The organism is Paracoccus shanxieyensis (genome assembly GCF_009711265.1).
Lineage (GTDB): Bacteria > Pseudomonadota > Alphaproteobacteria > Rhodobacterales > Rhodobacteraceae > Paracoccus > Paracoccus shanxieyensis.
Genome location: NZ_WMII01000002.1, coordinates 282,955 through 331,347 on the forward strand (window position 1 = coordinate 282,955; position 48,393 = coordinate 331,347).

A 48,393-nucleotide genomic window follows, 5' to 3' on the forward strand; every position below is an offset into this window, starting at 1 on the left:
AGCCCAGATCGCGCAGTTCGGTTTCGGCCTGCTCGCGATAGGTGGCGGTCTTTTCCAGCCGCGACAGGTCGATTTCGGCAAGCTGGGTTTCCGCCTCGGCGCGCCCGGCGGTGGTCTGCCCGATCGAGCCGTCCAGCCGTGCGGCCTCGCGTTCCAGGGCCAGCACGCGCGGCGCCTGCGCCAGACCCTTTTCCAGCAGCGAGCGTTGGTCGCGCAATTCCTGCCCGATGAAATCGCGCTGCTGCTGCAAGGCACGGCCCTGCGCGTCGATGCCGCTGATCTGCGAGCGGACCTGATCGCCCTGTTTGGCAAGCTGGCCCAAGGATTGCGACAGCGTGTCCAGCCGGGCGTGGAACAGGCTGGCCTGACCGTCCATCACCGCCTGCAATTGCGGGTGATCCTTGACGGCGGACAGGATTTCATCGGGGAAGGTGATGGTCTTGCTGTCGGCCCGCTCGGCCTCCAGCCGGCCACGGCGGGCCAGAATTTCGTAATACTGCCCCTCGACGATGGCCAGTTCGGTGTTCAGCAACGTGCCGTCCAGCCTGACCAGCGGCTGGCCCGCGGTGACGGTTTCGCCTTCGTGGATCAGGATGTCCTGCACGACACCGCCATCGGGATGCTGCACGACCTGACGGCGCTGCTCGACCTCGACCTGACCCGAGGCGACGACGGCCCCGGCGATCCGTGCGGTGACGGCCCAAAGCCCGAACCCGCCGATCAGCAGGACCAGCGCGACAAGCCCAAGAATGATCGCGCCACGCGCTGACCATTCCGGGCGTCTGGGCGGCGGGGCCGGGGGCGTCATCGGTTTCGGATCGGCGGTCACGACTTCGACCGGCGCAAGATGCGGGCGGGGATCGGTCATGTCACGCCTCCGCCCTGACCTTGGGCGCGGTTGATCTGTTCGGCATTGCGCACCATGGATTTCAGCACCTCGTCGCGGGGACCGAAGGCGCGGCGCATCCCGGCCTCCATCACCAGCAGCATTTCGCATTCGGTGATCGCGGCGGGGCGGTGGGCCATGATGACGACCGCGCCGCCACGCGCCTTGATGTTACGGATCGCAAGGTTCAGCGCCATCGAGCCTTCGTTGTCGAGGTTCGAGTTCGGCTCATCCAGCACGAACAGCACCGGATCGGCATAAAGCGCGCGGGCCAGACCGATGCGCTGGATCTGGCCGCCCGACAGCCGCCCGCCGCTTTGTGTGACCGGCGTGTCATAGCCCTGCGGCAGATCAAGGATCATGCGATGCGCGGCGGCGGCCGTGGCGGCGGCCACGATGCGCTGCGGATCGGGATTGGGTGACAGGCGCGCGATGTTTTCGGCGATGGTGCCGTCGAACAGCGTCACCTGCTGCGGCAGATAGCCGATCAGGCCGCCCAGAATATCGGGCTCATACTGGTCCAGCGTTGCGCCATCCAGCCGGATGTGACCGCCGCCGACCGGCCATGCGCCGATCAGCGCCCGCGCCAGCGTGCTTTTGCCCGCCCCCGAGGGGCCGACGACACCCAGCGCCTGACCCGGCGCGATGTCGAAGCTGACGCCGCGCAGCGTGGCCATGTTGCTGCCGGGGGGCGCGACGGTCAGGTTGCGGACCTCGATCCGGGCGGCGGGGCGGGGCAGGGGTGTGCGATCAACCGGCGGCGGGCGGCGCGACAGCAGATCGCCCAGCCGTTCCCAGCCGTCCTGCGCCCGCTGCACCATGGACCAGCCGCCGACGACCTGTTCGATGGGCGCAAGCGCGCGGCCCATCAGGATCGACGAGGCGATCATCGCGCCGGGCGTCACTTCCTGACGCAGCACCAGCCATGCCCCTGCGGCCAGCAGCGCGCTTTGCAAGAACAGCCGGAAGCTGCGGGAAAACACCGTAAAGCCCGAGGCGCGGTCGCTGCCCTCGATCGTCGCTTCGGTGGCGCGGTCGCGCGCCGCCTGCCAGCGCCGGAACGTGGCATCGCGCATCCCAAGCGAGCCGATCAGCTCTCCCTCGGTCAGATACATGTCGGACATGCGTTCGGCCGATTGCGAGGCGATGGCCGATTTCTGCAGCGCGCTCTTGCTGAGCCATTGGTTCAGCAGCGTCGTCAGCACCAGAACCAGCAGCCCGCCAAGCGCCACGGCGCCCAGAAACCAGTGGAACAGAAACACGGCAGCCAGAAAGAACGGCGCCCATGGCAGGTCGAACAGCGCCATCAGCACGGGCGATCCGATCAGCCGCTGCACCGCGTCCAGATCGCGCATGCCACCCTTGACGGCAGCATCCGACGAGGCCGCGCCGTGACCGTCCTGCAGCGCGGCCTTGAAGACCCGCCCCTCCATCTTTTCCTGAAAACGTGCGGCGACGCGGGCCATGACGCGGTTGCGCGCAAGGTCCAGAACGCCCATCAGCAGGAACAGAAACACCACCAGCAAAAACAGCGCCGTCAGCGTCTCGACCGAGCGGCTGGCCAGCACGCGGTCATAGACCTGCATCATGAACAGCGGTCCGGTCAGCATCAGCATGTTGACCGCGAACGAGAACAGCCCGACAAAGGCCATCAGCTGCCAGCCCGTGCCGCGCGCCTTGCGAAGCTCACCCCGTCCGTCGTGTCGCATCGGCGGCAAAGCCATGCCGGTTCCTTCCATTCAACGTCTGCCGGGCTTGCCCGGAGTTGCCCATGCACATATTCCAAAGCGACAACGCCCGATAGCCGCGTTTATTCCATGAAATCGTGGACCGGCTGTAATTCGCCCCTTGCCTTGGGCAATATAGACGAAAGGTTAGAGAAGTTTGAATCGCGGTGCTATTTTACTGGGTTTTTCCCTGCTTGTCCTGGCGGGATGCAGCCGCGAACGTGGCCCCGACGGGATCAGCGACCCTTACGAGCCGATGAACCGGGGGTTTCACGCCTTCAATCGCGGGCTTGATTCGCATGTCGTCAAGCCACTGAGTGGCGGAATGTCCTCGGACGGCGACGGGCCGGGGCTGGCCAGCCGGGCCGTGACGGGCGTGGGCAATTTCGGCTCGAACCTTGCCGAGCCGGGCAAGGCGGTGAACCATCTGCTGCAAGGCAAGCCGGAACCGGCCGTCAAGACGGTGTTCCGCTTTCTGGTCAACACCACCGTCGGTCTGGGCGGTTTCCTTGATCCCGCCACCGCCGATTTCGCCCTGCCCGAACAGGACACCGATTTCGGCCAGACCCTTGCCGTCTGGGGCATCCCCGAAGGCGCCTATCTGGAACTGCCGCTGCTGGGCCCCTCGACCGAGCGGGACGCGGTGGGCAAGGTCGTCGATCTGGTCGCCGATCCGATGGGCGCGGTCCTGAACCGCGATCAGCGCGTTCTGGGCTTTGGCGCGCGGCTGGTCGGCAAGGCCGGAGAGCGGGGCGAATATGGCGACACGGTGGATTCCGTGCTTTATGACAGTGCCGACAGCTATGCGCAGACGCGGCTGATCTGGCTGCAGCATCGCCGTCACGAACTTGGCGAGGAAGGAGAGGCAATTGACCCTTATGCCGAATGAGACGCGCCGCGGTTTTCTGGGCCTGATGGGTGCGGGGCTGGCCTTTGCCGTCACGCCCGCCCATGCCGCGCTGACCCCCGATCAGGCGGGCGCGCTGGTGCAGAAATCCATGGATGAGGTCTATGCCGTCATCAACTCGGGCCAGCCCGAGCCACAGATGCTGAAAGGCTTCGAGGCGATCTTTGCGCGCTATGCCGATGTGAACATCATCGCCCGCTCGGCGCTGGGTCCGGCGGCGCGGCAGGTCTCGGCCAGCGAGTTCGCGGCCTACAAGCAGGCGTTTCAGGGCTATATCGGCCGCAAATACGGCAAGCGCTTCCGGGAATTCGTCGGCTCGAAGATCGAGGTGACGGGCGCGCGGCCGGTGAAATCCTTCATCGCCGTCAGCACGGTCGCGCATCTGAAAGGCCGCAGCCCGATGGAGATGGAGTGGCACGTGTCCGACAAGTCCGGCAAAAGCCTGTATTTCAACATCATCATCGAGGGCATCAACATGCTGGCCTCGGAACGCGCGGAAATCGGCGCGATGCTGGCCCGGCGCAAGGGCGATATCGCGGCGCTGACGGCCGATCTGCAACAGGCGGGCTGAAACGGGCGGGCTGAGCCCAAGCCTAAAGCCGCAATCGAAAAAGGCCGGTCGCTGGGACCGGCCTTTTTGCTTAGTAAACGCCGTCGATGCCGCGCAAGGCTGCGGCCAGCGGATCGTCGGGCGATATTTCCGTATCCATGCCATCGGTGGATGAGGTTTCCGCCGGGAAGGTCGGTACCGTGCCGCCCGACTGAATGGTCGAGGCGTCCTGCAGGCGGCGGCCCGGTTCACCCTGCGGCTGCATCGCGGGATCCTGCGGGGCGGGGGCCGCGCCTTCGGGCTGGGGCTGACCCAGCGCCGAGGACAAGGCCGCCGCCAGCGGATCGGATGCGCCATCCGCGCCGCCCGAGCTGACGACATGCGGCACCGCGCCCGAGGCGTCAAAGACGAAGCTGCCCAGCGATTCCACCGGCAATCCTTCATGGATCTCGGTCATCACGGCCTGCCAGATCTCGGCGGGCAGACCGCCGCCGGTCACGCCTTTCAGCGGCTTGTTGTCATCATTGCCCAGCCAGACGCCGGTGACATATTGCCCGGTAAAGCCGATGAACCACGCATCGCGATAGCTGGAGGTGGTGCCGGTCTTGCCGGCTGCCGGACGACCCGCCAGCTTGGCGCGACCGCCGGTGCCGTGCTGGATGACCTGCTCCATCATGCCGATCAGCTCACCCGCCGCCTTTTGAGAGATGACGCGCTGGCCCATGCCGCCCGACTGGCCGATCAGCGGCTGATCGTCGCCCTTGATCTGCAATTCGACCAGACCATAGGGACGGACCGCCGTGCCGCCGTTGCGGATGCCCGCATAGGCGCTGGTCATGTTCAGAAGCGTCGATTCCGACGCGCCCAGCCCCAGCGCGGGACCGCTGGCAAGGTTGTTGGCAAAGCCGAAATCCTGCGCGATGCGGCGCACGGCGTCGCGCCCCGCGATTTCCTGCAGGCGCACGGTCGCGGTGTTCAGCGAATTGGCCAGGGCGCGGGTCAGCGTCACCTCGCCGTAATAGCGGCGGGTATAGTTCTGCGGCGACCATGGGGCCGATCCGGGGATGCGGATGGTCAGCGGGCCGTCCTCGATCAGGTCGTTCGGGCTGTAGCCCTGATCCAGCGCTGCGGCATAGACGAAGGGCTTGAAGCTGGATCCGGTCTGACGGTTCGCCTGCGTGGCGCGGTTGAACGTGCCCGACACGGTATTGTCGCGCCCGCCGATCATCGCGCGCACCGCGCCATCGGGCGACATGACGACAACCGCCGCCTGCGCCGTCGATCCCTTGGCCACCTTTTCGTCAAAGACGCGTTGCAGCGCGCGTTCGGCGGCGCGCTGGATGCGTTCGTCGAAGGTGGTCTTGATGGTCACGTCCTCGGTGGTTTCGCTGGTCAGGAAGCCCGGCCCGGTCTCCATCACCCAATCCGCGAAATAGCCGCCCGCCCGCGCCGCCGCCGCCTTGGACAGCACGGCGGGATGGGCCTTGGCATCGGCGAATTGCGCGTCGTCCAGATAGCCCTGATCGTGCATCAGCCCCAGAATGACACTGGCGCGATCCTGCGAGCGTTCAAGGTTCGAGGTCGGCGCGAAATAGCTGGGGGCCTTCAGCAGCCCTGCCAGCATCGCGGCCTCGGCCGGGGTCACCTCGGCTGCGGATTTGCCGAAATAGCGCTGCGAGGCGGCCTCGAAGCCGCGCGCGCCCGCGCCCAGATAGGACCGGTTCATATAGATGTTCAGGATATCCGCCTTGGAGTATTTCGCCTCCATCGCCATGGCATAGGGGATTTCCTTGACCTTGCGCCAGATCGTCGACTGGCGGCACTCGGCCTCATACTCGGCTTCGGATTTCCAGCGCGTCGGATCGAAGCTTTCGCCCAGACACAAGAGCTTCGAGACCTGCTGCGTGATGGTCGAGCCGCCATTGCCCGACAGCGGACCGCGCCCCGCCGCCATGTTGATGCGGATGGCGCTGGCAATGCCCTGCGGATCCACGCCGATATGGCGATAGAAGCGCTTGTCCTCGGTCGCGACGACGGCGTTTTTCAGCGCAGGCGCAATCTTGTCGGAACTGACCATGCCAAAAGTTTCACCGCGCCAGGCGAAAACCTTGCCATCGGTGTCCAGCATGGTGACCGAGCCGCGGGCACGTCCGTCGAAAAGTGCCGAAGCCTCGGGCAGGGTGGTGTAGAAGTAAAACGTGGCTGCGGCGACGATGGCGGCGACGGTCAGCGCCAGCCGCCAGAACGATCCCCAGACCACGCGCCAGACCAGAACGACGATCCCGGCGATTCCCCGCGTCAGGAAATTGCCGCGTTTCGGCGGACGTGATCCGCCCGAGCCACGGCGTTTTGCGGGCTGTTTCGTCGGCTTTTGAGTGGGTTGGTCGAAATTGCGCTTGTCAGCGACAATCCGGCCATTGCCGGTCGGTTTCTTCATGCCTGTGTTCCTGCCCGGCCGCTTCGCCGGCCATGTTCCGCAGCAAGATACAGGAAAGGCAAAGGGAATAGAACCGCGATGACCTATCAGTGAACTGCCCCGCAAAGCTGCAAAGGGGATTTGTGCTGATGAAAAAATGGGCGTGATGAATCAGCGGGCAGCGAATGGCTGCACAAGTCTTGTGCTTTCCGCCCGCGCCCGCGTTTTCTGGCCACAATTTGGAACTTCTGCGACGCAGAGAGAGGGTGCAGGACAGATGAAAAGACTAACCGCGATCAAACCCCTGATCCCGGCGCTCGCCATGCCGCTGGTCGGGCTGGCGGCATTGCCGGCGATGGCGCAGGAGGCGGTGGATGCGACGACCACGGCCGTTGCAGAAACCGTGGCCCCCATCGTGGACAAGGGCGACGCCACATGGATGATGGTCTCGGCCATTCTGGTCATGGCGATGTCGATCCCCGGCCTTGCGCTGTTCTATGGCGGTCTGGTCCGCGCCAAGAACATGCTGTCGGTGCTGATGCAGGTCTTTACGATCTTCTGCATCATGGCGCTGCTTTGGGTCTGCTTTGGTTATTCGCTGGCCTTCACCGGCGCGGGTTCCGCCGAAGAGGCGACCTGGCTGACCCCGTTCATCGGCGGCTTCTCGAAAGCGTTCCTGTCGGGCGTCGATGCCTCGTCGCTGGCCGAGACCTTCACCACGAACGTCTTCGTGCCGGAATATGTCTTCATCACCTTCCAGCTGGCTTTCGCCTGCATCGCCAGCGCGCTGATCGTCGGCGCCACGGTCGAGCGGATGAAGTTTTCGGCCATGCTGATCTTCGTCGTGATCTGGTTCTTCTTCAGCTATCTGCCCATGGCCCACATGGTCTGGTGGTGGGGTGGTCCCAGCGCCTATGACGCGCCCGGCGGCTATCTGTTCAGCCATGGCGATCTGGACTTTGCCGGCGGCACGGTCATCCACATCAACGCAGGTATCGCCGGCCTTGTCGCCGCGATCATGGTCGGCCCGCGCCTTGGCTATGGCAAGGAACTGATGGCGCCGCACAACCTGCCCTTCACCTTCATCGGCGGCTGCCTGCTGTGGATCGGCTGGTTCGGGTTCAACGCAGGTTCGAACATGGAAGCCACGGGCGTTGCTGCCATGGCGCTGCTGAACACCGTCGTCGCGACCGCCGCTGCCGCGCTGGCATGGGCCTTTGGTGAGTGGCTGTTCCGTGGCCATCCCTCGCTGCTGGGCGGGATCTCGGGTGCGATTGCCGGTCTGGTGGGCATCACCCCGGCTGCCGGTTTCGTCGGTCCCATGGGTGCCATCGTCATCGGTCTGGCTGCGGGCTTCCTGTGCATGTGGTTCGTCGTCAGCATCAAGGCCAAGCTGGGCGTGGACGAGTCGCTGGACGTGTTCGGCATCCACGGCATCGGCGGCATCGTCGGCGCGATCCTGACGGGCGTGTTTGCCGCGCCGTCGCTGGGTGGCTCGGGCGTGTTCGACTATTCGACCGGCGCGGTGGCCGAGGGCTACAACATCGCCAGCCAGGTGATGACCCAGACGCTGGGCGTCGTGGTCGCGGTGGTCTGGTCGGCAGTCGTGTCCTTCGTGGCGCTGCTGATCGTCAAGGCCGTCGTCGGCCTGCGCGTGCCTGCCAATGACGAACGTCAGGGTCTGGACACCACCACCCATGGCGAAAACGCCTATAACAACTGATCGGGCCTGCGCCCGACACGGAAAAGCCCCGGCATTGCGCCGGGGCTTTTTCGTTTCCTGTCTTCAGTTGCTGTCCGGTGATGCCCATCGCAGGCGATAGCTGAAGCTGTAATGCCATGCCTGACTGCCTGCCTGTCTGGCGGTCAGTGCAAGTCCCGCGTCGCGCCGGGTGCTGCCCGGTTCGATCATGCCGTGCTGGCCGCCGCAGCTTGCCACCCCGGCCAGATAATGCGGCGCGACCAGATCCAAGGCGATGGGCAGCGACAGGCGCAGCCGGGACATTTGCGCAGGGTCCGCCGGGTTGACCGACAGCCGCCCGCAGACGGTGACGATGTCGCCCAGACGGGTCCACATCGCCTCGAACGCGCGGCAACCGGCGATATTGGCATCCACAGTCAATGTCGGGATATAGACGCCGCTGTCGTTCTGAATCGGCGGCACGCCGCCCTTTTCCTCGGATCGGCGGATGTAATAGCCGATCTCTTCCTTGGCCGATGGGGCGACATGAACGGCGTTGTCGTCGGGATCCCAGCTCTCGATTCCGGTGGTGTCCAGACTGACCAGCGTGCGGCGGGCCGGATCGCGCGCGGCGATGCGGCGAATGGCCGCGTACCAGTGCAGCCGGGGCGTTTCGATCCCCCTGCCATACGGCCATGGCGTAACCATCAGAACCGAGGTCGAGGCCGTCATGTAAGCCGCGATCTGGGCAAGGATCAGATCGAAATCGCGGCTTTCATAGGCGGCCGAATAGGCGAAATCCGCCTCGGTCGGCCAGATGAACACGCGGTCAAAGCGCTGGTGCGCGCCGTGCAGGCCAAGCCAGTCAAAGGCCGCGGCGATATTGCGGGCGAAAACCTCGGCCATGCGCGGCGCCTGCGCATAAAGCCGCAGCTTGGCGCCCGGCTTGGGCGGCCAGCCTGCGGTTCCGGTGATCGTCACCGGCTGGCTGCGCCATGTACCATGATCGGTTGCGGCGGTGGTGCTGGTGAACGTGACATGGCAGCCCTTGGGGTCGGATGCCAGTTCGATCCGGCCGGGATAGAACGGGTCCATGCCCATGTCGCGTGCGCCCAGATAGCGTGCAAGGCCATTCCGGTCCGTCTTGGAAAAGCGCAGCAGGCCATCATTTGCACCGATGCAGCCCGCGCCGGGATCGTCGGTTTCCGTTCCGCTCCACAAGTAAGGATCACCGACAAGCGCCCGCACGCCGGTTCCACCGCGGGCCACGACGATCAGGTAATGATCCTCGGACGGGCGGGCGCGGGCCAGTTCGGCTGCATAGGCCAGCGGCAAACGCAGCGGCGCCTGTGCCGCAGGAATGAAGGCCGAGCCGGTCGTGGCATCGGAATTCCCGGCCCATGCACCGCCGTTCCAGACGAACAGATTGCCGGGCGGCGGATCGCGCCAGCCATTTTCGTCGGCGACCCCGACGAAATTCGGCGGAGATCAGCAGAAAATCACCCGAACGGGGCGGGTGCGCACCGGCCCGTTGCTGGTCACAAGCGCGTCAGTCGGATGCATCCAGATCTCATAAGTTGGGGCGGCTGCGGCGTCAGGCGGTCAGGAGATGCGCGACACCACGAAATCCGCCAGTTCCGACAGGATGTTGCGCAATTCATGGTCGGGCGTGGCCTCAAGCGCGGTCTTGGCGCGGGCGGCCCAGTCCAAGGCGTCGCGGCGCGCCGCATCCAGTGCGCCACGGCGGCGCAGGATCTCAAGCGCGGTTTCCAGATCGCCATCGCTCTGCTGGCCCTTGCCGATGGTGCGGTCCCAGAAGGCGCGCTCATCACCGTCGGCTGCGGCAATCGCCTTGATGACGGGCAGCGTCAGCTTGCGTTCGCGGAAATCATCCCCGACATTCTTGCCGATCACCTCGGCCGAGCCGCCGTAATCCAGCAGGTCATCGACAATCTGGAAGGCGATTCCCAAGGCATCGCCGTAATCGAACAAGGCCTGCTGCACGGTCGCATCGACATTGGCAATGACCGCGCCCGCCTCGGTCGCGGCGGAAAACAGCGCCGCGGTCTTGCCGCGCACGATCTGGATATAGGTGTCTTCGGTGGTGGCCACATCCTGCGCGGCGGTCAGTTGCAGCACCTCGCCTTCGGCGATGGTGGCGCTGGCATTGGCAAGGATGCGCATGACCTCCATGCTGCCGGTATCGGCCATCAACTGAAAGCTGCGCGCGAACAGGTAATCGCCGACCAGCACGCTGGACTTGTTGTCCCACAGCAGGTTCGCGGTCGGACGCCCGCGTCGCTGCTGGCTTTCGTCCACCACGTCATCATGCAAAAGCGTCGCGGTGTGGATGAATTCGACCGCAGCCGCCAGCAGCAGATGCGCCTCGCCGCAATAGCCGCACAGCCGCGCGGCCCCCAGCACCAGCATCGGGCGCAGACGCTTGCCGCCCGCCTCGACCAGATGGGCGGTGACCTCGGGAATGCGCGGCGCGTGACGGCTGGCCATCCGGTCGCGGATCAGCGCGTTCACGGCCTGCATGTCCTTGGCCAGTTCGCTGGCCAGACGGTCCAGCGGCTTCGAGACGTTTTCGTTCATGCCCATCTGCCATTCCCTTTTGCTGGCAAGCCATTGCCACGCCATGGACAGCGGCGCAACAGGCGCTTAACTTTTGTCCGTATGAAGGAAGTTTTGCGCACCACCAATCCGCTGCTGATCACCCGCGCCGCCGACCTGCTGGAATCCGAGGGAATCGCCGCATTCCCGCTGGATCAGCACATGAGCGTGCTGGAGGGATCCATCGGCATCCTGCCCCGGCGACTGATGGTCGCAGACCGGGATCACTTCATGGCGACGGCCATTCTGCGCGACAATCAGATCGGGCATGACTGAACCGCGCCGCGACGGCTTTCTGGGCGGGCGGCTGTCCATCGCGCAGCCCGTGGCGGGCTATCGCGCGGGGGCGGATGCGGTGATGCTGGCCGCCGCATGTCCCGCGCAGGCAGGCGAAAGCGTGCTTGAACTGGGCTGCGGCGCGGGCACGGCGCTGTTCTGCCTTGGCGCGCGCGTGCCCGGCCTGCGGCTGACCGGGTTGGAGGTTCAAGACAGCTATGCCGCGCTGGCGCGCGAAAACGCCGACCAGAACGGCATCCCGGCGCGGATCGTCACCGGCGATCTGACGCGAATGCCGCCGGAACTGCGCGCGGAAAGCTTTGATCATGTCATCAGCAATCCGCCCTATTTCACCAGCGGCACCGTTGCGCCCGATGCCGGGCGCGGCACGGCCCGGCATGAAGACGCACCGCTGTCGCTTTGGCTGGAAACCGCGCTGCGCCGGTTGCGCCCCGGCGGCTGGCTGACGCTGATTCACCGCGCCGAACGTCTTTCGGTGATTCTGTCCGTTCTGGGGGCAGGGGCGGGCGAGATCACGATCTTGCCAGTCAGCGCGAGGATCGGCCGCGATGCGGGCCGGATTATCGTTCTGGCGCGCAAGGGGGCAAAGGCGCCGCTGCGGCTGCTTTCGCCCTTTATCATGCATGAAAAACCGTCACATTCCGCCGACGCCGAAGACCTGACTGCCGAAGCTCACGCCGTTTTGCGCGACGGCGCGCCGCTCAACCTGCGGGGGCGGTGATTTCCGATGACAATATGACGATTCTATGTTGGACTTGGTCCTGTTCGATCAATCCACGAGGAGGACGATATGTCGGTAGAATCCCACGTTCAGGAGCTTCGCCGCAAACATCAGTCACTTTCAAACCAGATTGAGGCAGCGCATCGCAGCCCCGCGACGGATGACCTCTCGATCTCGCAGATGAAGAAGGAAAAACTGCGTCTTAAAGAAGAGATCACGCGCCTTTCGCATTGACCGAAAGCTGCGTCGGATCGTCGACACACTCTTCCAGAACGTGCAACGGCCCGCGACAGGATCGCGGGCCGTTGTGGTTTTCAGGCCGGTTTCAGACGAAGAACTGTCCGCCATTCGCCGTGATGGTCGAGCCGGTGATGAAGCCCGCATCCTCTGAGGCCAGAAAGACCACGCAGCGCGCGATTTCCTCGGGCTCGCCCAAGCGGCCGACCGGGATTTGCGGGATGATCCGCTCGTTCAGCACCTTTTCGTCGATGGCCCGCACCATCTCGGTTCCGATATAGCCGGGGCAGATCGCGTTGACGGTGATGCCCGCCCGTGCACCTTCCTGAGCCAGCGCCTTGGTAAAGCCCAGATCGCCCGCCTTGGCCGCCGAATAGTTCGCCTGTCCAGCCTGACCTTTCTGGCCGTTGATCGAACTGATATTGACGATTCGCCCGAATTTGCGGTCGCGCATGCCAGACCAGACCGGATGGGTCATGTTGAACACCCCCGTCAGGTTGGTGTCGATCACTTCCTTCCACTGCGCGGGTGTCATCTTGTGAAACATCGCATCGCGGGTGATCCCGGCATTGTTCACCAGAACCGCAATCGGCCCCAACTCCTCTTCGACCTGAGCGATGCCAGCGGTGCAGGCATCGTAATCGGCGACCGACCATTTATAGGTCTTGATGCCGGTTTCGTCGGTGAATGCGCGCGCGGCATCGTCATTGCCCGCGTAATTCGCCGCCACCGTATATCCTGCCGCCTGAAGCGCCTTCGAGATGGCCGCGCCAATCCCGCGCGACCCGCCGGTCACCAATGCAACCTTCGCCATAGTTCTCCCCCCGCATTAAAAAGTCAGTAAGATTACGTTATCAATAGCGGTGCTGCGCGCAAGATAATTGCGCGCAGCGGCTGAAATCTTAACGTTCCAGACACATGGCAACGCCCATGCCGCCGCCGATGCACAAAGTGGCAAGGCCCTTCTGTGCGTCGCGCCGCTTCATTTCAAACAGCAGCGTGTTCAGGATCCGCGCGCCCGAGGCGCCGATCGGGTGGCCGATGGCGATGGCGCCGCCGTTCACGTTCACGATGTCGGGGTTCCAGCCCATGTCCTTGTTGACCGCGCAGGCCTGGGCGGCAAAGGCTTCGTTCGCCTCAACCAGATCCAGATCACCGACCGACCAGCCGGCCTTTTCCAGCGCCTTGCGGCTGGCCGGGATCGGGCCGCTGCCCATGATCGCCGGATCGACGCCTGCGGTGGCATAGGACGCGATGCGGGCCAAGGGCGTCAGGCCGCGGCGCGCGGCTTCGTCCTCGGTCATGATCAGCAGCGCCGCCGCGCCGTCATTCAGCCCCGAGGCATTGCCAGCCGTCACGCTGCCATCCTTGGTAAAGGCGGGGCGCAGCTTTTCCATCGCGTCCAGCGTGGCGCCATGGCGGATATATTCATCGGCATCGACGACGATGTCGCCCTTGCGGGTCTTGATGGTCACCGGCGCGATTTCATCGGCAAAGCGGCCAGCCTTCTGCGCGGCCTCGGCCTTGTTTTGCGACTCGGTCGCGAACTGGTCCTGCACCGCGCGCGAGATGTCCCATTTATTGGCCACATTCTCGGCGGTCTGGCCCATGTGATAGTCATGGAAGGCGTCCCACAACCCGTCGCGGATCATGGTGTCCAGCAGCTTCATGTCGCCCATCTTCTGGCCGGCCCGGATATAGGCGGCATGGGGCGACAGCGACATGGATTCCTGACCGCCCGCGATGACGATCTTGGCGTCGCCCAGCAAGACCTGCTGCGCGGCCAAGGCCACGCTGCGCAGGCCCGAGCCGCAGACCTGATTGATCGACCATGCGGACGATTCCTGCGGCAGACCCGCCTTGATATGCGCCTGACGCGCCGGGTTCTGGCCCTGACCTGCGGTCAGCACCTGCCCCAGAATGGTTTCCGAAACCTCGGCCGCGTCCACTCCGGCGCGTTCCAGCACGGCCTTCAGGACCACGGCGCCAAGGTCATGCGCGGGCGTATTCGCGAATGCGCCCAGAAAGCTGCCCACCGGCGTTCGAGCGGCAGATACGATCACGGCTTTGGTCATGGTTTGCTCCTTCCCCCTTAACGGCCGGAAGCTCCGGCTTTGGGCAAACCGTTGCCGTTTCGACAGGTAAGGTCAAGCGCACATCCGCCAGTGCCGGTCACACCGGCCTGCGGCAATCTGGCGCGCTTTCGGCAAAGCGGATGGGCACCGACGCTTTGCAATCGCAGCGGTGCAGCCATCTTGTCGTCAGGTCCGCCGTGCCGCCGAATTCGGCGAACGCCATGGCGGCACGATGGTCGGCGCGCCGAAGTAATATCCCTGCAGGCAATCGATGCCCATGTCGATCAGGAAGGCCGCATCATCCGCCGTTTCAACCGATTCCGCGACGGTGAACATGTCGAAATGATGCGCGATGGCCTGCAAGGCGCGCGTCAGAACCTGATTGTCGCGCTGGGTGCAGATTTCCCGGATGAACTGCCCGTCGATCTTGATCATGTCGAAGCAGAAATCGCGCAGATAGCGGAACGAGGTATAGCCCGCGCCGAAATCATCCAGCGCGAAGCTGACGCCCTGCGCCTGCAATTCCTGCATGAAGCGGCCCACGACATCCGGCATCCCCATCGCCGAGCTTTCGGTGATTTCCAGAATCAGCCGTTCCGAGATGCGGGCATCTTCGCCGATCCCGTCGCGCAGCGTGCGCAGCCATGCCGGATAGCCGATGGACCGTGCCGACATGTTGATCGACAACCGCAGCGAGGGTTCATCGGCCAGCGCCTTCAGCCCCAGCGACAGCGCCAAACAGTCGATCTGGCGCCCAAGCTCGGTCGTTTCGGCCAGCGGCATGAAGTCGCGCAGCGGAATGATGCGACCCGTTTCGTCGATGATCCGGATCAGGCCTTCGTGAAAGGCGATGTTTTCGGGCCGTTCGGCCTGCACGATGGGCTGGTAGGCCAGCACCGCGTCGGCGCGGGTCACCGCCCGGCGCACGGTCGCCATCGTGACCCGCGATTGCTGGTCGATGGCGAAGTCCAGCGGGGATCCGCCGTCGTTCTTTGAATCAGTTCTGTCGGTCATGCCAAGGACTCCTGTCTTTAGCCGGAAGTCTGGCGATCATTGCCTAAGATCGGGTAAAGCTGGGCTTGTTTCTGGATTCAGGGTTAACGGATTATGGCCGAGACACGCTGCTCATGGTGCGGGACGGACCCGCTTTACGTCGCCTATCACGACACCGAATGGGGCGTGCCGGAATACGATTCGCGCGCCCTTTGGGAAAAGCTGGTGCTGGACGGGTTTCAGGCCGGGCTCAGCTGGATCACCATCCTGCGCAAGCGCGACAGCTTCCGCGAGGTGTTCGAGGGCTTCGACCCGCAGCGCGTCGCGAACTGGGGCGAGGCAGAGATCGCCCGCGCCCTGCAAAACCCCGGCATCATCCGCCATCGCGGCAAGATCGAGGCCACCGTCACCGGCGCGCGCGCCTATCTGCGGATCGAGGCCGGGCAGGGCTTTTCGCCCTTCATCTGGTCCTTCGTCGGCGGCAGACCGTTGCAGACGAACCGCGCCAGCATGGCCGAGGTGCCGACCCAGACCCCGGAATCGCAGGCCATGTCCAAGGCCCTGAAACAGCAGGGCTTCAAGTTCTGCGGCCCGGTCATCACCTATGCCTTCATGCAGGCCTGCGGGCTGGTCAACGATCACATGACCGCCTGCCCGCAGCACGCTCAGGTCAGGGCACTTTCGCCTGATTGATCAGCGTCTTGGCTGCATCTGACGACCAGTCCGCGCCGCCGATCAGACGGGCGATTTCATTGCCGTCGCGGTCGATCAGCACGGTCACGGGCATGCCCATCACGCCCATCTGCCGGGCCAGCGCCTGCCGCGGGTCCAGCAGCACGGGCAGGTTTTCGATCTTCTGCTCGGACAGGAATTTCTTCACGGCGGGGGGCGGGTTGTGACCTGCGGCAATCGCCACGACCTGAAAGTCGTCGCCGCCCAGATCGGCCTGAAGCCTGTCCAGCGAGGGCATTTCTTCGCGGCAGGGCGCGCACCATGTCGCCCAGAAATTCAGAAGCACCACCTTGCCCTTGTAATCGGCCAGCGAATGCGTGCCGCCTTGCGGATCGGTGAAGCTGGTGTCGGGAACCGGGGTGGGGTCGGTCTGCGCCAGCTTGGCCAAGCCGCCGTCATGCGCGGCCTGCCAGTCGATTTCCTTTGCGAAAGCCGGGGCAAACGCCGTGTTTGCACCAAGCAGCAGTGCCGTATAAAGAACCAGCGAACGCAGCATTCCACCCCCAAGGATCCGTCATGACCAAGCAGCCCAGCCCGACCGCCAACCAGATGTGGGGGGGCCGTTTTGCCGCCGGGCCGGATGCGATCATGGAGGCGATCAATGCCTCGATCAGCTTCGACCAGCGGCTCTATGCCCAGGACATCCGGGGCAGCCGCGCCCATGCCGCGATGCTGGCGGCACAAGGCATCATCAGCGATAACGATGCCAAGGCCATCGGGGAAGGGCTGCTCACGGTCTTGTCAGAGATCGAGGCCGGGGATTTCCCGTTCCAGACCGCGCTGGAAGACATCCACATGAACGTGGAATCGCGCCTGAAACAGATCATCGGCGAACCGGCGGGGCGGCTGCACACCGCGCGGTCGCGCAACGATCAGGTGGCGACGGATTTCCGGCTGTGGGTGCGCGATCAGGCCGATGCCGCGATCACCGGGCTGGATGCGCTGATCCGCGTGGCGCTGGATCAGGCCGAAAAGGGTGCCGATTGGGTGATGCCCGGCTTCACCCATCTGCAGACCGCCCAGCCCGTCACATGGGGCCATCACATGATGGCCTATGTCGAGATGTTCGGCCGCGACCTGTCGCGGTTTCAGGATGCGCGCAAGCGGATGAATGAATCGCCCCTTGGCGCGGCCGCGCTGGCCGGCACGGGCTTTGCCATCGACCGCGAGGCCACGGCGCAGGCCCTGGGCTTTGACCGTCCGATGGCCAACAGCCTTGATGCCGTCAGCGACCGGGATTTCGCGCTGGAATTCCTTTCGAGCGCCGCGATCTGTGCTGTCCACCTGTCGCGGCTGGCCGAAGAACTGGTGATCTGGTCCTCGGCCCAGTTCCGGTTCGTCACCATGTCGGACCGGTTCTCGACCGGCTCGTCGATCATGCCGCAGAAGAAGAACCCCGATGCGGCGGAACTGATCCGGGCCAAGATCGGGCGGATTCTGGGCGCCGCCGTGGCGCTGTTCGTGGTGATGAAGGGCCTGCCCTTGGCCTATTCCAAGGACATGCAGGAAGACAAGGAACAGGTCTTTGACGCGGCCGACAACCTGATGCTGGCTGTGGCCGCGATGACCGGCATGCTGGCGGATCTGTCGGCGAACAAGGACCGGCTGGAGGCTGCGGCGGGTTCGGGCTTTTCCACCGCCACCGATCTGGCCGACTGGCTGGTGCGCGAGGCGGGGCTGCCCTTCCGCGACGCCCATCACGCGACCGGCGCGCTTGTCGCCATGGCCGAGCAGGCGGGCGTCGATCTGCCGGAACTGACGCTTCAGCAGATGCAATCGGTCAATCCGGCCATCACGGAAGATGTGTTCAAGGTGCTGGGCGTGCATAATTCGGTCGCCTCGCGCATGTCCTATGGCGGCACGGCCCCGGCGCAGGTGCGCGCGCAGATCGCGCGCTGGAAGGAGAAGCTGGCATGACGCAATACATGCTGTTTGCGGGGCTGGCCCTGCTGCTTGCCACGCTGTCGGGCTGCGGCGCAGACGGCGCGCCGACCCGGCCCGACGATCCGCCGCCGGGCCTTCATGTCAGCGGAGAGGCGCGTTTTGGCACAGTCGCGGGACTTTGATCTGACGCCCCTGCGGCTGGTCTGGCTGGCTTTGGCGCTGCTGGGGGCCGGGCTGGGGCTGGCCACCGGCGAGGTTTTCTGGCGTGGGGCCAACGCATCCGAGATCGTGGCCGAGCTTGCGCTGGTGACATGGTGCCTGCTGGAAACCACGGTGCGCCGCAACTGGCTGGCGCTGTTGACGATTCCGGCGCTGGCGCTGGGGATCGGTTGCGCGTTGCCGCTTTATCTTTTCATCCGCTCTCGCAGGATCGCCTGATGGATCATTTCAATTATGTCGACGGTGTGCTGTGCGCCGAAGATGTGCCGCTGTCCCGCATCGCCGCCGAAGTGGGCACGCCGGTCTATGTCTATTCGGCCGCGACGCTGACCCGGCATTTCAAGCTGTTTCAGACGGCGCTGGACTGGACCGACCATCTGGTGTGCTTTGCCGTCAAATCGAACAGCAATCTGGCGGTGCTGAAGCTGCTGGGCGATCTGGGCGCGGGCATGGATATCGTCTCGGCCGGGGAATATGCCCGGGCCAAGGCGGCGGGCGTGCCGGGCGAACGCATCGTGTTTTCCGGCGTGGGCAAGACCGCGCCCGAGATGCGCATGGCGCTGGAAGGCGGCATCCGCCAGTTCAACGTCGAATCCGAGCCCGAGCTGGAACTGCTGTCGCAGGTCGCGGCCTCGCTGGGGGTTGTCGCGCCCGTTGCGGTGCGGGTGAACCCCGACGTGGACGCCAAGACGCATGAAAAGATCGCGACGGGGAAATCGGAAAACAAGTTCGGCATCCCCATCGCCAAGGCGCGCGCGGTCTATGCCCGCGCGGCCGCCCTGCCGGGGATTAAGGTCGTGGGCATTGACATGCATATCGGCAGCCAGCTGACCGATCTGGAGCCCTATCGCGCCGCCTATGCGAAGATGGCCGATCTGACCCGCGCGCTGCGCGCCGATGGCCATGACATCCGCCGTCTGGACATGGGCGGCGGGCTTGGCATCCCCTATCGCCGCGACAACAGCGCGCCGCCCTTACCCATCGAATACGGGCAGGTCATCCGCGAGGCGGTGGGCGATCTGGGCTGCGAGATCGAGATCGAGCCGGGGCGCAATATCTCGGGCAATGCCGGGGTTCTGCTGTCGAGCGTCATCTATCTGAAAGAGGGGGAGGGCCGGGACTTCCTGATCCTTGACGCGGCCATGAACGATCTGATCCGGCCCGCGATGTATGCCGCGTATCACGACATCGTGCCGGTGATCGAGGCGGTGCCGGGGGCTGCCGTCGCGTCCTATGACGTGGTGGGCCCGGTCTGCGAGACGGGCGACACCTTCGAGAAGGCTGTGCAGCTGCCCGATCTTGCGGCAGGCGATCTGGTGGCGCTGCGCTCGGCCGGGGCATATGGGGCGGTGATGGCCTCGGAATACAACTCTCGCCCGCTGGTGCCCGAGGTTCTGGTGCAGGGCGATCAATTCGCCGTCATCCGGGCGCGACCGACGCTTGAGGAAATGCTGGGACGCGATACCATCCCGGAATGGCTGTAAGCGGCCGATGCGCCGCGCCGGGGGTTTCACACCCCCGGACCCCCGTGGAGTATTTTTGGAACAGAGAAGCCGAAAGGGCGCTGCTTGACCGATGGCCCCGATCCAAGAACGGCACGGCGCGCCGTTGATCTGACCCGCGCAGGGATGCTGTGGGAAGAGATCGCGCGGGCGTTCTGGCCGCTGGGTCTGGTGATGGCCGTGGGCTTTGCGGCTTTGGCCTTTGGTGCTGCCGATCTGGTGGATGCGGGGCCGTTGCTGGGGCTTGCGGTTGCCGTTCTGTTGGTTGCCGTGGTTGCGGGGATCTGGGGCTATCGCCGCTTTCGCCGCCCGAGTTCCGAGGATGCGCGGGCGCGGGTGGATCTGACGCTGCCGGGGCGGCCCTTGTCGGCCTTGCGCGATCAGATGGCCGTTGGTGCCGGCGATCCGGGCGCGGATGCACTGTGGCAGGCGCATCTGGTGCAGATGCAGGATGCGGCGGGCAAGGCGCAGCCCGTGCGGCCCGATGCCCGGTTGCGCTGGCGCGATCCGGTCGGGCTGCGGTTCGTGGGCATGATCGCCTTGGTCATGGCGCTGATCTTTGCGCCGACCGGGCGGCTTGGTCAGGGGATCGCCGCCCTTGGGGCAACCTTTCGTCCGTCGCCTGACGAGCGTGCCTTGGGCGAGGTCGCGCCGTCATGGGAGGGCTGGGCCGAGCCTCCGGGCTATACCCGGCGTCCGACGATCTATCTGAACAATCTGCCCGAGGGCGCGCCTTTGGAGCTGCCGCAGGGCAGCAAGCTGAGCTTCCGGCTGTATGGCGAAGGCGGCGCGGTGACGCAGGATATCGGCGCGGCCGTGGCGGGCGATCCCGCGGCGCCCGAGTTCATGGCCGAGCGCAGTGGTGTCGTCGAGGTGGCCGGGCGGCAATTCGCGATTACCGTGATCCCCGATGCCGTCCCGCTGGTCGAGCCGGTGGTGCAGCCCGACCGCCGTGCCGATGGCCGCTTCGTCCAGCCGTTCCGGGCCGAGGACGACAATGGCATCGTATCGGGCCGGGCGCTGATCCGGCTGGACATGGCGGCGATCGACCGCCGCTTCGGTCTGGCGATCGACCCCGAGCCGCGCGAGGACATCGCCATTGATCTGCCCATTCCCGCGACCGGCCAGCGCCGCGATCTGCGGGGCCAGTTGACGGCGGATCTGTCGCGTCACCCCTGGGCCAACCTGCCGGTCACGGTCTCGCTGGAGGTGCGGGACGGGATCGAGCAGACGGGCCGCTCGGCCCCGGTGTCGATGGTGCTGCCGGGGCGGCGGTTTTTCGATCCCTTGGCGGCGGCTCTGATCGAGCTGCGCCGCGATTTGCTGTGGTCGCGCGAGAATGCGGGCGAAAGCGCGCAGATGCTGCGGGCGATCAGCTGGCAGCCCGAGGGCTTCATGGACCCCGCGCTGGCCGAGGGTCTGCGGGGGATCATCGGCACGCTGGAGGGCGGGCCCTTGACCGAGGATGCGCGCAACCGCTTAGCGCAGGTGCTGTGGGATGCGGCGGTGCAGCTTGAGGATGGCGGTCTGGCCGATGCCTTGCAGCGCATGCAGCAGGCGCAGGAGCGGCTGTCCGAAGCCATCCGCAACGGCGCCAGCCCCGATGAGGTGCAGCGCCTGATGGATGAACTGCGCGAGGCGACGGATGCCTATACCGATATGCTGGCCCAGCAGGGTCAGGAGGATCCCGCGCAGAAATTCGACCGCTCGGGTCAGCAGGGCCAGCAGATCACCGGCGACCAGATCCAGCAGATGATGGATGAGATCCAGCGCCTGATGAACGAGGGCCGCATGGCCGAGGCGCAGGAGCTTCTGGAGCAGTTCAACCGCATGATGGAGAACCTGCGCGTCACCCAAAGCCAAGGCGGCGAGGGCGAAGGCCAGCAGCGTCCGATGGACCAGTTGGGCGAGGCGCTGCGCGAGCAGCAGCGGCTGGCCGATGAGGCCATGCGCGAGATGCAGGACCAGTTCGGCCAGTGGCAGCCGCCCGGACAGCAGGGTCAGCAGGGCGAAGGCCAGCCGGGCCAAGGGCAGCAGGGCGAAGGGCAGGATGGCCAGCAGCAGGGGCAGGGCCAAGGCCAAGGTCAAGGTCAAGGTCAAGGCGGCAGCCTGGCCGATCGCCAGCGCGCGCTGCGCGAGGATCTGGGCCGCCAGCGTGGTCTTCTGCCGGGCCGCGGCACGCCCGAGGGCCAGCAGGCGCGGCGCAATCTGGACGATGCGGGCCGTGCGATGGAAGAGGCCGAGCAGGCGCTGCGCGATGGCGATCAGACCGGCGCGATGGAGCGGCAGGCCGAAGCGATCCAGAACCTGCGCGAAGGCATGCGCGCCCTTGGCAACATGGCGCAGAACCAGCAGCAGGGCCAACCCGGTCAGCAGCAGGGGCAGGGCCAGCAGGACGGCCCGCAAGGTCAAGGCGATCAGAACGGGCCGCGCGGTCTGGCGCAGCCCTATCAGGGCCAGCCGCAGACCGACCCGCTGGGCCGCTCGACCGAGGGCAATGGCAATACGCTGGGCGGTGGCAGCGATCTGGCCGAAGGCGTGGATCCGTCACGGCGCGCCCGCGATCTGCAGGATGAGATCCGCCGCCGCAGTGGCGAACGCGACCGGCCCGAGGATGAGCGCGGCTATCTGGACCGGCTCTTGGAGAATTTCTGAGCGTCAGCCGCCAAAGATCAGCCCATGCAGCCACAGCCGGGTCTGGTCGAGGCTGTGGCGCAGGCCAGAGAGCGCGCCGCCGCCATCCTCGGCTGCCATGCGCGGGGCCCATGCGCGGGGCCAGCGCGTAAAGCGCCAGCAGTCCTAGCGCCAGCATCACGGCCAGACCGAAGCCCATGGCGTAACCGCTGCGCGACCGGCGCGGTTCGGCGGGCGCGGCTATCTTGACCGGCTGCTCGAGAATTTCTGAGCGTCAGCCGCCGAAGATCAGCCCATGCAGCCACAGCCGGGTCTGGTCGAGGCTGTGGCGCAGGCCAGAGAGCGCGCCGCCGCCATCCTCGGCTGCCATGCGCGGGGCCAGCGCGTAAAGCGCCAGCAATCCCAGCGCCAGCATCACGGCCAGACCAAAGCCCATGGCGTAACCGCTGCGCGTCCGGCGCGGTTCGGCGGGCGCGGCGGATTTTGTCGGGGCGGGTTTTGCGGGGGCGGGTTCGGGCGCGGTCAGGGTTTCGACCGGGATCGGGCGGTTGACCATGTCGGCCGCCTTCAGCACCGGGGCTGCGGGGCGGGTCAGGGTCGCGGCCAGCCGTGCGGCATCGGGCAGGGGCGGGGTTTCGGTCTGCGCAGGTGCGGCTGATGTCTCGGCTTGGGCTTGGGCCTCTGCGGCGGCGTCTGCTTCCGCTTCGGCCTTGGCATCGGCGCGGGCCAGCGCCTCGGCGTCCAGCGGCTCTCCGGGCAGGATCACGGTCGAGACCGGCCAGTCCGAGGCGGTCTCGGGCGGCGTGGCGATCAGGCGCTGTTCGGGCGCTTCGGTTTGGGGCGGCTCGTCTGCTGGTTGCGGGGCAGGCAGATCTGTCGCCGCAGTGGCAGGCGCATCAGGCTGGGGCGCGTCGGTCGCGGGAATGTGATCTGAACTGTCGGCACTTGCTCCCGGCCCGGCCTGACGGGCGGCCAGTTCGCGGGCGGTTTCCTCGCGCAGGACTTGCAGGATCGAATCGTTCAACTGCCGGTTCAGCGCCGGGCGGGCCTGCGCGTCGTAATCGCCCCCGGCATCCGCTGCGTCCACAGCTATTGCGCCGGATTTGCTGGCGATTTGCGCGGGTCCGCCCTTGGGCTGATGCCAGACATGGGCGCAGGCCGAACACTCCACCTCGCGTCCCATGGCGGGGATCGCCGCATCGGGGATCTCATACTGGGCGTTGCAGCGGGGGCAGGTCAGGCGCATTCGGTTTTCTTTCTTGCCGGTCAGGATCGGGGGCGCGGTCCTGCCTCTCGTCTCGCATTCGCCGCCGGACTGTTCTATCAAGCCCCGAACCGCGAGCCAAGAAGCCCGGAAAATAAGGGGGCCCCCAGTGATCGAGATGCAGAACCTGTCGTTTGGCTATAGCGGGGGCGAGCCGCTGCTGGCCGATATGACGCTGTCGCTGGCACCGGGGTCGTTTCATTTCCTGACCGGGCCGTCGGGGTCGGGAAAGACCAGCTTTCTGCGGCTGTGCTATGCCGATCTGCTGCCCACGGCGGGCAAGATGCTGGCCTTCGGGCAGGACGTGACGCAGCTGTCGCGCGACGGCATCGCCGCCTTGCGCCGCCGCGTCGGCGTCGTGCATCAGGATACGCAGTTTCTGGATCACCTGCCGGTTGCCGAAAACATCGCCATGCCGCTGATCGTCTCGGGCGAGGAGGTGGACATGCCCGCGCTTGGCGATCTGCTGTCATGGGTGCAGCTGACCGGCCACAGCCGCGCCATGCCCCCCGCGCTGTCGGGCGGAGAGCGTCAGCGCGCCGCCCTTGCCCGCGCCGTCATCATGTCGCCAGATGTCATCATCGCCGATGAGCCGACGGGCAATCTGGATTGGGACATGTCGATGCGGTTGCTGCAATTGCTGGTGGAACTGAACCGCTCGGGCAAGACGGTGCTGTTTGCCACGCATGATCTGAACCTGATCCGCGCGGCCAAGCAGCAGGTGCAGGCCCGCGTTCTTCGTATCGCCGGAAAGCGGCTGCAACTGGCAGGAGCCGACCTGTGAAACGATCCGACCTGAAATCCCTTGATCTTGCGGCATTGTGGCGGGGGCTGGTGCGGCCCGATGCCAGCGGCACGGATCGCGTGGTGCCGCCGACCGGGTTCACCGCGCAACTGACGCTGTTCTCCGCCGCCGCCATGGCGTTTCTGGCCGTCTTCGCGCTGGCACTGGCGCTGGCGACCGGGCGTCTGGCGGAGCGCTGGTCCACCGAACTGGCGCAGACCGTGACGGTGCGCATTGCCGCGCCGCCCGATCAGATCGACGACCAGACCGTCGCCGTGATGGAATTGCTGAAAACCACGCCCGGCATTGCCGAGGCCAAGTTGCTGCCCGATTCCGAGGTCGAAAAGCTGCTGGAGCCGTGGTTCGGCCCCGATGTGCCGGTCGATGCGCTGCCGGTCCCGCGTCTGGTCGAGGTGACCGAGGCCGCGCAGGGCTTTGACGCCGACAGCCTGCGCCTGCGGTTGCAGGGCGAGGCGCCGGGCGCGGTGCTGGACGATCACACCCGCTGGCGCGAGCCGCTGGTGTCCGCCGCCACGCGCTTGCGCGTGCTGGGGCTGGTGTCGCTGGTGCTGATCGCGGCCACGGCGGGGGCGATGATCACGCTGGCGGCAAAAGCCTCGCTGGCGGCCAATGGGCAGGTGATCCGCGTGCTGCGGCTGATCGGGGCGCGCGACATCACCATCGCCACGGCCTTTGTGCGCCGCTTCACGCGCCGCGCGGCGCTTGGCGCCGGGGTCGGCACGCTGTTGGGCATGTTCGCGGTCTGGCTGCTGCCCGCCGCGGATGAGGCCGGGGCCTTTCTGACCGGGCTGGGCTTTCAGGGCTGGGGCTGGCTGTGGCCGGTGCTGATCCCGCCCGCCGCCGCCGCCATCGGTTTTGCCGCGACCCGCTGGGCATCGCTGAAAATGCTGCGCGAGGTGCCATGAGCGCGTCCTATCGCCCCGGATCCGCGGGTGCGCTGGCTTGGCTGCGCACCGGGATCTATTACCTGTATATCGCGCTGGCGACGCTGGTGCTGGGGCTGTGGGGGCTGCCCCGCACGCTGCTGAACCCGGATCATGCCAACCGCGTCGCCAGCGTCTGGCTGGGCCAGATGATGGGGGCCGCCCGCATCATCATGGGCGTCAAGGTCGAGTTTCGCGGCACGCCGCCTGCGGGCGATCTGCTGATCGCGGCCAAGCATCAAAGCTTTCTGGACATTCTGGCCATCGCGCAGGCCTGTCCGCGCCGCGCCTTCGTGATGAAGCGCGCGGTGCTGAACGTGCCGATCATGGGGTGGTTCGCGCGCAAGGTCGGCTGCATCCCCATCGACCGGATGCGCGGCAAGGATGCCATCCGCCAGATCACCGCCGAAGTGACGGCGGCCCGCGCCCGCCCGCAGGGGCTGGGGCAGTTGATCTTTTACCCCGAGGGCACGCGCACGCTGCCCGGCACGACCGCGCCCTACAAGCCCGGCGTGACCATCGTGCAGCGCGTCACCGGCCTGCCCATCGTGCCGGTCGCGGCCAATTGCGGCATGTTCTGGCCCAAGCGCGGCTTTCCGATCCGTCCCGGCACGGCGGTGGTCGAATTCCTGCCGCCGATCCCCGCCGGGGGCGATGCCGCGGGCGCGCTGGTGCAGCTTGAACAGGTGATCGAGCCTGCCAGCATGACGCTGTTTTTGCAGGCCGGCGGCAGCGTGCCTGCGCCGGCGACGGTTTTGCCGGGCTGAAATTTCCGGCGGGTCATTGTGCTGCGGGAACGGGCACCCTATCTTTTGCCCGCCCGCACAGCGTCCTTGTGCCGGGATCAGCTTTGACACCGGACGGAGATGCGCGACTGCCAGCGTGGCAGGCCAAGGCCGCGCCGGTTGACGATACGGAGGCGGCATGGGCCCCATCATCGACATCGACCATCTCTCGAAACGCTATGACAGCGGCACCTTCGCGCTGAAGGACGTGTCGCTGCAAATGCAGGAAGGCGAGATTCTGGCGCTGCTTGGCCCGAACGGCGCTGGCAAGACGACGCTGATCTCGATCATCTGCGGACTGGTTCGGCCGACCGGGGGCACGGTGCGCGTCGGTGGGCATGACATTCGCACCGACTGGCGCGCGGCGCGCAAGCTGATCGGCCTTGTGCCGCAGGAAATCGCGCTGGAACCCTTTGAAAAGGTCATCGACTGCGTGCGCTTCACCCGCGGCCTTTACGGCGAGCCGCAGGATGACGCCTATCTGGAGCAGCTTCTGCGCAGCCTTGCCTTGTGGGACAAGCGCGATGCCAAGACGCGCGAGCTGTCGGGCGGCATGAAGCGCCGCGTGCTGATCGCCAAGGCGCTGTCGCACCGGCCCAAGGTGCTGTTTCTGGACGAACCCACCGCAGGCGTCGACGTGGCCCTGCGCCGCGAGATGTGGCAGGTCGTGCGCGATCTGCGCGCTCAGGGTGTCACGATCATCCTGACCACGCATTATCTGGAAGAGGCCGAGGATATGGCCGACCGCATCGGCGTCATTCGCAAGGGTGAGTTGCTGCTGGTCAAGCCCAAGGACGAATTGATGGGCGAATTCGGCAAGAAGCGTCTGACCATCGCGCTGTATGAGCCGCTGGCCAGCCTGCCGCAGGATCTGCTGACGCGCGGCCTGACGCTTTCGGCGGACGGCATGCAGCTTTTCTATGATTATGACACGCGGGCCGAACGCACCGGCATCGCCCGCCTGCTGGGCGAGCTGACCAATCACGGCATCGCCGTGCGCGACGTGTCCACCACCCAAAGCAGCCTCGAGGACATCTTCATGTCCCTTGTCGAGGACAACCCGCAGGAGGGCGCGGCATGAACTGGCAATCCGTCCGGGCGATCTTCGGTCACGAGATGGCGCGGTTTTTCCGCACGGTGTTTCAGTCGCTGGCCTCTCCGGTCCTGTCGACGGTCCTGTATTTCGTGGTCTTTGGCGCGGCCATCGGCGGGCGCATCCAGTCGGTCGAGGGCGTGGCCTATGGCGCCTTCATCGTGCCGGGTCTGATGATGCTGACCGTGTTGCAGCAATCGGTCAGCAATGCCAGCTTCGGCATCTATTTCCCGAAATTCTCGGGGACGATCTATGAGTTTCTGGTCGCGCCCACCGGCTGGATCGAGGTCGCGCTGGGATTTGTCGGCGCGGCGGCGGCCAAGGCGGTGCTGATCGCGCTGGTGATCCTGCTGACCAGTTTCTGGTTCAACGGCATCCACATTGCGCATCCCTTCTGGATGCTGGCTTTCCTGATCCTGACCGCGCTGGCGTTTTCGCTGTTGGGCTTCATCATCGGGCTGTGGGCCAAGTCCTTTGAACAGCTGCAGATTGTGCCGATGATGGTCATCACGCCCTTGGTGTTTCTGGGTGGCGCGTTCTATTCGGCCTCGATGCTGCCGCCGTTCTGGGAAGGCGTGGCGAAGCTGAACCCGGTGCTTTACCTGATCTCGGGTTTCCGCTGGAGCTTTTTCGACATTGCCGATGTGCCGGTCTTCACCTCGCTTTTCGCGGTGGCGGTGATGATCGTGGTCTGCATGGCGGTGATCCGCTGGATCTTCGCGACCGGCTGGCGGCTGAGGGAATAAGGGCAGGGGCGGGGCCTTGCATGTGTTTGCAGGGTTGTCCGGGCTGGTGGTCCGGATCCGCTGCAGATCTGCGCGGCGTTCGGTGACCGGCGCAGGCCGTTGAACTCAGCCCTGATACGCCCCGCACAACCGCGTCTGCGGGTCCAGCCGGACATATTCGCGTGCGGTGATCTTTTGCATCTTGATCGACTTGTTCCAGCCGCCGTTCCATTTCTGCAAGATGCCATTGCGGTAATAGCGCGCCATCATGTCGCCCACCATCGGCGGGATGAACTGGGTGTTCGGGATGCGGGGCGCGTGAAAGCCCACGAAGGCGTCCGGGCCAAGGCAGGCATTGGGCAGGGTGATATAGATCGTGCAGGCCGAGCGGCAATAGCCCCGGATCTCGACCCGGCGGCCCGAGCGGGCCAGCTCGTCGCGATATTGCATCGCCTTGACCACATTGCCGCCCTTGTTGTTCCAGATGACGATGGGCGCCTCGCGCGATTGGGCGGCGGCGGGCAGGGCCGGGGCAAGCAATGTCAGCAGAAGGGCTGCGAAAAGGGCGATGGCTTTCATGTCGGGGCGGCTCGCATCAGACTGGGGCGACGGGGCATTGCACCATGATTGCCATGTCCGCGCATCACATGCAAAATGACGTTCGGGTGTGGCCGGATGCGCTTCGCGCTTAACAACGGCCCCGCGCCGCACTATATGCCCAGCCATCATGAGCCAGAATCCGCCCCTGTTGCGCCCCGATCTAGCCCCAAGCCCGATCTTCGACACCTCGCGTCGGGACGGACAGCCCACGATTGGCATGGTCAGCCTTGGCTGCCCCAAGGCGCTGGTCGACAGCGAACGCATCCTGACCCGCCTGCGCGCCGAAGGTTACGCCATCAGCCCCGATTACAAAGGCGCGGGCGCGGTGATCGTGAACACCTGCGGTTTCCTTGATTCGGCCAAGGCGGAAAGCCTGCAGGCCATCGGTGAGGCGCTGTCGGAAAACGGCAAGGTCATCGTCACCGGCTGTCTGGGCGCCGAGCCGGAATATATCACCGGCGCGCATCCTTCGGTGCTGGCCGTGACCGGGCCGCAGCAATACGAACAGGTGCTGGACGCGGTGCATTCCGCCGTGCCGCCCAGCCCCGATCCCTTTGTGGACCTGCTGCCTGCATCCGGCGTCAAGCTGACGCCGCGCCATTACAGCTACCTGAAGATCTCGGAAGGCTGCAATCACGCCTGCAAGTTCTGCATCATCCCCGACATGCGCGGCAAGCTGGTCAGCCGCCCCGCCCATGCCGTCTATCGCGAGGCCGAAAAGCTGGTCGAGGCCGGGGTGCGTGAATTGCTGGTCATCAGTCAGGACACCAGCGCCTATGGCCTTGACCGGCGCTATGCCGAAGAACGCGGCCACCGCGCGCATATCACCGATCTGGCCCGCGATCTGGGCGGTCTGGGCGCCTGGGTGCGGCTGCATTACGTCTATCCCTATCCGCATGTGCGCGACCTGATCCCGCTGATGGCCGAAGGTCTGGTGCTGCCCTATCTGGATATCCCGTTCCAGCACGCCCATCCTGATGTTCTGAAACGCATGGCGCGACCTGCGGCAGCGGCCAGGACGCTGGACGAAATCGCCGCATGGCGCGCGGCCTGCCCCGACATCACCCTGCGATCGACCTTCATCGTCGGCTATCCCGGTGAGACCGAGGCCGAATTCCAGACCCTGCTGGACTGGCTGGATGAGGCGCAACTGGATCGCGTCGGCTGCTTCCAATATGAAAACGTCGCGGGCGCGCGGGCGAACCTCTTGCCCGATCACGTCCCCGACGAGGTGAAGCAGGACCGCTGGGACCGCTTCATGGAAAAGGCGCAGGCCATTTCCGAAGCCAAGCTGCAAGCCAAGGTCGGCCAGCGCATCGACGTGATCGTCGACAGCGTGGACGATGACGGCGCCACCTGCCGCACCAAGGCCGATGCGCCGGAAATCGACGGCAACCTGTTCATCGACGAAGGCTTTCAGGATCTGACCCCCGGCGACATTGTCAGCGTGACGGTGGATGAGGCAGGGGAATACGATCTTTGGGGGCGTCTGTAACTCGCGCTGCGATTGCAGCTTTCCCCTCGCGCCTGCCTGTCTTAACAAAGACCTGTGACACGGGCGGCAAAGGCGGATGCGATGAACTGGAACCCTGACGGCAAGCCGCGCAAACCGGATTTTCTGGGCATCGGTGCGCAGAAGGCCGGGACGACGTGGCTGTCGCAGATGCTGGGCCAGCACCCGGATGTCTGGACGCCGCCCTTCAAGGAAGTGCAGTTCTTCAATCACCGCTTTGTCGAAGAACACCGCAAATGGCTGCCCTGGCATTTCAAGCGCGCCCGGCAGAACATCGAAAAACGCTATGAGACGCGGGGCGAGGAACTGCCCAGGGACATGGCGAAATACCTGTCGCGCATCACGCGCGAGCCGATGTTCACGAACCATTGGTACAAGCTGGTTTTCGCGCCCGCCCCGGATGATGCCAAGACCATCGACGTGACGCCGGAATATTCGACCCTGCCGCCCGAGGGCGTCGAGTTCGTTTCGAAATTCCTGCCCGATGCCAAATTCATCTATATCATCCGCCATCCGGTGGACCGCGCCATCTCGCAGATGAAGATGAACCTGACGCGCGCGCGCCGCAAACCCGCCTCGGTCGAGGAATGGCTGACCGAGGTGCGCGATCCGGTGCTGCTGGATCGCGGCGATTACCAGACCTATGTGCCGCGCTGGAACGCGCATTTCGGGGCGGACCGGCTGCTGTATCTGCCCTTTGGCATGATCTCGCGCGATCCCATCGGATTTCTGCGGCAGGTCGAGGGCTTTCTGGGCCTGAAGCCGCATGATTACCGCGATGTGGGCAAGAAGGTCTTTGCTTCGGATAACAGCCTTGTCGTGCCCGATGCCGCCCGCAAGGCACTGCGCGAGATGCTGGAGCCGCAATTCGCCTTTGTCGACCAGACCTTCGGCAAAGAGTTTTCGGCGCAGTTCCGCTGAACGCCCGCACTTTCCCTTTCCCCGCGTCCCCGTTAAACAGGCGCCCAGCATCGGAACACAAATTCAACGGGGAAAGATCATGGCCTCATACCAGTTCGTTTACCACATGGACGGGGTGTCCAAGACCTATCCCGGCGGCAAGAAGGTATTCGAGAATATCCACCTGAACTTCCTGCCCGGCGTCAAGATCGGCGTCGTCGGCGTGAACGGCGCCGGTAAATCGACGCTGCTGAAGGTCATGGCGGGGATCGACAAGGATTTTCAGGGCGAGGCATGGGCCGCCAAGGGCGCCAAGGTCGGCTATCTGCCGCAAGAGCCCTATCTGGATCCGCAGCTGAACGTGCGCGGCAACGTCATGGAAGGCGTCGCGGCCAAGCAGGCCAAGCTGGATCGTTACAACGAACTGGCGATGAACTACTCGGACGAGACCGCCGACGAAATGGCGCGTCTTCAGGACGAAATCGACGCCGAGAACCTGTGGGATCTGGACAATCAGGTCGACATCGCGATGGAGGCCCTGCGCTGCCCGCCCGATGATGCCGATGTCGAGACGCTGTCCGGCGGGGAACGCCGCCGCGTGGCGCTGTGCAAGCTGCTGCTGGAAGCGCCCGACATGCTGCTGTTGGACGAACCGACCAACCACCTTGACGCCGAAACCATCGCCTGGCTGCAAAAGCACCTGATCGCCTATAAGGGCACGATCCTGACGGTCACCCACGACCGCTATTTCCTTGACGACATCACCACCTGGATCCTTGAGCTGGAGCGTGGCCGCGGCCTGCCGCATGAGGGCAACTATTCCAGTTGGCTGGAAGCCAAGGCCAAGCGCGTGGCGCAGGAAGCGCGCGAGGACAAGGCCAAGCAGAAGGTCATGGAGAAAGAGCTGGAATGGATTCGCGCCGGGGCCAAGGCCCGTCAGGCGAAATCCAAGGCCCGGATCTCGGCCTATAACAAGATGGCGGATGAATCGGTCAAGGACCTGGTCGGCTCGGCCCAGATCGTCATTCCGCACGGCCCGCGCCTTGGCAACAAGGTCATCGAGGTCGAAGGTCTGTCCAAGGCGATGGGCGACAAGCAGCTGATCGAAAACCTGACCTTCAGCCTGCCGCCGGGCGGCATCATCGGCGTGATCGGCCCGAACGGCGCCGGCAAATCGACGCTGTTCAAGATGCTGACCGGGCTGGAAACCCCCGATACCGGCTCGGTGACGGTGGGTGACACGGTGAAGCTGGCCTATGTCGACCAGTCGCGCGACGCGCTGGACCCGGACAAGAACGTCTGGGAGGAAATCTCGGGCGGGGCCGAGGTGATCGAACTGGGCGATGCGCAGGTCAACTCGCGCAACTATGTGGGTTCGTTCAACTTCAAGGGCTCGGACCAGCAGAAGAAGGTGGGCTTGCTGTCGGGCGGTGAACGCAACCGCGTCCACATGGCCAAGCTGCTGAAATCGGGCGGCAACGTGCTGCTGCTGGACGAACCGACCAACGATCTGGACGTGGAAACGCTGCAGGCGCTGGAAGCCGCGATCGAGAATTTCGCGGGCTGCGCCATCATCATCTCGCACGACCGCTTCTTCCTTGACCGGCTTTGCACGCATATCCTGGCCTTCGAGGGCGACGCCCATGTCGAATTCTTCGAGGGCAACTTCGAGGATTACGAAAAGGACAAGATCCGCCGCCTCGGCCCGGAATCGGTCGAACCCGGCCGCGTGCGCCACAAGAAATTCACGCGCTAAGCGTCTTGGCATGGCGGACCCGTTCGCCATCGCACACGAAGCCTTCGTCCGGCTGCAAAAGCTGGGCGAAGGGCAGCAGGGGACGAAGCCCCTGCGTGACCTGACAGCCAACGCGCAGCGCGGTTATCAGCGTCCGACATTGCATCACATCATGACGACAACCCCGACCTGACGCATGCCCGTCCGCTGCGGCGAAATCGTTGTGGCAGGATGTCATCAAAACTGCTGGCAAAGTCGCGCGAAGCGGTTAATTAAGCTGGAAATTAACAGTTCGTTAACCATCCGCCGCTAGAGCTTGTCGTAACTATTCATCTAGGCCCGGCGCGTCCGGCCTTTCCAGAGGTGCAGAATGCTGGATTCAAGATTTTCTGATATTCATCAGGATGTTAAGCTTGTTATCTGGGATCTGGACGAGACGTTCTGGGACGGCACGCTGTCCGAGGGCGGCATCCGCGCCGTTTCCGCGCATCTGCAGATGGTCCGCAGTCTGGTCGATCGGGGCATCATGTGCTCGATCTGCTCAAAGAACGATTTCGACACCGCAAAGCAGAAACTGGTCGAACTGGGTGTGTGGGATCTGTTCGTGTTCCCGCATATCGACTGGTCGCCGAAAGGTGCTGCGGTCAAGTCGATGCTGGACCGCATGGGGCTGCGTGCGGCCAATGCGCTGTTTCTGGACGACAACCACCTGAACCTGCAAGAGGTGCAGTTCTTCTGCCCCGAGATCGCCTGCGTGAACGCCAGCGGCTCGACCGACGGATCGGGACAGGATCTGGCGGGGCTGCTGGATCTGCCCGCCTTGCAGGGCAAGGATGACCGGGCGCATAGCCGTCTGGCGCAATACAAGGTGGCCGAGCTGAAAGAGGCCGACCAGAAGACCGGCAACCTTTCCAACCACGATTTTCTGCGTCAGTCCGACATTCAGGTGAAGCTGATCACCGATCTGGACGGCCAGATGGATCGCGTGATCGAACTGATCAACCGCACGAACCAGTTGAACTTCACCAAGCTGCGGGTGCAGACCGATCAGCAGCGCGCCGAGTTTCAGGACCTGCTGCGCATCCCCGGCGTCCATGCCGGGCTGGTCGAGGTGCGCGACCGTTATGGCGATTACGGCATCGTGGGCTTTTTCTGCCTGCGCAAACGCTTCAACGGCGTGACCATGCATCATTTCTGCTTCTCGTGCCGGACGCTGAACATGGGCGTCGAACAATGGGTCTGGGACCATCTGGGGCGCCCCGAGTTTGACATCGCAGGCCCCGTCGCCAACGGGCTTGAGGGTGATTTCGACTGGATCCGTCAGGTCTCGGATTTCGGCCAGCCCGAAAGCGTCGCGCAAAGCCGCAGTCTGGCGCTGGTCGGCGGCTGCGATTTGCAGCAGGTCTCGTTCTATTGCGGCACGGATCGGCGCGAATTCGTCAACAAGCCGGATGATGACGGCGTGATCGTGCGCTATGACGATACCGGTTTCATCCTGAACCCGCGCGATCCCTCGCTGGATCGGAACTGGGTGCAAAAGGCCGTGGCAGGGCATAGCTACAGCGAATTGCTGGCCGCCGATCAGGCCTTTGCCAGCGCCGATCTGGTCATCCTGTCGATGTTCTTTGCCTTCCGCACCGACAACCTGTTCACGCATGAGGGGCATGGCCAGCAGGACCGCTATCTGGTGACCATTCCGCCCAAGCGCCTGTCCGCGCTGACGCAGAACCCCCGCATCTCGATCAGGCTGCTGCGCACCTTGCGGCATTTGCGGCTGGACATGCAGCAGCGGCTGGATCTGGTGCAGGCCGCGTTTGAACGCGTCTATGGGCTGAAGCGCCCCGATGCGACGCTGTTCATCCTTGGCGTCTCGGTCCACGGCGACATCGCCGCCCGCACGCAGGAAGAGCGGCAGGCCTATAACCAGATGTGCCGCAGCTTCGCGTCCGAGCGTCCGGGTGTGGAATTCATCGACATCGACGCAACCGTGCCGCAAGCGGAATTCGTCGACAGCGACCACTATACCCGCACCGGCTATTTCCGCATTGCCGAGCGGATCAATGCGGGCAATGCCGCAGCAGATACCCCCGAGCTGAAGATCGCCTGAGCGGCAGAGGCGGGGCTGTCTGTGGCAGTCACGCGTGAACGATCAGAAAACGGCCCGAAGCGCGATCACGCTTCGGGCCTTTTGCTGTGTTTTGCAGCGTCAGCTTGCGGTGCGCAGGCGGTTTTGCCAGGGCAGGGGCTGATCGGGGATATTCGCCTCGGCCCGGCGCTGGTGCTGCCAGATCGCGGGCGGGGCGTCCACCGGCGGCGGCAGATCGGGCGAGGACATGTAAAGATCGGCCACATTCACCGGATCTGCGGGCAACGAGATCAGCCTGCGGCCCGGATTGCGGCTGGCCTGCAGATGCAGGGGGCGGCGGTCCAGCAGACCCGCCACCGCCGCGCGTTCGTGGATGCCGCGATAGACGGCGGGCGGCTGCCCGGCGGCGCGCAGGATCGGCACCAGCTTGCGCAGCAGGCGGGCATCGTTCTTTGCAATCAGGCGGTCGCCGACGGCGTGAGTATACCACGGCAGCGCGCGCCCCTTGCGGTAAAGCTGGAAGAAGCTGGCGGCGGTCAGGTCTCCGGCCACGGCCTGACGCATCACGGCGGACAGGATTTCCGCCCGGCGCAGGAACAGCGCTGTCTTGTGCCCGGAATACCGCGCGGGCAGGCGGATGACCCGATCATGCGTGAAGCGCTCGACATGCGCCACGTCCAGCGGGAAATGCGGATCATAGACCAGCCAGACACGCGCCGCGGCCGCAGATTCCACCGCCCCATCGGCGAAATCGCCCGACCAGTCGGCCTTGCGCCCGGCCGCGAAACGTTCTTCCCACGGGACAAGGGCCTTGCTCAGCGTGGATTGCGGCGAAAAGGCGATGACCTGACAGCCGGGGATCAGCGAGGCAAAGGCGCAGGCCGCATAGCCCCCCATCGAGGTGCCGGTCAGCGTCACCGATTTGAAGCGGCGGAAGAACCCGCGCCGGGCCAGTCGGCGCATCTCGTCAAACAGCGCCTCGTCCCGGAACCAGCTTGGCTTGAAGGCCATCACGCCCAGTTGCGACCAGCCGCATTTGGCGGCGAAGCCATAGCCCCACGGGTCGCGGTCCATCGCGTCGTCGCGGGCCGAGGACAGGTTGTCAAAGCTGATCAGCAGATGATCCGTGCCGCGATCCGCAAAGACCAGCGCGTGATCCCCCAGCGCGATGGTAAATCCCTTGCCGCCCTGACGAAAATCCACCACCCATTGCGGCGCGGGGTGCGAGACCACGCCTGGCAGGCTGGGCAGGTCCTGCTCCAGCCGCTCATCATCCTCGGAAGTCTCGGCGTCGCTCATGACTCGCTCCTGCATTTCGCGAGGATTTAGTCATATGCAACTGATAGTTGCAACGATTTTGTGGCGGATCACACCCATTCCCACGCGCAGGCGAACTGCCCCAGACAATCGGCGGCGGCCTTCTGGTCGATCTCGGCCCGCGGTTCGATCCGGGCGACCAGACCGCGCTTCTTGTCGTCGATCACCTCGGCCACATGGGCGGCCAGCCCGGCCTGCGCCAGCGCTGCGTCAAAGACGCGGCGAATGGCCATCTTGCGCAGATCGGGCTTGAAGATCTTGCCCACGGCGGTCTTGGGCAGTTCGGCAAGGATCTCGACATGTTTCGGCACGGCGGCGCGTTCGGTGATGTGGTCGCGGGCATGCGCCAGCAATTCGTCCGGCGTGATCTCGGCGCCGGCGATCAATTCGACATATGCGCAGGGCAGTTCGCCCGCGAAGGCGTCGGGCTGGCCGATCGCCCCCGCGAAGGCGACCTTGGGATGCGACAGCAGCGCGTCCTCGATCACCGCCGGGTCGATGTTATGGCCGCCGCGAATGATCAGATCCTTGGCGCGGCCGGTGATCCACAGATAGCCGTCGCTGTCGATCCGCCCCAGATCGCCGGTGCGCAGGAAGCGGCCTTCGGCGAACAGGTCGCGGTTCTTGTCCGCCTCGGTATAGGTCGAGCCGTCGAAGACGCCGGGCGATGCCACGCAGATCTCACCGATCTCATCGGTGGCGCATTCGCGAAAGCCGTCGGGCGTTTTCGTCAGGATGCGCACATGCGTATAGGGCAGCGGGATCCCGACCGAGCCGATTTTCTTCAACCCATCCATCGGGTTGCAGGATACTAGGCAGGTTGCCTCGGTCAGGCCGTAACCTTCGGCGATGCTGACGCCGGTGGCGGATTTGAAGCGGTTGTAAAGCTCCTGCGGCAGCGGTGCCGAGCCCGAGATGGCGGTTTTCAGCGATGAGACATCGGCATCGACCGGGCGCTGCATCAGCGCGGCGATGGCGGTGGGCACGGTGATCAGGAAGGTCGCCTGCCAGCGTTCGATCAGCTTCCAGAAATTGTCGAAGACGCCTTCGCCGCGATATCCTGCGGGCGTGGGCATGACCAGTTGCGCGCCCGAGGCAAGGCAGGACATCAGCACCGGATAGGCCGCAAAGACGTGGAACATCGGCAGCGGGCACATCAGCACGTCGCTTTCGTCAAACAGCAGCGTCGCGCCCAGCCAGCCGTTATAGATCATGCCGGATTGCTTGTGCTGGGCGACCTTGGGCGTGCCGGTCGTGCCGCCGGTGTGGAAATACGCGGCCACGCGGTCGCCGGTCGGTTCCTCGAAGCTCAGGCGGTTGTGGCGCTGCGCGCTGGCGGCGGCCTCGAAGTCCAGATATTTCGCGTGGTTCTGCACGGTCTGCTTGGGGCGCAGGAACGGGATCGCCAGCCGCTTCAGGCCCGACAGATAGTTGCGCAGATCGACCTCGAGCACGGTCTTGACGTTCGGGGCCAGCGCCACGGCGGCGGCGGCCTTCTGCGCCACGTCGGTTTTCGGAAACGGCTTCAGCGTCACCAGCACCTTGGCGTTGGTTTCGCGCAGGATACCGGCGATCTGTTCGGCCTCCAGCAGCGGATTGATCGGATTGACGATCCCGGCCGTTGCGCCCGCCAGCAGCACGACTGGCGTTTCGATGGCATTGGGCAGCAGATAGGCCACGACATCGGTCGGACCGACGCCCAGGCTGCGAAACAGATTCGCGGCCTCGGTGACGCGTTCGTGCAGGTCGTTCCAGCTGAGCGTGACCGCCTTCGAGCCGGGATCGGACAAAAGCTGAAAGCTGATGGCGGGACGGTTCGGGAAACGTTCGCGTGTCCGGCCAAGCATCTGATAGACCGAGCCCGGAAGTGCCCTGTTTTCATAAGGCATTTCAGCCTCGACCGCATTGCGGTCCTCGGCGGTTGCGAACTTGGCCATGATGTTCTCCCTCCCAGAAGTCGGGGTGCTCCCCGGTGGTGAAGAATGTTTCCAAAATGTCGAGCGGGGCAAGGGTTGTCCCCTTGCCCCGGCCCCTCAAAACGCAGCGTAACCGACGATCAGGCCTGCGGGATACGCAACGTCTGTCCCGGATAGATCTTATCGGGATGTGTCAGCATCGGCTTGTTGGCCTCGAAGATCTCATTATAGCGGCCCGCCTTGCCCAGATATTTCGCGGCGATGGCCGACAGGGTTTCGCCCTTCTGCACGGTGTGGAAGACCGATTTCGGGCCGGGGGCGCTTTCCTTCGGCTCGGCCGCGGCGGTGGCGGCGGGCGCGGCGGCTGCGGCGTCCGGATCCTCGGCCAGTTCGACCCGCGCGATGCCCTTGATGTTGCCAAGCGCCAGAATCAGCTTCTCCAGCGTCTCATCATCGGCTTCCTTGTCCTTGACGATGACCGTATCGCCGCCGCGCAGCGTCAGGTGAACCTCTTTCGAGGTCAGGCCAAGCGCCTTCAGTTCGGCCTTGAGGGCTGCGACCTTGCGATCCGTTTCGGGATCGCCCACAGCACCAGCGGCGGGCGGAGGTGTCGTGGGGGCGGCAGCGGCCTTTGCGTCAGAGCCGAGGACGGATTTTCCCGCATCCTTGACGAAATCCCAGAAAGCCATGGCAGTTCCTTTCAGAATTGGTTTCGCGATGCGAAGGATCAGCCGCTTGCGCGGATAGTTGCAAGTCTAAACGTCTGTGATTTGCACTTGGCGCCAAGGCTTCTTATCTTTGTGTGCAACCCAAGGATGAATATATGCCCGTGAATTCACGATATGCGAAACTGCCCTTGACGTTGCTGGCGCTGGCTGTGCTGGCCGGGTGCGATGCGTCTTCGTCGGGCGGGGGAAGCAAATCCCCGCCGGGCTATCCGGACGTGCAGGCGACGGCGGCGGGAACGCCCGTGTGTTATCAGACCGATCCGGACCAGAACCATGCGGCGGCGCAGGCCACCTCGGCGGCGCGCCGCGCGCATGGGCTGCCTGCGGTGCGGCCGGACCCGGCGCTGGCAAAGGCCGCGGCCGACCATGCCTGCGACATGGCGGCGCGGGGGCTGATGTCGCATGTCGGCAGCACGACCAAGGGGCCGATGCAGCGTGCCAAGGCCCAGGGCTATGTGCCGCATCTGACCGCGGAGAATATCGCCGCGGGTCCCTTCAGCCAGCAGCGCGTGCTGAATGAGTGGTCAGCTTCATCCGGGCATATGGCGAACATCACCATCCCGCAGGTGCGCGATGTGGGTATTGGCCGGGCCTTGGCCGCCGATGGCCGCACCGTGTTCTGGGCGGCGGTTTATGGCGCGCCGCGTTAGGCGGCAGCGCCTTCGGTGAACTGCAACCGCGCCAGCCGCGCGTAAAGACCGTTCTGGGCCACCAACTCGTCATGGCGGCCCTGTGCGACGATGCGGCCATGGTCAAAGACCACGATGCGGTCGGCCTTCTTCACCGTGGCCAGCCGGTGCGCGACGATGATCGTCGTGCGGTCGCGCGCCAGTTCGTCAACGGCATCCTGCACCAGCCGTTCGGATTGCGCGTCCAGCGCGCTGGTGGCTTCGTCCAGCAGCAGGATCGGCGCGTCGCGCAGAATGGCGCGGGCAATGGCGATGCGCTGCTTCTGGCCGCCCGACAGCATCACGCCGCGTTCGCCGACATAGCTGTCATAGCCCATGGGCAGGGCGGACAGGAAATCATGCGCATGGGCAGCGCGGGCGGCGGCCTCGACTTGGGCATCGCTGGCATCGGGGCGGCCAAAGCGGATGTTTTCGCGTGCGGTGGTGGCAAAGATCACCGCGTCCTGCGGCACAAGCGCGATATCGCTGCGGAAATCGGCGCGTGCCATGTCGCGCAGGTCCACGCCGTCGATCCGCACCACGCCCGTCGCCGGATCCCAAAAGCGCAGCAGCAGTTGCACCACCGTCGTCTTGCCCGCCCCCGAAGGCCCGACCAACGCCACGGTTTCGCCCGCCGCAATCGTCAGGTCGATCCCCTCCAGCGCCGAGACATCGGGCCGCGAGGGGTAGTGGAAGCTGACATTTTCAAAGCTGATGCGACCCTGCACCGGGCGCGGCAAAGGCGTGGGCGTGACGGGATCGCGCAGCGTGTCTTCGGCCACCAGCAACTCGGACAGCCGTTCTGTCGCGCCCGCCGCGCGCTGCAATTCGCCCCAGATCTCGGACAGGGCGCCCACTGCGCCTGCGACCAGCACGGCATAGATGACGAATTGCACCAGCTCTCCGGCGGTCATGGCATCGGTGCGCACGTCGCGCGCGCCGACCCACAGGATGCCAAGCACGCCGGAAAAGATCAGAAAGATCACGATCATCGTCATGCCGGTGCGGGTCCTGACGCGGGCCAGCGCCGCGTCGAAGGCGCGCTCGGTCACATCGGCAAAGCGCGTGCGGGTCGGGCCTTCATGGGTAAAGGCCTGCACCGTCTGCGCCGATAACAGCGATTCCGATGCCGCGCCCGAGCTTTGGGCGATCCAGTCCTGATTTTCCCGCGACAATGCCCGCAGGCGGCGGCCAAAGACCACGATCGGCACGACGATCAGCGGCACCAGCAGCAGGACCAGCCCCGACAGCTTGGCCGAGGTCCAGACCAGCATCGCCATGCCGCCCAGCAGGATCAGCAGATTGCGCAGCGCGATCGAGACCGAGGAGCCGATGACAGACTGGATCAGCGTGGTGTCGGTGGTGATGCGGCTGATGATCTCGCCGGTCAGGACGCGTTCGTAAAAGGCGGGGCTGAGGCTGATGACGCGATCAAAGACCGCGCGGCGCAGATCGGCCACCACCCGTTCGCCCAGCCGCGTCACAAGGTAATAGCGCAGGCCCGTGCCCACGGCCAGCAGCGCCACGATGGCAAGGGCGGCGCCGAAATACTGATCCAGCAGATGCGCGCCCGCATCGAAGCCATCCACGACCCGCCGCACCGCCAGAGGCAGGATCAGGCTGATCCCCGCCGTCACCGCCAGCGCCGCAAGGGCCGCCGCCAGCAGGCCGCGATAGGGGCGGATGAATGGCCACAAGGCCCGCAGCGCACCGATGCGCTTCGTGGTGGGACGGTCAGGGCGGATCGTCGTGCCGCGGGCCATTCGTGATCTTCCTTGTTGGACCGGCGCGGGGCCGGTTGCCTTCAGCGGGTTGCCGTCAGCCGGTCGCCGTCAAATTGCGCGCGTGCCGCCGGCCATGTCCAGAATGACCTGCCATTCCGCATCCGAGACGGGCTGCACCGACAGCCGCGAATTGTTCACCAGAATCATCTCGGCAAGGCGCGGCTCGGCCTTGGCATCGTCCAGCGTCACGGCGGTCTTGACCCATGCCACCGCCTTCAGATCGACGCATTCCCATTTCGGATCGTCGGCCGTGCTGTCGGGATGGGCCGGGGCCACCACCTCGCAGATGCCCACGACCTCTTTGCCGATATTCGAGTGATAGAAGAACCCGCGCTCGCCGACCTTCATGGCGCGCATGTTGTTGCGGGCCTGATAGTTGCGCACGCCGTCCCATTGCTCGCCCTTGTCGCCCTTGGCGATCAGGTCGTCGAAGCTGAAGACATCGGGTTCCGACTTGAACAGCCAGTACGCCATCAGCCGATGACCTTCTTCCATTCGATGACTTCGCTGGACTGAAACAGCCCCGCCGCCTTGTAGGGATCGCCCGCAGCCCAATCCTGCGCCGCCGCCAGATCGTCGAATTCGACGATCAGAAGCGAGCCGCGCATCTCGCCGTCTTCCAGCAAAGGACCGGCCATGCGCAGTCCGGGCTGGGCTTTCAGAAAGGCCAGATGCGCGTCGCGCGTGTCCAGACGGGTTTGCAACTGGCCGGGGTTGTCACGGCAGATCACGGCGAAAAGCGGCATCATTCCTCCTTCAGGGGGCGGTTCAGCAAAATGTCCAGCGCATGTTCCATGGCGATGCGCCCCTCGGCAAGCCCTGCGACCAGCCGGGATATGGGAAGCTCTACCCCCAGTTTCGGGGCCAATGCGGCGACGGCGCGGGCGGTGGCCGCGCCTTCGACGGTGGTGCCGGGGGTGAAATCGCGGCCCGCGCCCAAGGCAAGGCCAAAGCGGAAATTGCGCGACCCTTCCGAGGTGCAGGTCAGCACCAGATCGCCAAGACCCGAAAGCCCGGTCAGGGTTTCGGGCCGCGCGCCAAGCGCCGTGGCCAGCCGCGTCATCTCGGCAAAGCCGCGCGTGATGACGCTGGCGCGCGCGCTGTCGCCATAGCCCGCGCCGATGGCTGCGCCCGCCGCGATGGCAATGACGTTTTTCAACGCGCCGCCCAGTTCCGCGCCGGTCACATCGGTCGTGCGGTAAAGCCGCAGTGCCCCGGTGGACAGTCGCGCCTGCAATGCCTCGCCAGTCGCGGCGTCGGCGCAGGCCAGCGTCAGGGCGGTGGGCAGGCCGCGCGCGATATCGGCGGCAAAGCTGGGGCCGGTCAGTACGCCGACCGTGGCCGCCGGGCAGGCCGCATGGATCAGCGCCGAGGGGCCCTGCAGCGTCTGCAGGTCGATCCCCTTGGCGCAACTGATCAGGTTCCGCCCGTCCAAAGCTGCCGCGTGATCGGCCAGAAACCCGCCCAGAACCTGAGCGGGCAGGGCCAGCAGCACGGTCTGGGCCAGTGCGTCTTGCAGGCGGTCGGTCAGGCGCAGCGCGTCGGGCAGCGCGACGCCCGGCAGGCGCGGGTTTTCGCGCGGCCATGCCACATCCCGCCCCCACAGGGTCACCGGCGATTTCGCCGCCAGCGCCACGGCCAAAGCGGTGCCAAAGGCGCCTGCGCCGATGACGGACACCGCGGTCATGCCTTGGCTCCGCGTTTGCCCGCGCCCAGCATGGGGGCGGCGCTTTGGTCCAAGGGCCAGCGAGGGCGTGCGGCAAGGTCCATGCCGTCGCGCTGTCCTGCGGCGTAAGCCTCGATCCCGACCCATGCGATCATCGCGGCATTGTCGGTGCATAGCCGCAGCGGCGGCGCAAGGAAATCCGCACCCGCCGCAGTTGCCACGTCCTGCAAGGCCGTGCGCAGCGTCTGGTTGGCCGCGACGCCGCCCGCGACGGCCAGCACCGGGGCCTGCGTCTGCGCCAGCGCCCTGCGGGTCTTTTCGGCCAGCACGGCCGCCACAGCGGTCTGGAACCCGGCGCAGATGTCGCGGCGGTCCTGTTCGTGCAGCCCGCCCTGCGCGGCGGCCAGATCGTCGCGCTGGCGCAGCACGGCGGTTTTCAGCCCGGAAAAGCTAAGATCGCAGCCCGGACGATCCAGCAGCGGGCGCGGGAAGGCGAAGCGGCGCGGATCGCCAAGCGCCGCCGCCGCCTCGACCGAGGGACCGCCGGGCTGCGGCAGGCCCAGAAGCTTTGCCACCTTGTCAAACGCCTCGCCCGGTGCGTCGTCGATGGTGCCGCCAAGGCGCTGGAACGCCTGCGGGCCGCGCACCTCAAGAAACTGGCAATGCCCGCCCGAGACCAGCAGCATCAGATAGGGATAGGCCACGCCATCGGTCAGGCGCGGCGTCAGCGCATGGCCCGCAAGGTGGTTCACACCGACCAGAGGCAGGCCGGATCCCGCAGCCAGCCCCTTGGCCAGCATCACGCCCGCCATGACCCCGCCGATCAGGCCCGGCCCGGCGGTCACGGCGATGCCGTCCAGATCGCGCAGGGCGACACCGGCCTGTTTCAGGGCATCCTCGACGCACAGATCCAGCTTTTCGGCATGGGCACGCGCGGCGATTTCGGGAACGACGCCGCCGAAATCGGCATGCAGCGCCGTCTGGCCCGCCACGACCGAGGCAAGGATCGTGCCATCCGCCCGGACCACCGCCGCTGCCGTATCGTCGCAACTGCTTTCGATGCCCAGAAAAGTCAGGTCGCTCATGCTTGTTCCCGCGCCCCCTTGCGCCTAGGCATGATGAACTAGCATCCAAGCGGGGCGAATACCATGGCGCCAACCCTTCTGTTGACCCGGCCGCTTGCCGCATCGCAAAGATTTGCGCGGATGCTGGGGCGACAGGATGCGGTGATCTCTCCGATCATCCGGATTGTGCCGGTCGCGCATGACGCGGGCATGCTGGCGGCGGCGCGGGGGCTGGTCTTTACCTCGGCCCATGCGGTGCCTGCCGCCGGGCCGGGGCAGGCGCGGCAGGCGTTCTGCGTCGGGCCCGCCACCGCCAAGGCCGCACGCGCGGCAGGGTTCGCCGTCACCGAAGGGCCGGGCGATGCCGCAGGGCTTGCGCCGATGCTGGCGGGCCTTGGGCCGGGCTGGGTGCATCCGCATGGCGCGCATCTGGCCGCACGCCTGCCCGTGCCGGGGGTCGTGGTCTATGACCAGCAGGCCCAGCCGCTGTCGTCTTGCGCGCAGGCGCTGCTGGCCGGGGCAGGGCCGGTGATCCTGCCGCTGTTTTCGCCACGATCTGCCCGGTTGGCAGGCATGGCCGCAGAAGGCGCGCGCGCCGATCTGTGGATCGTTGCGATCAGCGCCGCCGTGGCGCAGGCATGGCCGGGACCATCGGCGCGGGTCGTGGTCGCGGGCAGTCCGGATGCCGCCGGGATGGCTGCGGCAGTAAACACCCTGCTGGCCGGGGAACAAACCTGATAAAGGACGGGTTGAGGCGCGATAACACGCCGACTAGACTGCTGGCAAAAGGTGCGGTCCGGCCTGTCGCATGAGCGTTGCGATGGCCGGGGCATAAGCTGACAGTGAACGGGGATTTACAGTGAACGAGCAAGACATGACCTCCAGCGACGCACCCGCAACTCCCGGTCCGAAAAAGCAGCCGATTTCCGGCGCGGCCATCGACAACAAGCCGGTCAGCAGCGATCCCGGCACCGATCCCAAGCCCCAGGACAAGCCCAAGGTCGAATCGACGCTGGTGGGCGATGCCGACAAGGGCCGCAAAGCCGCGAAAAAGCGCAGCGATGACCGTCAGGCCGAAACCGCCCCCGCAACCGCGCCCGCAACCGAGCCTGCCGCGAAAAAGCCCGGCGATACGCCGATCCCCGCCGTGACGCGCCCGGACGCCGCCGCGAAATCCCCGGTGAAGCCTGAGACGAAGCCCGAGGCCAAACCCGAGGCAAAGCCCGAACCCGTGGCAACCACGCCCAAGCCTGACACCAAGCCGCAACCCGCGCCGCACAAGCCTGTCCAGCACATCGTCGAAACCCGCGTCGTGCGCAAAGGCGGGTTCGTTCCGACCTTTCTGGGGGGGCTGGTGGCCGCAGGTCTGGGCGCGGCGGCGACCTATTGGGCCATCCCGCATCTGCCCGAAGGCATGCGCCCCGGCACGGTCGCGGCGGTATCAACCGACCAGCAGCTTGACGCCGCCCGCTCGGCAGGGACCGAAGCCGCGCGCGCCGAAATCCAGTCGCAAAGCGCAGAACTGACCAGCCGCGCCGCCGATGCTGGCGCAGATGCCGCGCGTCAGGCGCTGGCCGATTCCGCACCCTCGGGCGCGGCGGCTGCGGGCGTTCCCGCCGAGGTGACCGACAAGCTGGCCGCGCTGGAGCAATCCTTTGCCGATCTCAGCAACCGCGTGTCGCAGCCGGTGCAATCCCCGGACAGCGGCACATCCGCGCCCGCGCCAGCCGCCCCCGCGCCGGTTGCGCAGGGCCCGTCGCAGGCCGATTTCGACGCGCTTGCCGCGCGGCTGAACCAGCAACAGACCCGCATCGACGAATTGGCCGCGCGTCCCGCCGTCGACCCTGCGACTGCCGAACAGGTGCAGGCGCTGGCCAGTCAGGCGCAGGAATTGCAGCAATCGACCGAGGCCGCAAACCGCCGCGCACAGGCCGCCGCTGCCGCTGCCGCGCTGCAATCGGCCATCGAGGGCGGCGCACCGCGCGATCAGGCGCTGGCCGATCTGTCGAGCGCAGGCGTCGAGGTGCCGCAGCTTCTGACCGGCGACATCCCGCGTCTTGATCAGCTTCGTGCCGAATTCCCCGCCGCTGCCCGCGAAGGCCTGCGCGCCTCGATCGAGGCGACGGCTACGAATGGCGGCGCGTTCAGTGCGCTGGGCGATTTCCTGCGCGTGCAGACGGGCGCCCGCTCGGTCGAGCCGCGCGATGGCAACGATCCCGATGCCGTGCTGTCGCGCGCCAATGCCGCAGTCGAGGCGGGCAACATTCAGGGCGCGATGACGGAAATCGCCGCCCTGCCGCAGCCGGGACAGGATGCCATGGCAGGCTGGACGGACCGTGCGAAAACCTGGGTCGATGCCAATGCGGCGCTTGCCGCGCTGGTCTCGGGCAGCCGGTAAGGAGCGCGGAACATGCTGCTTTCAGCTTTGAAAATCCTTGTATTCTTTGCGGTCATTCTGGCCATCGCGCTGGGTTTCGGCCAGCTGTCCGAATATGGCAGCGGGCTGCGCATGGTCTATGGCGGCGTGGAATACACGCTGGGCCCGGTGCAGCTGGTGATCGGTGTGCTGGTGCTGTGCGTGCTGGGCTGGCTGGTCGTCAAGATCATCGGGTTGTTCGTGGCCTTCCTGCGGTTCGTCGCGGGCGACCAGACCTCGATCAACCGCTATTTCGACCGCTCGCGCGAGAAAAAGGGCTATGCCGCCCTGTCGGAAGGCATGTTGGCCGTCGCCTCGGGCGAGGGGCGTCTGGCGCAGGACAAGGCCGCGCGGGCGGCGAAGTTTCTGGAGAAACCGCATATCACCGATCTGCTGGCGGCGCAGGCCGCCGAGGTGGCGGGCGATCACCGCAAGGCCTCGGAGGTGTATCGTCGCCTGCTGTCGGATGACCGCACCCGCTTTGTCGGCGTGCGCGGGCTGATGCGTCAGAAACTGGCCGAGGGCGATACGGCAACGGCGCTGAAGCTGGCGCAAAAGGCCTATGCGCTGAAGCCCAAGCATGTCGAGGTGCAGGACACGCTGCTGCAATTGCAGACTGCGCAGGGCGACTGGAAAGGCGCGCGCGGCGTGCTGAAGGACAAGCGCAAGCAGGGGCAATTGCCGCAGGATGTGCATATCCGCCGCGACGCCGTGCTGGCCCTGAAAGAGGCCTCCGAGGTGCTGGCCGAGGGCAATTCGATCAGCGCCCGCGAGGCCGCGATTTCGGCCAACCGCGCCAGCCCGGACCTGATCCCGGCCGCCGTTCTGGCCGCGCGCAGCTATATCGCGCAGAAGGATTACCGCAATGCCAGCCGCGTTCTGCAAAAGACGTGGTCGGTCAGGCCGCATCCGTCGATCGCCGCCACCTATGCCGAGATCGTCCCGGACGAGACCCCCGCCGCGCGCCTGCGCCGTTTCGAGGATCTGATCCGCAAGAACCCCGAGGATGAGGAATCCAAGCTGCTGAAAGCCGAGCTTTTGCTGGCCGCCGAGGATTTCCCCGGTGCCCGGCGCGCGCTTGGCGATCTGTCCGAGAAGCACCCGACCGTGCGGTCGCTGTCGATCCTTGCCGCCGTCGAACGCGGCGAAGGCAGCGACGATTCCGTGGTGCGCGGCGTTCTGGCCAAGGCGCTGGTCGCCAGCCGTGGGCCGCAATGGGTCTGCGACAAATGCCACAATGTCATGGCCGACTGGGCGCCGGTCTGCGACAGCTGCGGCGGGTTCGACACGCTGACATGGCGCGAGCCGGACCGGGCCACGGCCTCGGGCGGGATCGTGCCGAACGGGGTCGAGATGCTGCCGCTGCTGGTGGGCGCACCCGCCGAGGCGCGCAGGCCCGCCATCGTGCCCGAGCCGGATGCGCCGAAGCCCGACGCGCCGAAACCCGATGCACCCGTGCCCGGCATGATCGACCGCAATCCTCCGCCCCAACCCGCCGAGCCTGCCAGCAAGCCCGGCAAGGCCGACATTCCCGATGTCGCCCCCGGCATGGTCCCGCGTGAGGCGGATTATCACCGCGTCTCTGCCGCCGAGGCATCGGACGGCCCGGCGATGACGGTGACCGATCCCGAACCCGAGGTGACCCCGCCCCAGCCCGTGGTGACCCCGCCCGCGCCGAAGCCCGCACCCGCGCCGCAACCGGCCAGGGCGCAGATCGTCGATGCCGCGGAAATCGTGCCGGTCCGCCCGGATGTCGAGCCGCCCGAGGACGATCTGCCGACAGGGGGCAAAAAATAACACGCCCCCCCCTTTTCGCCCGCGCCGGAACCTGTTATCCGGCGCGACACATAAGCGAGATGCCGATGTAGCTCAGCTGGTAGAGCACGTCATTCGTAATGATGGGGTCGGGGGTTCGAGTCCCTTCATCGGCACCATTTCGCCTCTGGAAAAAGGCCGCGCGGCAGGTGCTGCGCGGCCTTTTCAATTCCGGCCACCAGCCCTGCGCCAGCGCCAAATCCCGTCCCGAATTAACATCATGTTAACATATGGCGCTTGTTGATATTTGACCAAATGTCACATTGCTGCCAATTCAGGCCGATGAGCTTGGCGCGGGGGATTGAGCGCCACCATCAGAACTGGGAGGACTTCTCATGAGCGTTTCGTCATCTGGCGAACCGAAAGGCCGGTCGCAATCCGGCAAAGCTGCGGCGAGTGCCTGGGTTGGGTCTGCGCTGGAGTATTACGACTTTTTCATCTATGCGACGGCTGCGGCGCTTGTGTTTCCGCAGGTGTTTTTCCCCTCGTCCAATCCGCAGACGGCGATCATCG

The 48,393-nt window shown here is 65.6% G+C and carries 45 protein-coding genes and 1 tRNA gene (1 of these 46 only partly in view); 27 read left to right on the forward strand and 19 right to left on the reverse strand.

The window, feature by feature from the left end:
* Together GL284_RS03360 and GL284_RS03365 are read right to left on the reverse strand one after the other, a co-directional pair.
* On the reverse strand, positions 1-868 hold the 5' portion of the coding sequence (locus GL284_RS03360; protein WP_155043224.1) for an HlyD family type I secretion periplasmic adaptor subunit. Its footprint begins 512 nt before the window's first position; 868 of the gene's 1,380 nt are visible here — the first part of the coding sequence; it begins with the start codon at positions 866-868; the stop codon falls past the left edge of the window.
* A complete protein-coding gene (locus tag GL284_RS03365; RefSeq protein ID WP_155043225.1) occupies positions 865-2,610 on the reverse strand; it encodes a type I secretion system permease/ATPase in 1,746 nt (581 codons plus the stop codon). The genes GL284_RS03360 and GL284_RS03365 overlap by 4 nt, the downstream gene beginning before the upstream one ends.
* A gap of 160 nt (positions 2,611-2,770) precedes the next feature.
* Between GL284_RS03365 and GL284_RS03370 the strand changes: the two genes are divergently transcribed.
* Together GL284_RS03370 and GL284_RS03375 are read left to right on the forward strand one after the other, a co-directional pair.
* A complete protein-coding gene (locus GL284_RS03370) occupies positions 2,771-3,502 on the forward strand; it encodes an MlaA family lipoprotein (RefSeq protein ID WP_255453246.1) in 732 nt (243 codons plus the stop codon).
* Positions 3,492-4,091: an MlaC/ttg2D family ABC transporter substrate-binding protein gene (locus GL284_RS03375; RefSeq protein ID WP_155043288.1), complete on the forward strand. Its 600-nt coding sequence runs from the start codon at positions 3,492-3,494 to the stop codon at positions 4,089-4,091. Before GL284_RS03370 ends, GL284_RS03375 begins: the two co-directional genes overlap by 11 nt.
* 70 nt (positions 4,092-4,161) lie before the next feature.
* On the opposite strand, the gene GL284_RS03380 is transcribed toward GL284_RS03375, so the two are convergent.
* Complete coding sequence (locus tag GL284_RS03380) at positions 4,162-6,507, reverse strand: transglycosylase domain-containing protein (protein ID WP_155043227.1); 2,346 nt, start codon at positions 6,505-6,507, stop codon at positions 4,162-4,164.
* Between the two features lie 256 nt (positions 6,508-6,763).
* Here GL284_RS03380 and GL284_RS03385 point away from each other — a divergent pair, with 256 nt between their 5' ends.
* Complete coding sequence (locus GL284_RS03385; protein ID WP_155043228.1) at positions 6,764-8,209, forward strand: ammonium transporter; 1,446 nt, start codon at positions 6,764-6,766, stop codon at positions 8,207-8,209.
* A gap of 63 nt (positions 8,210-8,272) precedes the next feature.
* Here GL284_RS03385 and GL284_RS03390 read toward each other — a convergent pair whose 3' ends face one another.
* Together GL284_RS03390 and GL284_RS03395 are read right to left on the reverse strand one after the other, a co-directional pair.
* Complete coding sequence (locus tag GL284_RS03390) at positions 8,273-9,502, reverse strand: hypothetical protein (protein WP_155043229.1); 1,230 nt, start codon at positions 9,500-9,502, stop codon at positions 8,273-8,275.
* Between the two features lie 267 nt (positions 9,503-9,769).
* Positions 9,770-10,771 (reverse strand): polyprenyl synthetase family protein, encoded by a 1,002-nt coding sequence (locus GL284_RS03395; RefSeq protein ID WP_155043230.1) that lies wholly within the window; start codon positions 10,769-10,771, stop codon positions 9,770-9,772.
* A 75-nt stretch (positions 10,772-10,846) separates the two neighbouring features.
* On the opposite strand from GL284_RS03395, the gene GL284_RS03400 reads away from it, so the two are divergent.
* The 3 genes from GL284_RS03400 (at position 10,847) to GL284_RS03410 (ending at position 12,035) form a co-directional block, all read left to right on the forward strand.
* Complete coding sequence (locus tag GL284_RS03400; protein ID WP_155043231.1) at positions 10,847-11,059, forward strand: putative signal transducing protein; 213 nt, start codon at positions 10,847-10,849, stop codon at positions 11,057-11,059.
* Positions 11,052-11,801: a tRNA1(Val) (adenine(37)-N6)-methyltransferase gene (locus tag GL284_RS03405; RefSeq protein WP_155043232.1), complete on the forward strand. Its 750-nt coding sequence runs from the start codon at positions 11,052-11,054 to the stop codon at positions 11,799-11,801. The genes GL284_RS03400 and GL284_RS03405 overlap by 8 nt, the downstream gene beginning before the upstream one ends.
* A 69-nt stretch (positions 11,802-11,870) precedes the next feature.
* Complete coding sequence (locus GL284_RS03410) at positions 11,871-12,035, forward strand: YdcH family protein (RefSeq protein WP_155043233.1); 165 nt, start codon at positions 11,871-11,873, stop codon at positions 12,033-12,035.
* A 91-nt stretch (positions 12,036-12,126) separates the two neighbouring features.
* On the opposite strand, the gene phbB is transcribed toward GL284_RS03410, so the two are convergent.
* The 3 genes from phbB to GL284_RS03425 all read right to left on the reverse strand — a co-directional run bounded on the left by phbB (position 12,127) and on the right by GL284_RS03425 (position 15,127).
* Entirely contained in the window at positions 12,127-12,852 is a 726-nt protein-coding gene (phbB, locus tag GL284_RS03415; RefSeq protein ID WP_155043234.1) for an acetoacetyl-CoA reductase, read from the reverse strand.
* Positions 12,853-12,940: 88 nt separating this feature from the next.
* Entirely contained in the window at positions 12,941-14,113 is a 1,173-nt protein-coding gene (locus GL284_RS03420; RefSeq protein WP_155043235.1) for an acetyl-CoA C-acetyltransferase, read from the reverse strand.
* 186 nt (positions 14,114-14,299) lie between these two features.
* Positions 14,300-15,127, reverse strand: a complete 828-nt coding sequence (locus tag GL284_RS03425) for an EAL domain-containing protein (protein WP_155043236.1) — start codon at positions 15,125-15,127, stop codon at positions 14,300-14,302.
* A 93-nt stretch (positions 15,128-15,220) separates the two neighbouring features.
* On the opposite strand from GL284_RS03425, the gene GL284_RS03430 reads away from it, so the two are divergent.
* Positions 15,221-15,799, forward strand: a complete 579-nt coding sequence (locus tag GL284_RS03430) for a DNA-3-methyladenine glycosylase I (protein WP_155043237.1) — start codon at positions 15,221-15,223, stop codon at positions 15,797-15,799.
* Here the strand turns inward: GL284_RS03430 and GL284_RS03435 are convergent.
* Positions 15,777-16,331 carry a TlpA disulfide reductase family protein gene (locus GL284_RS03435; protein ID WP_155043289.1) on the reverse strand — a complete coding sequence of 185 codons (555 nt, stop codon included), beginning with the start codon at positions 16,329-16,331 and terminating at the stop codon, positions 15,777-15,779. The genes GL284_RS03430 and GL284_RS03435 overlap by 23 nt on opposite strands.
* A gap of 23 nt (positions 16,332-16,354) precedes the next feature.
* On the opposite strand from GL284_RS03435, the gene argH reads away from it, so the two are divergent.
* The 5 genes from argH (at position 16,355) to GL284_RS03455 (ending at position 22,098) form a co-directional block, all read left to right on the forward strand.
* Entirely contained in the window at positions 16,355-17,755 is a 1,401-nt protein-coding gene (gene argH, locus GL284_RS03440) for an argininosuccinate lyase (protein WP_155043238.1), read from the forward strand.
* Positions 17,752-17,904 carry a hypothetical protein gene (locus GL284_RS21230; protein WP_196216735.1) on the forward strand — a complete coding sequence of 51 codons (153 nt, stop codon included), beginning with the start codon at positions 17,752-17,754 and terminating at the stop codon, positions 17,902-17,904. Before argH ends, GL284_RS21230 begins: the two co-directional genes overlap by 4 nt.
* Positions 17,882-18,160 carry a DUF2834 domain-containing protein gene (locus tag GL284_RS03445; RefSeq protein ID WP_230382961.1) on the forward strand — a complete coding sequence of 93 codons (279 nt, stop codon included), beginning with the start codon at positions 17,882-17,884 and terminating at the stop codon, positions 18,158-18,160. The genes GL284_RS21230 and GL284_RS03445 overlap by 23 nt, the downstream gene beginning before the upstream one ends.
* Positions 18,160-19,425, forward strand: coding sequence for a diaminopimelate decarboxylase (gene lysA, locus GL284_RS03450; protein ID WP_155043240.1), 1,266 nt, complete (start codon positions 18,160-18,162; stop codon positions 19,423-19,425). Before GL284_RS03445 ends, lysA begins: the two co-directional genes overlap by 1 nt.
* An 84-nt stretch (positions 19,426-19,509) precedes the next feature.
* A complete protein-coding gene (locus tag GL284_RS03455) occupies positions 19,510-22,098 on the forward strand; it encodes a DUF4175 domain-containing protein (RefSeq protein ID WP_341870316.1) in 2,589 nt (862 codons plus the stop codon).
* A 253-nt stretch (positions 22,099-22,351) separates the two neighbouring features.
* Here the strand turns inward: GL284_RS03455 and GL284_RS03460 are convergent, their stop codons facing one another.
* The gene (locus GL284_RS03460; protein ID WP_155043241.1) at positions 22,352-23,323 is read right to left on the reverse strand and encodes a zinc-ribbon domain-containing protein; all 972 of its coding nucleotides are present in this window, start codon (positions 23,321-23,323) and stop codon (positions 22,352-22,354) included.
* 127 nt (positions 23,324-23,450) lie between these two features.
* Between GL284_RS03460 and GL284_RS03465 the strand changes: the two genes are divergently transcribed.
* The 5 genes from GL284_RS03465 (at position 23,451) to GL284_RS03485 (ending at position 27,693) form a co-directional block, all read left to right on the forward strand.
* Entirely contained in the window at positions 23,451-24,125 is a 675-nt protein-coding gene (locus tag GL284_RS03465; protein ID WP_341870317.1) for a cell division ATP-binding protein FtsE, read from the forward strand.
* Positions 24,122-25,051 carry a cell division protein FtsX gene (locus GL284_RS03470; protein WP_341870318.1) on the forward strand — a complete coding sequence of 310 codons (930 nt, stop codon included), beginning with the start codon at positions 24,122-24,124 and terminating at the stop codon, positions 25,049-25,051. Before GL284_RS03465 ends, GL284_RS03470 begins: the two co-directional genes overlap by 4 nt.
* Positions 25,048-25,836: a lysophospholipid acyltransferase family protein gene (locus GL284_RS03475; RefSeq protein WP_155043242.1), complete on the forward strand. Its 789-nt coding sequence runs from the start codon at positions 25,048-25,050 to the stop codon at positions 25,834-25,836. Before GL284_RS03470 ends, GL284_RS03475 begins: the two co-directional genes overlap by 4 nt.
* A 157-nt stretch (positions 25,837-25,993) precedes the next feature.
* Complete coding sequence (locus tag GL284_RS03480; protein WP_155043243.1) at positions 25,994-26,935, forward strand: ABC transporter ATP-binding protein; 942 nt, start codon at positions 25,994-25,996, stop codon at positions 26,933-26,935.
* Complete coding sequence (locus GL284_RS03485; RefSeq protein WP_155043244.1) at positions 26,932-27,693, forward strand: ABC transporter permease; 762 nt, start codon at positions 26,932-26,934, stop codon at positions 27,691-27,693. Before GL284_RS03480 ends, GL284_RS03485 begins: the two co-directional genes overlap by 4 nt.
* 105 nt (positions 27,694-27,798) lie before the next feature.
* On the opposite strand, the gene GL284_RS03490 is transcribed toward GL284_RS03485, so the two are convergent.
* Positions 27,799-28,251: a hypothetical protein gene (locus GL284_RS03490; protein WP_155043245.1), complete on the reverse strand. Its 453-nt coding sequence runs from the start codon at positions 28,249-28,251 to the stop codon at positions 27,799-27,801.
* 148 nt (positions 28,252-28,399) lie between these two features.
* On the opposite strand from GL284_RS03490, the gene rimO reads away from it, so the two are divergent.
* The 5 genes from rimO to GL284_RS03515 all read left to right on the forward strand — a co-directional run bounded on the left by rimO (position 28,400) and on the right by GL284_RS03515 (position 34,527).
* The gene (rimO, locus tag GL284_RS03495; protein ID WP_155043246.1) at positions 28,400-29,767 is read left to right on the forward strand and encodes a 30S ribosomal protein S12 methylthiotransferase RimO; all 1,368 of its coding nucleotides are present in this window, start codon (positions 28,400-28,402) and stop codon (positions 29,765-29,767) included.
* An 81-nt stretch (positions 29,768-29,848) separates the two neighbouring features.
* Positions 29,849-30,706, forward strand: a complete 858-nt coding sequence (locus GL284_RS03500) for a sulfotransferase family protein (RefSeq protein ID WP_155043247.1) — start codon at positions 29,849-29,851, stop codon at positions 30,704-30,706.
* 79 nt (positions 30,707-30,785) lie between these two features.
* The gene (gene ettA / locus GL284_RS03505; RefSeq protein WP_155043248.1) at positions 30,786-32,441 is read left to right on the forward strand and encodes an energy-dependent translational throttle protein EttA; all 1,656 of its coding nucleotides are present in this window, start codon (positions 30,786-30,788) and stop codon (positions 32,439-32,441) included.
* A 10-nt stretch (positions 32,442-32,451) separates the two neighbouring features.
* Positions 32,452-32,613, forward strand: coding sequence for a hypothetical protein (locus GL284_RS03510; RefSeq protein ID WP_155043249.1), 162 nt, complete (start codon positions 32,452-32,454; stop codon positions 32,611-32,613).
* Between the two features lie 177 nt (positions 32,614-32,790).
* Positions 32,791-34,527: a hypothetical protein gene (locus GL284_RS03515; protein ID WP_155043250.1), complete on the forward strand. Its 1,737-nt coding sequence runs from the start codon at positions 32,791-32,793 to the stop codon at positions 34,525-34,527.
* Positions 34,528-34,626: 99 nt separating this feature from the next.
* On the opposite strand, the gene GL284_RS03520 is transcribed toward GL284_RS03515, so the two are convergent.
* The 3 genes from GL284_RS03520 to lysM form a co-directional block, all read right to left on the reverse strand.
* Complete coding sequence (locus GL284_RS03520) at positions 34,627-35,805, reverse strand: hypothetical protein (RefSeq protein ID WP_155043251.1); 1,179 nt, start codon at positions 35,803-35,805, stop codon at positions 34,627-34,629.
* A 68-nt stretch (positions 35,806-35,873) separates the two neighbouring features.
* Positions 35,874-37,760, reverse strand: a complete 1,887-nt coding sequence (locus GL284_RS03525) for an acyl-CoA synthetase (protein WP_155043252.1) — start codon at positions 37,758-37,760, stop codon at positions 35,874-35,876.
* Positions 37,761-37,879: 119 nt separating this feature from the next.
* Positions 37,880-38,428: a peptidoglycan-binding protein LysM gene (gene lysM, locus GL284_RS03530; protein ID WP_155043253.1), complete on the reverse strand. Its 549-nt coding sequence runs from the start codon at positions 38,426-38,428 to the stop codon at positions 37,880-37,882.
* A gap of 134 nt (positions 38,429-38,562) precedes the next feature.
* On the opposite strand from lysM, the gene GL284_RS03535 reads away from it, so the two are divergent.
* Positions 38,563-39,117 (forward strand): CAP domain-containing protein, encoded by a 555-nt coding sequence (locus tag GL284_RS03535; RefSeq protein WP_155043254.1) that lies wholly within the window; start codon positions 38,563-38,565, stop codon positions 39,115-39,117.
* Here GL284_RS03535 and GL284_RS03540 read toward each other — a convergent pair.
* The 5 genes from GL284_RS03540 to tsaD form a co-directional block, all read right to left on the reverse strand.
* A complete protein-coding gene (locus GL284_RS03540; protein WP_155043255.1) occupies positions 39,114-40,898 on the reverse strand; it encodes an ABC transporter transmembrane domain-containing protein in 1,785 nt (594 codons plus the stop codon). The genes GL284_RS03535 and GL284_RS03540 overlap by 4 nt on opposite strands.
* A gap of 69 nt (positions 40,899-40,967) precedes the next feature.
* The gene (locus GL284_RS03545; protein WP_155043293.1) at positions 40,968-41,393 is read right to left on the reverse strand and encodes an EVE domain-containing protein; all 426 of its coding nucleotides are present in this window, start codon (positions 41,391-41,393) and stop codon (positions 40,968-40,970) included.
* Positions 41,393-41,668, reverse strand: a complete 276-nt coding sequence (locus GL284_RS03550; protein ID WP_196216736.1) for a YciI family protein — start codon at positions 41,666-41,668, stop codon at positions 41,393-41,395. Before GL284_RS03550 ends, GL284_RS03545 begins: the two co-directional genes overlap by 1 nt.
* Positions 41,665-42,606, reverse strand: a complete 942-nt coding sequence (locus tag GL284_RS03555) for an NAD(P)H-dependent glycerol-3-phosphate dehydrogenase (protein ID WP_155043257.1) — start codon at positions 42,604-42,606, stop codon at positions 41,665-41,667. Before GL284_RS03555 ends, GL284_RS03550 begins: the two co-directional genes overlap by 4 nt.
* Positions 42,603-43,670 carry a tRNA (adenosine(37)-N6)-threonylcarbamoyltransferase complex transferase subunit TsaD gene (gene tsaD, locus GL284_RS03560; RefSeq protein WP_155043258.1) on the reverse strand — a complete coding sequence of 356 codons (1,068 nt, stop codon included), beginning with the start codon at positions 43,668-43,670 and terminating at the stop codon, positions 42,603-42,605. The genes GL284_RS03555 and tsaD overlap by 4 nt, the downstream gene beginning before the upstream one ends.
* A 63-nt stretch (positions 43,671-43,733) precedes the next feature.
* Between tsaD and GL284_RS03565 the strand changes: the two genes are divergently transcribed.
* The 4 genes from GL284_RS03565 (at position 43,734) to GL284_RS03580 (ending at position 47,999) form a co-directional block, all read left to right on the forward strand.
* A complete protein-coding gene (locus GL284_RS03565; protein ID WP_155043259.1) occupies positions 43,734-44,387 on the forward strand; it encodes a uroporphyrinogen-III synthase in 654 nt (217 codons plus the stop codon).
* A 136-nt stretch (positions 44,388-44,523) separates the two neighbouring features.
* Positions 44,524-46,047 (forward strand): hypothetical protein, encoded by a 1,524-nt coding sequence (locus GL284_RS03570; RefSeq protein ID WP_155043260.1) that lies wholly within the window; start codon positions 44,524-44,526, stop codon positions 46,045-46,047.
* Positions 46,048-46,059: 12 nt separating this feature from the next.
* Complete coding sequence (locus GL284_RS03575; protein WP_155043261.1) at positions 46,060-47,862, forward strand: heme biosynthesis HemY N-terminal domain-containing protein; 1,803 nt, start codon at positions 46,060-46,062, stop codon at positions 47,860-47,862.
* Between the two features lie 61 nt (positions 47,863-47,923).
* Positions 47,924-47,999, forward strand: a tRNA-Thr gene (locus tag GL284_RS03580).
* Positions 48,000-48,393 lie beyond the last annotated feature (394 nt).

Excerpts from the sequence above, each read along its gene's own strand:
- GL284_RS03565 (WP_155043259.1), top strand. The coding sequence starts at position 43,734 with ATGGCGCCAACCCTTCTGTTGACCCGGCCGCTTGCCGCATCGCAAAGA.
- GL284_RS03400 (WP_155043231.1), top strand. The coding sequence starts at position 10,847 with ATGAAGGAAGTTTTGCGCACCACCAATCCGCTGCTGATCACCCGCGCC.
- GL284_RS03510 (WP_155043249.1), top strand. The coding sequence starts at position 32,452 with ATGGCGGACCCGTTCGCCATCGCACACGAAGCCTTCGTCCGGCTGCAA.
- GL284_RS03425 (WP_155043236.1), bottom strand. The coding sequence starts at position 15,127 with ATGACCGACAGAACTGATTCAAAGAACGACGGCGGATCCCCGCTGGAC.
- GL284_RS03525 (WP_155043252.1), bottom strand. The coding sequence starts at position 37,760 with ATGGCCAAGTTCGCAACCGCCGAGGACCGCAATGCGGTCGAGGCTGAA.
- GL284_RS03375 (WP_155043288.1), top strand. The coding sequence starts at position 3,492 with ATGCCGAATGAGACGCGCCGCGGTTTTCTGGGCCTGATGGGTGCGGGG.
- GL284_RS03535 (WP_155043254.1), top strand. The coding sequence starts at position 38,563 with ATGCCCGTGAATTCACGATATGCGAAACTGCCCTTGACGTTGCTGGCG.
- GL284_RS03385 (WP_155043228.1), top strand. The coding sequence starts at position 6,764 with ATGAAAAGACTAACCGCGATCAAACCCCTGATCCCGGCGCTCGCCATG.
- tsaD (WP_155043258.1), bottom strand. The coding sequence starts at position 43,670 with ATGAGCGACCTGACTTTTCTGGGCATCGAAAGCAGTTGCGACGATACG.
- GL284_RS03460 (WP_155043241.1), bottom strand. The coding sequence starts at position 23,323 with ATGCGCCTGACCTGCCCCCGCTGCAACGCCCAGTATGAGATCCCCGAT.
- GL284_RS03500 (WP_155043247.1), top strand. The coding sequence starts at position 29,849 with ATGAACTGGAACCCTGACGGCAAGCCGCGCAAACCGGATTTTCTGGGC.
- GL284_RS03475 (WP_155043242.1), top strand. The coding sequence starts at position 25,048 with ATGAGCGCGTCCTATCGCCCCGGATCCGCGGGTGCGCTGGCTTGGCTG.
- GL284_RS03570 (WP_155043260.1), top strand. The coding sequence starts at position 44,524 with ATGACCTCCAGCGACGCACCCGCAACTCCCGGTCCGAAAAAGCAGCCG.
- phbB (WP_155043234.1), bottom strand. The coding sequence starts at position 12,852 with ATGGCGAAGGTTGCATTGGTGACCGGCGGGTCGCGCGGGATTGGCGCG.
- GL284_RS03540 (WP_155043255.1), bottom strand. The coding sequence starts at position 40,898 with ATGGCCCGCGGCACGACGATCCGCCCTGACCGTCCCACCACGAAGCGC.
- GL284_RS03430 (WP_155043237.1), top strand. The coding sequence starts at position 15,221 with ATGGCCGAGACACGCTGCTCATGGTGCGGGACGGACCCGCTTTACGTC.
- GL284_RS03490 (WP_155043245.1), bottom strand. The coding sequence starts at position 28,251 with ATGAAAGCCATCGCCCTTTTCGCAGCCCTTCTGCTGACATTGCTTGCC.
- GL284_RS03380 (WP_155043227.1), bottom strand. The coding sequence starts at position 6,507 with ATGAAGAAACCGACCGGCAATGGCCGGATTGTCGCTGACAAGCGCAAT.
- GL284_RS03395 (WP_155043230.1), bottom strand. The coding sequence starts at position 10,771 with ATGGGCATGAACGAAAACGTCTCGAAGCCGCTGGACCGTCTGGCCAGC.
- GL284_RS03520 (WP_155043251.1), bottom strand. The coding sequence starts at position 35,805 with ATGAGCGACGCCGAGACTTCCGAGGATGATGAGCGGCTGGAGCAGGAC.
- GL284_RS03550 (WP_196216736.1), bottom strand. The coding sequence starts at position 41,668 with ATGATGCCGCTTTTCGCCGTGATCTGCCGTGACAACCCCGGCCAGTTG.
- GL284_RS03545 (WP_155043293.1), bottom strand. The coding sequence starts at position 41,393 with ATGGCGTACTGGCTGTTCAAGTCGGAACCCGATGTCTTCAGCTTCGAC.
- rimO (WP_155043246.1), top strand. The coding sequence starts at position 28,400 with ATGAGCCAGAATCCGCCCCTGTTGCGCCCCGATCTAGCCCCAAGCCCG.
- GL284_RS03420 (WP_155043235.1), bottom strand. The coding sequence starts at position 14,113 with ATGACCAAAGCCGTGATCGTATCTGCCGCTCGAACGCCGGTGGGCAGC.
- lysA (WP_155043240.1), top strand. The coding sequence starts at position 18,160 with ATGGATCATTTCAATTATGTCGACGGTGTGCTGTGCGCCGAAGATGTG.
- GL284_RS03365 (WP_155043225.1), bottom strand. The coding sequence starts at position 2,610 with ATGGCTTTGCCGCCGATGCGACACGACGGACGGGGTGAGCTTCGCAAG.
- GL284_RS03555 (WP_155043257.1), bottom strand. The coding sequence starts at position 42,606 with ATGACCGCGGTGTCCGTCATCGGCGCAGGCGCCTTTGGCACCGCTTTG.
- GL284_RS03575 (WP_155043261.1), top strand. The coding sequence starts at position 46,060 with ATGCTGCTTTCAGCTTTGAAAATCCTTGTATTCTTTGCGGTCATTCTG.
- GL284_RS03480 (WP_155043243.1), top strand. The coding sequence starts at position 25,994 with ATGGGCCCCATCATCGACATCGACCATCTCTCGAAACGCTATGACAGC.
- ettA (WP_155043248.1), top strand. The coding sequence starts at position 30,786 with ATGGCCTCATACCAGTTCGTTTACCACATGGACGGGGTGTCCAAGACC.
- GL284_RS03515 (WP_155043250.1), top strand. The coding sequence starts at position 32,791 with ATGCTGGATTCAAGATTTTCTGATATTCATCAGGATGTTAAGCTTGTT.
- GL284_RS03405 (WP_155043232.1), top strand. The coding sequence starts at position 11,052 with ATGACTGAACCGCGCCGCGACGGCTTTCTGGGCGGGCGGCTGTCCATC.
- lysM (WP_155043253.1), bottom strand. The coding sequence starts at position 38,428 with ATGGCTTTCTGGGATTTCGTCAAGGATGCGGGAAAATCCGTCCTCGGC.
- argH (WP_155043238.1), top strand. The coding sequence starts at position 16,355 with ATGACCAAGCAGCCCAGCCCGACCGCCAACCAGATGTGGGGGGGCCGT.
- GL284_RS03485 (WP_155043244.1), top strand. The coding sequence starts at position 26,932 with ATGAACTGGCAATCCGTCCGGGCGATCTTCGGTCACGAGATGGCGCGG.
- GL284_RS21230 (WP_196216735.1), top strand. The coding sequence starts at position 17,752 with ATGACGCAATACATGCTGTTTGCGGGGCTGGCCCTGCTGCTTGCCACG.
- GL284_RS03410 (WP_155043233.1), top strand. The coding sequence starts at position 11,871 with ATGTCGGTAGAATCCCACGTTCAGGAGCTTCGCCGCAAACATCAGTCA.